General features: G+C 62.0%; 52 protein-coding genes and 1 other annotated feature (1 of these 53 cut by a window edge). Of the genes, 20 read left to right on the top strand and 32 right to left on the bottom strand.

All coding sequences use genetic code 11. The features are described from left to right. The 3 genes in view from Q4577_RS12845 to Q4577_RS12835 are tightly spaced (at most 3 nt apart) and all read left to right on the top strand, a layout consistent with a single transcriptional unit that may run on beyond the window. Positions 1-444: the final stretch of an ROK family transcriptional regulator gene (locus Q4577_RS12845; protein ID WP_303469612.1), read on the top strand. 741 nt of this gene lie to the left of the window's left edge; the window shows 444 of its 1185 coding nt (coding positions 742-1185); its start codon lies off the left edge, out of view; it ends in the stop codon at positions 442-444. A gap of 3 nt (positions 445-447) precedes the next feature. Next, positions 448-2763: a PIG-L family deacetylase gene (locus Q4577_RS12840; RefSeq protein WP_303469611.1), complete on the top strand. Its 2316-nt coding sequence runs from the start codon at positions 448-450 to the stop codon at positions 2761-2763. Further along, a complete protein-coding gene (locus Q4577_RS12835; RefSeq protein WP_303469609.1) occupies positions 2747-3676 on the top strand; it encodes a DMT family transporter in 930 nt (309 codons plus the stop codon). Before Q4577_RS12840 ends, Q4577_RS12835 begins: the two co-directional genes overlap by 17 nt. A 64-nt stretch (positions 3677-3740) precedes the next feature. Here Q4577_RS12835 and Q4577_RS12830 read toward each other — a convergent pair whose 3' ends face one another. Both Q4577_RS12830 and Q4577_RS12825 read right to left on the bottom strand, forming a co-directional pair. Beyond that, positions 3741-4592: a universal stress protein gene (locus Q4577_RS12830; protein ID WP_303469607.1), complete on the bottom strand. Its 852-nt coding sequence runs from the start codon at positions 4590-4592 to the stop codon at positions 3741-3743. A gap of 12 nt (positions 4593-4604) precedes the next feature. Beyond that, on the bottom strand, positions 4605-6101 hold the full coding sequence (locus tag Q4577_RS12825) for a SulP family inorganic anion transporter (RefSeq protein ID WP_303469606.1): 1497 nt from the start codon (positions 6099-6101) through the stop codon (positions 4605-4607). Between the two features lie 72 nt (positions 6102-6173). Further along, positions 6174-6229: a sequence feature (sul1 is cis-regulatory element that is thought to sense ions involved in sulfur or methionine metabolism; They are found in Alphaproteobacteria), on the bottom strand. A 274-nt stretch (positions 6230-6503) separates the two neighbouring features. On the opposite strand from Q4577_RS12825, the gene Q4577_RS12820 reads away from it, so the two are divergent. Continuing rightward, the gene (locus Q4577_RS12820; protein WP_244690868.1) at positions 6504-6797 is read left to right on the top strand and encodes a hypothetical protein; all 294 of its coding nucleotides are present in this window, start codon (positions 6504-6506) and stop codon (positions 6795-6797) included. A 31-nt stretch (positions 6798-6828) separates the two neighbouring features. Here the strand turns inward: Q4577_RS12820 and Q4577_RS12815 are convergent, their stop codons facing one another. From Q4577_RS12815 to Q4577_RS12785, 7 genes are all read right to left on the bottom strand, one after another. Continuing rightward, a complete protein-coding gene (locus Q4577_RS12815; RefSeq protein WP_303469605.1) occupies positions 6829-7566 on the bottom strand; it encodes an RES family NAD+ phosphorylase in 738 nt (245 codons plus the stop codon). Next, the gene (locus Q4577_RS12810; RefSeq protein WP_303469603.1) at positions 7563-7952 is read right to left on the bottom strand and encodes an MbcA/ParS/Xre antitoxin family protein; all 390 of its coding nucleotides are present in this window, start codon (positions 7950-7952) and stop codon (positions 7563-7565) included. Before Q4577_RS12810 ends, Q4577_RS12815 begins: the two co-directional genes overlap by 4 nt. A gap of 108 nt (positions 7953-8060) precedes the next feature. Beyond that, positions 8061-9554, bottom strand: a complete 1494-nt coding sequence (locus Q4577_RS12805; RefSeq protein WP_303469601.1) for a UxaA family hydrolase — start codon at positions 9552-9554, stop codon at positions 8061-8063. Beyond that, the gene (locus Q4577_RS12800; RefSeq protein WP_303469600.1) at positions 9551-10663 is read right to left on the bottom strand and encodes a mannitol dehydrogenase family protein; all 1113 of its coding nucleotides are present in this window, start codon (positions 10661-10663) and stop codon (positions 9551-9553) included. The genes Q4577_RS12805 and Q4577_RS12800 overlap by 4 nt, the downstream gene beginning before the upstream one ends. After that, positions 10656-11660 carry a zinc-binding alcohol dehydrogenase family protein gene (locus tag Q4577_RS12795; RefSeq protein WP_303469598.1) on the bottom strand — a complete coding sequence of 335 codons (1005 nt, stop codon included), beginning with the start codon at positions 11658-11660 and terminating at the stop codon, positions 10656-10658. Before Q4577_RS12795 ends, Q4577_RS12800 begins: the two co-directional genes overlap by 8 nt. A gap of 130 nt (positions 11661-11790) precedes the next feature. After that, the gene (locus Q4577_RS12790) at positions 11791-12516 is read right to left on the bottom strand and encodes a FadR/GntR family transcriptional regulator (protein ID WP_303469597.1); all 726 of its coding nucleotides are present in this window, start codon (positions 12514-12516) and stop codon (positions 11791-11793) included. 256 nt (positions 12517-12772) lie between these two features. Then, the gene (locus Q4577_RS12785; protein WP_303469596.1) at positions 12773-13495 is read right to left on the bottom strand and encodes a TetR/AcrR family transcriptional regulator; all 723 of its coding nucleotides are present in this window, start codon (positions 13493-13495) and stop codon (positions 12773-12775) included. A gap of 133 nt (positions 13496-13628) precedes the next feature. Between Q4577_RS12785 and Q4577_RS12780 the strand changes: the two genes are divergently transcribed. The 3 genes from Q4577_RS12780 to Q4577_RS12770 all read left to right on the top strand — a co-directional run bounded on the left by Q4577_RS12780 (position 13629) and on the right by Q4577_RS12770 (position 17803). Beyond that, entirely contained in the window at positions 13629-14537 is a 909-nt protein-coding gene (locus Q4577_RS12780; protein ID WP_303469594.1) for a shikimate dehydrogenase, read from the top strand. Between the two features lie 102 nt (positions 14538-14639). Then, entirely contained in the window at positions 14640-16526 is a 1887-nt protein-coding gene (locus Q4577_RS12775) for a bifunctional sugar phosphate isomerase/epimerase/4-hydroxyphenylpyruvate dioxygenase family protein (RefSeq protein WP_303469592.1), read from the top strand. Positions 16527-16741: 215 nt separating this feature from the next. Then, entirely contained in the window at positions 16742-17803 is a 1062-nt protein-coding gene (locus Q4577_RS12770) for a 3-carboxy-cis,cis-muconate cycloisomerase (protein ID WP_303469590.1), read from the top strand. 8 nt (positions 17804-17811) lie between these two features. On the opposite strand, the gene Q4577_RS12765 is transcribed toward Q4577_RS12770, so the two are convergent. Continuing rightward, positions 17812-18564, bottom strand: a complete 753-nt coding sequence (locus Q4577_RS12765) for a DnaA N-terminal domain-containing protein (protein WP_303469589.1) — start codon at positions 18562-18564, stop codon at positions 17812-17814. Between the two features lie 468 nt (positions 18565-19032). Between Q4577_RS12765 and Q4577_RS12760 the strand changes: the two genes are divergently transcribed. Together Q4577_RS12760 and Q4577_RS12755 are read left to right on the top strand one after the other, a co-directional pair. Then, positions 19033-20340, top strand: coding sequence for an AAA family ATPase (locus Q4577_RS12760; RefSeq protein WP_303469587.1), 1308 nt, complete (start codon positions 19033-19035; stop codon positions 20338-20340). Positions 20341-20354: 14 nt separating this feature from the next. Beyond that, complete coding sequence (locus Q4577_RS12755; RefSeq protein ID WP_303469586.1) at positions 20355-21416, top strand: ParB/RepB/Spo0J family partition protein; 1062 nt, start codon at positions 20355-20357, stop codon at positions 21414-21416. Positions 21417-21851: 435 nt separating this feature from the next. On the opposite strand, the gene Q4577_RS12750 is transcribed toward Q4577_RS12755, so the two are convergent. The 9 genes from Q4577_RS12750 to Q4577_RS12710 all read right to left on the bottom strand — a co-directional run bounded on the left by Q4577_RS12750 (position 21852) and on the right by Q4577_RS12710 (position 32585). Further along, on the bottom strand, positions 21852-23555 hold the full coding sequence (locus tag Q4577_RS12750) for a glycerol-3-phosphate dehydrogenase/oxidase (RefSeq protein ID WP_303469585.1): 1704 nt from the start codon (positions 23553-23555) through the stop codon (positions 21852-21854). Further along, positions 23548-25077 carry an FGGY-family carbohydrate kinase gene (locus Q4577_RS12745; RefSeq protein ID WP_303469584.1) on the bottom strand — a complete coding sequence of 510 codons (1530 nt, stop codon included), beginning with the start codon at positions 25075-25077 and terminating at the stop codon, positions 23548-23550. Before Q4577_RS12745 ends, Q4577_RS12750 begins: the two co-directional genes overlap by 8 nt. Before the next feature lie 213 nt (positions 25078-25290). Next, a complete protein-coding gene (locus Q4577_RS12740; protein WP_303469583.1) occupies positions 25291-25746 on the bottom strand; it encodes an RpiB/LacA/LacB family sugar-phosphate isomerase in 456 nt (151 codons plus the stop codon). A gap of 35 nt (positions 25747-25781) precedes the next feature. Then, positions 25782-26549, bottom strand: a complete 768-nt coding sequence (locus Q4577_RS12735; protein WP_303469582.1) for a triose-phosphate isomerase — start codon at positions 26547-26549, stop codon at positions 25782-25784. Positions 26550-26561: 12 nt separating this feature from the next. Continuing rightward, positions 26562-27326 (bottom strand): DeoR/GlpR family DNA-binding transcription regulator, encoded by a 765-nt coding sequence (locus Q4577_RS12730; RefSeq protein WP_244690851.1) that lies wholly within the window; start codon positions 27324-27326, stop codon positions 26562-26564. A 161-nt stretch (positions 27327-27487) separates the two neighbouring features. After that, on the bottom strand, positions 27488-28453 hold the full coding sequence (locus tag Q4577_RS12725; protein WP_244690850.1) for a sugar-binding transcriptional regulator: 966 nt from the start codon (positions 28451-28453) through the stop codon (positions 27488-27490). A 117-nt stretch (positions 28454-28570) separates the two neighbouring features. Continuing rightward, positions 28571-29503: a TIM barrel protein gene (locus Q4577_RS12720; protein ID WP_303469581.1), complete on the bottom strand. Its 933-nt coding sequence runs from the start codon at positions 29501-29503 to the stop codon at positions 28571-28573. Position 29504: 1 nt separating this feature from the next. Then, positions 29505-31013 (bottom strand): glycerol-3-phosphate dehydrogenase, encoded by a 1509-nt coding sequence (locus Q4577_RS12715; protein ID WP_303469580.1) that lies wholly within the window; start codon positions 31011-31013, stop codon positions 29505-29507. Positions 31014-31016: 3 nt separating this feature from the next. Then, complete coding sequence (locus Q4577_RS12710; RefSeq protein ID WP_303469579.1) at positions 31017-32585, bottom strand: FGGY-family carbohydrate kinase; 1569 nt, start codon at positions 32583-32585, stop codon at positions 31017-31019. 406 nt (positions 32586-32991) lie between these two features. Between Q4577_RS12710 and Q4577_RS12705 the strand changes: the two genes are divergently transcribed. From Q4577_RS12705 to Q4577_RS12690, 4 genes are all read left to right on the top strand, one after another. Next, complete coding sequence (locus Q4577_RS12705) at positions 32992-33645, top strand: DUF2291 family protein (RefSeq protein WP_303469577.1); 654 nt, start codon at positions 32992-32994, stop codon at positions 33643-33645. A 20-nt stretch (positions 33646-33665) separates the two neighbouring features. After that, positions 33666-36044 (top strand): sugar-binding domain-containing protein, encoded by a 2379-nt coding sequence (locus Q4577_RS12700; protein ID WP_303567617.1) that lies wholly within the window; start codon positions 33666-33668, stop codon positions 36042-36044. Then, positions 36041-37105, top strand: coding sequence for an ABC transporter permease (locus Q4577_RS12695; RefSeq protein WP_244690843.1), 1065 nt, complete (start codon positions 36041-36043; stop codon positions 37103-37105). The genes Q4577_RS12700 and Q4577_RS12695 overlap by 4 nt, the downstream gene beginning before the upstream one ends. Positions 37106-37200: 95 nt before the next feature. Beyond that, entirely contained in the window at positions 37201-38148 is a 948-nt protein-coding gene (locus Q4577_RS12690) for a D-ribose ABC transporter substrate-binding protein (RefSeq protein WP_303469575.1), read from the top strand. 98 nt (positions 38149-38246) lie between these two features. Here Q4577_RS12690 and Q4577_RS12685 read toward each other — a convergent pair whose 3' ends face one another. Beyond that, the gene (locus tag Q4577_RS12685; RefSeq protein ID WP_303469574.1) at positions 38247-38843 is read right to left on the bottom strand and encodes a MarR family winged helix-turn-helix transcriptional regulator; all 597 of its coding nucleotides are present in this window, start codon (positions 38841-38843) and stop codon (positions 38247-38249) included. Positions 38844-38958: 115 nt separating this feature from the next. Between Q4577_RS12685 and Q4577_RS12680 the strand changes: the two genes are divergently transcribed. Further along, positions 38959-40485 carry an MDR family MFS transporter gene (locus Q4577_RS12680; RefSeq protein WP_303469573.1) on the top strand — a complete coding sequence of 509 codons (1527 nt, stop codon included), beginning with the start codon at positions 38959-38961 and terminating at the stop codon, positions 40483-40485. Positions 40486-40497: 12 nt separating this feature from the next. On the opposite strand, the gene Q4577_RS12675 is transcribed toward Q4577_RS12680, so the two are convergent. Together Q4577_RS12675 and Q4577_RS12670 are read right to left on the bottom strand one after the other, a co-directional pair. Further along, positions 40498-41169, bottom strand: a complete 672-nt coding sequence (locus tag Q4577_RS12675) for a GntR family transcriptional regulator (RefSeq protein WP_244690839.1) — start codon at positions 41167-41169, stop codon at positions 40498-40500. Continuing rightward, a complete protein-coding gene (locus Q4577_RS12670; RefSeq protein WP_303469571.1) occupies positions 41166-42194 on the bottom strand; it encodes a Gfo/Idh/MocA family protein in 1029 nt (342 codons plus the stop codon). Before Q4577_RS12670 ends, Q4577_RS12675 begins: the two co-directional genes overlap by 4 nt. A gap of 312 nt (positions 42195-42506) precedes the next feature. Here Q4577_RS12670 and Q4577_RS12665 point away from each other — a divergent pair, with 312 nt between their 5' ends. The 5 genes from Q4577_RS12665 to Q4577_RS12645 all read left to right on the top strand — a co-directional run bounded on the left by Q4577_RS12665 (position 42507) and on the right by Q4577_RS12645 (position 46493). Beyond that, the gene (locus tag Q4577_RS12665; RefSeq protein WP_303469569.1) at positions 42507-43526 is read left to right on the top strand and encodes a TRAP transporter substrate-binding protein; all 1020 of its coding nucleotides are present in this window, start codon (positions 42507-42509) and stop codon (positions 43524-43526) included. 70 nt (positions 43527-43596) lie between these two features. Beyond that, a complete protein-coding gene (locus Q4577_RS12660) occupies positions 43597-44106 on the top strand; it encodes a TRAP transporter small permease (RefSeq protein ID WP_244690836.1) in 510 nt (169 codons plus the stop codon). Next, positions 44103-45383 carry a TRAP transporter large permease gene (locus Q4577_RS12655; protein ID WP_303469563.1) on the top strand — a complete coding sequence of 427 codons (1281 nt, stop codon included), beginning with the start codon at positions 44103-44105 and terminating at the stop codon, positions 45381-45383. The genes Q4577_RS12660 and Q4577_RS12655 overlap by 4 nt, the downstream gene beginning before the upstream one ends. Positions 45384-45393: 10 nt before the next feature. Further along, positions 45394-45684: a putative quinol monooxygenase gene (locus Q4577_RS12650; protein ID WP_303469562.1), complete on the top strand. Its 291-nt coding sequence runs from the start codon at positions 45394-45396 to the stop codon at positions 45682-45684. Then, on the top strand, positions 45681-46493 hold the full coding sequence (locus Q4577_RS12645) for an N-acyl homoserine lactonase family protein (protein ID WP_303469561.1): 813 nt from the start codon (positions 45681-45683) through the stop codon (positions 46491-46493). Before Q4577_RS12650 ends, Q4577_RS12645 begins: the two co-directional genes overlap by 4 nt. A gap of 155 nt (positions 46494-46648) precedes the next feature. Here Q4577_RS12645 and Q4577_RS12640 read toward each other — a convergent pair whose 3' ends face one another. The 9 genes from Q4577_RS12640 to Q4577_RS12600 form a co-directional block, all read right to left on the bottom strand. Further along, on the bottom strand, positions 46649-47761 hold the full coding sequence (locus Q4577_RS12640; RefSeq protein ID WP_303469560.1) for an isocitrate/isopropylmalate dehydrogenase family protein: 1113 nt from the start codon (positions 47759-47761) through the stop codon (positions 46649-46651). Between the two features lie 26 nt (positions 47762-47787). Further along, a complete protein-coding gene (locus tag Q4577_RS12635; protein WP_303469559.1) occupies positions 47788-48456 on the bottom strand; it encodes a GntR family transcriptional regulator in 669 nt (222 codons plus the stop codon). Between the two features lie 154 nt (positions 48457-48610). Continuing rightward, positions 48611-49231: a glutathione S-transferase family protein gene (locus tag Q4577_RS12630; RefSeq protein ID WP_303469558.1), complete on the bottom strand. Its 621-nt coding sequence runs from the start codon at positions 49229-49231 to the stop codon at positions 48611-48613. Then, a complete protein-coding gene (locus Q4577_RS12625) occupies positions 49228-50220 on the bottom strand; it encodes an ABC transporter substrate-binding protein (protein WP_303469557.1) in 993 nt (330 codons plus the stop codon). The genes Q4577_RS12630 and Q4577_RS12625 overlap by 4 nt, the downstream gene beginning before the upstream one ends. Before the next feature lie 52 nt (positions 50221-50272). Then, a complete protein-coding gene (locus Q4577_RS12620; protein ID WP_244690830.1) occupies positions 50273-50791 on the bottom strand; it encodes a peroxiredoxin-like family protein in 519 nt (172 codons plus the stop codon). 35 nt (positions 50792-50826) lie between these two features. Then, complete coding sequence (locus tag Q4577_RS12615) at positions 50827-51453, bottom strand: isochorismatase family protein (RefSeq protein WP_244690829.1); 627 nt, start codon at positions 51451-51453, stop codon at positions 50827-50829. A gap of 5 nt (positions 51454-51458) precedes the next feature. Further along, complete coding sequence (locus Q4577_RS12610) at positions 51459-52757, bottom strand: TRAP transporter large permease (RefSeq protein ID WP_303469555.1); 1299 nt, start codon at positions 52755-52757, stop codon at positions 51459-51461. 3 nt (positions 52758-52760) lie between these two features. Further along, the gene (locus Q4577_RS12605; RefSeq protein ID WP_303469554.1) at positions 52761-53249 is read right to left on the bottom strand and encodes a TRAP transporter small permease subunit; all 489 of its coding nucleotides are present in this window, start codon (positions 53247-53249) and stop codon (positions 52761-52763) included. A 61-nt stretch (positions 53250-53310) separates the two neighbouring features. Continuing rightward, a complete protein-coding gene (locus Q4577_RS12600; protein WP_303469553.1) occupies positions 53311-54306 on the bottom strand; it encodes a TRAP transporter substrate-binding protein in 996 nt (331 codons plus the stop codon). Positions 54307-54536: 230 nt separating this feature from the next. Here Q4577_RS12600 and Q4577_RS12595 point away from each other — a divergent pair, with 230 nt between their 5' ends. Further along, positions 54537-55403, top strand: a complete 867-nt coding sequence (locus tag Q4577_RS12595; protein ID WP_303469552.1) for a LysR substrate-binding domain-containing protein — start codon at positions 54537-54539, stop codon at positions 55401-55403. A 133-nt stretch (positions 55404-55536) separates the two neighbouring features. Here the strand turns inward: Q4577_RS12595 and Q4577_RS12590 are convergent, their stop codons facing one another. Next, positions 55537-56775 carry an MFS transporter gene (locus Q4577_RS12590; RefSeq protein WP_303469551.1) on the bottom strand — a complete coding sequence of 413 codons (1239 nt, stop codon included), beginning with the start codon at positions 56773-56775 and terminating at the stop codon, positions 55537-55539. Positions 56776-56989: the final 214 nt, after the last annotated feature.

The following is a 56989-nucleotide window of genomic DNA, read 5'->3' as shown; positions in this document are numbered from 1 at the left end:
TTTGGCAATGCGGGCGAAATCGGCCAGCTGCCGATCCACGGCCCGGATGGCACCGCCCCGCTTGAATCCCGGCTCAGCCGCCTGTCGGTCAATCAATCGCTGGGTCGCCGTCTGGATATTGCCGACCTTGACCGGCTGTTTCAACAGGGCGACCCCGACCTTTCCCGCTGGCTGGATCAGGCGCGCAGCGCCCTGTCCCAAGCGGCCGGCATTGTTGAAAACCTGTTTGACCCGGCGACAATTGTGCTTGGCGGCGCCATGCCCGACGCGCTTCTGGATGCGCTGATTTCTGGCGCGGTGCTGCCGGATCGCTCTGTGGCCAACCGCCCCGAACACCCCCTGCCCCGCATGATGCGCGGCCAGTCGGGACGCATGACCGCCACGCTTGGCGCGGCGGCGCTTGTTCTCGACCGTCTTTTCACCCCCAATCAATATGCGATCTGACACATGCCCCTGACCGACCAAACCCGCATCGCGCGCCAGGCCGCGCAACCCCGAATCCTGCGTCTGTGGCGGGCGCTTGTGCCGCTGACCTCGACCGTCAGCTTCATGAACACCGGCGCACATCCCGATGACGAAACCTCGGCCATGCTGGCGGCGATGGGATTTCGCGATGGCGTGGATCTGTCTTATGCCTGTTCCACCCGGGGCGAAGGCGGCCAGAACGACATCGGCACCGAAGCGACCGAGGCGCTTGGCGTCTTGCGCACCGCCGAAATGGAACGCGCCTCAGATGCGCTGAACCTGCGGATGTACTGGCTGTCGCAATCGCCCGATGACACGATCTTTGATTTCGGCTTTTCCAAATCCGGCAAGGAAACTCTGGCAAAATGGGACGAGTCCCGAACGCTGGCGCGCTTTGTCGACATCCTGCGGCTGGAACGCCCCGACATCATCTGCCCGACCTTTCTGGATATTCCCGGTCAACACGGCCACCACCGCGCCATGACCGAGGCCGCGCATCGCGTCTTTGATCTGGCGGCGGACCCCACCTATGGCGGCAGCACCCTGCCGGTCTGGCAGGTCAAGAAACTCTATCTTCCGGCGTGGTCCGGCGCGGGTCAGGCCTATGACGACGATCTGCCCCCGCCCCCGGCGACGCTGACCGTGTCCGCCGACGGGATCGAGGAAATCACCGGCACCAGCTATGCCATGCTGGGCCAGCACAGCCGCGCCTTTCACAAGACCCAGGCCATGGGAAATTGGGTCGCCCCGGGCGCGGAACGCAACTGGCCGCTGCATCTGGCCAACCGCCGCACGACCGGCCCCGACACCACAATTGCCGACGGTTTGCCACAAACGCTCGCGGATCTGGGCAATGCCGCCGCCCAGGCCCATATCGACGCCGCTTTGGCCGCTTTCCCCGATCGCCGCGCCGTGGTGGCGGAATTGTCCGCCGCCCATGGCGCGCTGGATCTCGCAGCCTGCCCGCCCGATCTGCACCACAAGCAGAGGCGCAAACAACAGCAACTGGCCACCGCCCTGCGCATCGCCGCCGGGGTCGAGCTGCGCGCCACGCTGGATCGCGACACCCTGCGCCCCGGCGACAGCACCGGGTTTCAGGTGGAACAGCGTGCGGGCGTTGCCGATCAATTGCGCCATGCGCCCGCCTTGCCCGACGGCTGGCTCCAAGCCGACGATACACTGAGTGTGACCCCCGACGCCCCGCTGGCCGATCCCTATCCCGACAGCTATCTGCCCGACGCCCCGCGCGCGCCCTGTGTCGAGGTTGCGATCACCACCGCCGGCGTCACCAGCACAACCTATGTGCCGTTTGAAACCCCGCCACTGGTTCTGCCCGCCACATCGGCACGGCTGACGCCGATGCTGGATGTGGTCAACCGCCGCGCGCCCGCACGGGACATAGATCTGCACCTGCGCGACATTCACCCCACCGGCGCAACACCCACGCTGGATCTGCCCGCCGGGTGGAGCGCCAAGGAAAACGACACCGGCCTGTCCGTGACCCTGCCCGCCGATGTCGCAACGGGGCGCCATGATCTGCCTCTGCGGCTGAACGGTGATCTGGCCCAGACCCAGCGCCAAATCGCCCACGACCATATCGACCCGCGTGCATTGATCACCCCGGCACAGATGCAGCTGTCCGTGATTGACGCCGCCCTGCCCGAGGCCCGCATCGGCTATATCGGTGGCGGCAACGACCGGGTCGATCATTGGCTGGATCGGATGGGCGCGGATGTCACCGCCCTCAGCGACGATCAGATTGCCAGCGACAGCGCATTAGCCGGGTTTGACACCCTTGTCATCGGCATCTTTGCCATGCGGTTCCGCCCGGCGCTGGCCCCGGCCATGCCACGGCTGCACGATTGGGTCAAAAACGGCGGCACGCTGGTCACGCTCTACCATCGTCCCTGGGACAATTGGCACCCCGACACCACGCCCCCCGCACCGCTGGAAATCGGCCAACCGTCGCTGCGCTGGCGGGTTACCGATGAAAACGCCAAGGTCACGCCGCTGGCCGATCACCCGCTGTTGTCCCATCCCAACCAAATCACCGAGGCGGACTGGGCCGGCTGGCACAAGGAACGCGGGCTGTATTTCGCCAAGCGCTGGGACACAGCCTATACCCCACTTCTGGAAATGGCCGACCCCGACGAAGACCCGCATCACGGCGCGCTGTTGGTGGCCGACATCGGCAAGGGGCGGCACGTGCATTGCGCCCTGATCCTGCATCACCAGATGGAAAAAGGTGTGCCGGGCGCATTCCGGCTTATGGCCAACCTCTGTGCCCCGCGCGGTTGATCCGCCCCGCCCGGCGCTGCAACCCGACCCCGACAATCGCTTGGGCGGCATGTGGCTTCTGGCGGATATGGCGCTGAACATCTGGTCGCTGTCGATCGTCAAGGCGCTGGGGCTGGGCTATGCCTCTAGCCAGATCGTGTTTCTGCGCGCGCTGGTCGGCATGGTGCTGATGGCGCCCTGGGTCTGGCGGCGGCGGGCGGATTTCCTCGCCATTGCCGATCCCGGCCTGCATCTGCTGCGGGTGGTGTTTGCCACCGGCGCCCTGACGCTGAATTTCTATGCCATGCCGCGCCTGCAATTTGCACTGGTCTCGGCCATCGGCTTTACCCGCCCGGCCCTGATGATGATCCTTGCTGCGCTGGTCCTGGGCGAACGCATCAGCCTGACCCGGTGGCTGGCGGCGGCGGTGGCCTTTGTCGGGGTGTTGATCGCGTTGAACCCTGGCCAGATCGACCTGAACTGGGCGGTGCCGGCCATGTTTGGCGGGGTGCTCTGTGGGGTGGCCGCGGTGACCACAACCCGCCGATTGCGCGCCGCGCCGGTGGTGGTCCTGATGGGGTTTTACACGCTGGGCCTGACCGCATTCAGCGCGCCGATGGCCTGGCTCCACTGGACGCCAATTGCATCGCAGCATCTGCTTGCCCTGCTAAGCATCGGGGTCTTTGCGCAATGTGCACAGTTCTGTTTCCTGAACGCGCACCGTCTGGCCGAGGCCAGCTTTCTCGGGATTTTGGGCTATCTCAGCCTGATCCTGTCAACCAGCGTCGGCTATCTGGTATTTGACGAGGTGCCATCGCCGGGCTTCTGGATTGGCGCGGCGCTGATCCTTGGGGCCGCTTCGGTCCTGCGAACCGGAAGACCGCTGCGCAGCGGTGATACATCCGGGGCTGGTAAATTCGGGGCGGGCAAATAGATCACCGCACCCGAAAACCCGCCCTAAATCCCCGCAAGCCGCCGCAAGCAGACAATCCGCCAATTCACCGATAAAGCAACACCGGGATCTTGACCGATTGGATCATGGCCGTGGTGGTCGACCCGATGATCAGACGTCTGATCCGGCTGTGCCCATAGGCCCCCATGACCAAAAGGTCGAAACCTTCTTTGCGAACCAACTCGCCCAGAACCTCCTCCGGGTCGCCGGTGGCGGTGCGCGCCGATGCCGTGATATCGACCGAGCGAAGCTTTGCCACCGCCTCGCCTGCGGTTTGGCGGGCGCGGGCATCATCCTGCGCCACACAAAGCACACAGACGTCAAGATCGCTGAAAACCGGGCTGATCGACATACGTTCGATGGCGACCTTGGCGCTGGCGCTACCGTCATAGGCCACCAGAACCCTGGAAATTGGCCGAAACTCGCGCGAGGCAACAAAAACCGGCACCTTTGAGACCCGCACAACCCGTTCCAGGTTCGACCCCAGATGGCCCGAGGCGAAATCCGCCCCTTCGCCGCGTTTGCCGATGGTGATGGCGCGAATGTCGCCCTCAAGCGCGCGCACCGCATCCAGAAGATCGCCCCGGCGCAGCCGCAGATCGACCGATGGAACCCCGTCCTGTTCCAGGATCGCTTTTGCGTCCTCCAGGATGGCATGGCCTTTGGCCTGCGCCAGTTTCGCGCGCTTTGCGTCCAGCCCGGCAAGCTCCTCCAGCAGGGCCGATCGCGCCCCAAGACTGAGCGCGCCGGAAAGATTGGTCGAGGCCGCGCCCTCGCGGCGGCCCAGCACATGCATCGCCACAACCCCGGCATTCAACTTCTGCGCAATCCAGGCCGTGTGATGACAGACGCTTTCGGAATAGGCCGACCCGTCCAGCAATGTCAGTATCTTGTCCATGGTTTTCCCCCCTCAGTGTCCCATCAACCTGTCCATCGCGCCCGGCTTGTCATGAATGGCAAGCTTGTCGACGAGCGTTTCTGTGGCCGAATTCATACCGACCACCTCGACCTCGGCGCCGTCGCGGCGGAATTTCAGGATCGCCATGTCCAGCGCCTGAACCGAACTGATATCCCAGATATGCGCGCGACTCACGTCGATGATGACACGATCCAGCGCCTCGCGGAAATCGAAAGCATCTGCGAAATCTTCGACCGACCCATAGAACAGCTGCCCCTCAAGCAGATAGGTGCGTTCGCGCCCATCCGCAGACAGGCTGGAAGAGATGCGGAAAAGCTGGGCAATCTTGCCCGCAAAGAAGATCCCCGACAGCAGCACCCCGACCAGCACCCCAATGGCAAGATTGTGGGTATAAACCACGGTCACCACGGTTGCGATCATCACGATCGAGGACGAGCGCGGATGCACCCGCAGCGCCTTGATCGACGACCAGGAAAAGGTGCCAATCGACACCATGATCATGATCGCCACCAGCGCCGGCATCGGAATGCGCGCCACATGATCGCCCAGCCCCACAACCAGCACCAACAGGACCGCCCCGGCGGTAAAGGCCGAAAGCCGCCCGCGCCCCCCGGATTTCACATTGATGATGGATTGGCCAATCATCGCACAGCCCGCCATGCCGCCGATAAACCCGGTTGCGGTATTGGCAATGCCCTGACCGATACATTCCTGATTGCGGTTGGATCTGGTGTCGGTCAAATCATCGACGATGTTCTGGGTCATCAGGCTTTCCAACAGACCCACCACCGCAACCGCGGCGGAATAGGGAAAGATGATCACAAGCGTCTCGAATGTCAGCGGAATATCCGGGATCAGAAACACCGGCAGCGTATCCGGCAATGCGCCCATGTCGCCCACCGTGCGGACATCCCAGCCCATGACCAGAACGACCAGCGTCAACAAAACGATGGTCACCAAAGGCGAGGGCACCGCCGTCGTGATCCGGGGAAAGAGATAGATGATCGCCAGCCCGACAGCGACAAGCGCATAGGTCAGCCATGTCACCCCGGCGTTGGCCGGGTTCAGCTCCGGCAATTGCGCCATAAAGATCAGGATCGCCAGCGCGTTCACAAAACCGGTCATCACCGATTTCGACACATAGCGCATGAAACGCCCAAGTTTCAGCAGCCCGGCGCCGATCTGCAACAACCCGGCCAGAACGGTTGCGGCCAACAGATATTCAAGACCGTATTCCTTGACCAGCGTCACCATAAGCACCGCGGTCGCGGCGGTGGCGGCCGAAATCATGCCGGGCCGCCCGCCGGTAAAGGCGATGATCACCGCAATCGAGAAAGAGGCATAAAGACCCACCTTGGGGTCCACGCCCGCAATGATGGAAAATGCGATCGCCTCGGGGATGAGGGCCAGCGCAACAACAATCCCCGCCAGCACATCGCCGCGTATATTGCCGAACCATTGCTGTCGGTAGTCAGAAAGTGAAATCATAAGAGCAATCCAAGACCCTGTGCCAGAGCGTCTGTGACAAGACGGACGGCGGCGTTTTTCGGGAATTTTCAGGGTTGTCCGGCGGATCAGCGGCCGGAAGAGCCACCCGGGATTTCACCGGGTCCTAACGTTCATGTGGCTGGATAGACCCGATTTCGCCGCAGATTTCAAGCTTTACCACAGTTGCGCCCCAGCTGGCCGATGTCGGCCCTGTGCTGACGTGGTGCTGGCATGGTGCCAAATGCGGCGTGATCCCCGGTGCCGCCCGCCAGATCGCCAAGGGGCAAACGCCCGCCGCCAAAACACCGATTTCGCCAGCTGAATGCCCCGATTTTCGCCGGGGCCTTGATTTTGTTCTTGTTCTGTTCTATGTTCATTTCAAGCCGAAAGGAGAACGTTTCAATGGAAAATTCCAGTTACACCCTGCCCGCGACGCCCCGACAGATTGCCTATGCCCGGTCACTAGCACAGCGGAACCGGATCTCGTTGCCTTGGGAGGTTCAGCAGGATCGCCGCGCGCTCAGCGCTTGGATTGATGCCCAGACCAAGGTCAAGCCTGCCCCGCAGGACGGTCGCCCGACATCGAAACAGGTCGCTTTTGCGGAACGTCTGGCCCGGATCAAGCAACGTGCCGTGCCGGACGAATGTTTTCGCGACAAAGGGCTGATGTCGAAATGGATCGACGGCAACCGCTAAGGTCGGGGTTTATGGGTCTGGACCCCGACGATCAGGCCACCGCATTGATCGCGTAATCCGGCGTGCCGTCCCACACCAGATCCCAGGATGCGCCGGGGCGCACATTCTGGATCGCACGGGGATCAAAACACACAAGACAGTTTTTACCGCCCCCCAGATCACCCCCGAGATCGCCCGCCAGATCGCTGCCCGGTGCGCGCACAGATGGGTAAATCAACCCGCGCGACCCCCGACGGCGAAGATGCTGCGCAAGGCTCTGACCTTCGGGATAACCAACCTCCGGGTCGGCATGAAGCGCCGGGTGATCCGGTTCATCGGTCATATCGTCAAAGACCCCGATGAAATCCGCCAGCAGCTCGACATAGCGGGCGCTGTCGTCATAACAGCCAGTAAACCCCAGCTCCCTTGTCCGGTGCCAGGCCACTTCGCTGACCGACACCATCACATTCCAGGCGCAATACCACGCGCCGCGCGCTTCGGTGTTGAAACGATTGCCCCCCGCGCGGGTATAGGTGAAGGCCGCATTGATATGGCTGTCACCATACAGCCGCAAATCGTGGCTTCGGCGCTGCCAGGCCAATTCACGCGGGTCCAGATGCGGGTTGCGGCCCCGTTCCGCCAAAAGCCGCCCGCTGGTCAAACCTTCGATCTCGGCAAGAATATCAAGCTCATCATCACTATCGACAAGCCCGCGCAGCGCCGGCGGTTTGTGATAGGTCGCAGGCAAAAGGCGCACCAGACCGCGATCGGAAATTTCTGCCTGTTTCATGCCCCACCGCGCAGCGCGTCAAGATAGGTACGAATGGCAATAATCTGCGGCAGCCCACCCTCTATCGCCACATCAACTGGCCGCTGACCACCAAACAACGGCCCGGTGTTTGGCCGCGTGAACCAGCTTTTGGCCAATGGATCGGAAAAATACAGCTCCAGCGATTTATAGATGCCAATCACCGCGCTGAGCCGCAGCAGCTGATCCTTGGTCAGCTCACCCGCAAACCCCGGCTTTCTGGCGCGTTTCCATGTGCTTTCGGACATATCCGCAAGCCGCGCGGCATCCTTCACACCAAAGGCCCAGGCGTCGACAATGCGCGCATAGGCTTTGAGCGCAATTGCGTTCACCTGCACCGGTTCGCGGGTCTTGTCGGCCACATGCATCGCGGATCTCCTTCGCCTACAAAATAGGTTCATATGATCGGAAAGTAAAGACCATATGAACCCACCGTCAGGCAAAGCCACCTCAAAGAGACCGCCGCAAAAACCGCGCTACAGCACCGCGCCGATCTTCCACGGCACAAACTCATTGTCGCCATAGCCCAATTCCTCGGACGCGGTTGTGTCGCCCGACGCCATATCAAGGATACGGTGATAGATTTGCAGACCCATCTCGGAAATCGCCACGCCCTCGCCGATGATCACACCGCAATCAAGATCAATGTCTTCGGGCATGGATTTGGCAAGCTCGGTGTTGGACGCAAGTTTCAGCGACGGCGTCGGTTTATACCCGGCACAAGACCCGCGCCCGGTGGTGAAACACAGCGCATTGGCCCCCGCCGCGACCTGCCCGGTGGCCACCACCGGATCATAGCCGGGGGAATCCATATAGACAAAACCCGGTCCCTCGATACGCGCGCCATAGGCAAACGCCCCCGACACCGGCGACAGCCCACCCTTGGCCACCGCGCCAAGCGATTTTTCCAGAATGGTGGTCAGCCCGCCGCGTTTGTTGCCGGGCGAGGGGTTGTTGTCCAGCGTGGTGCCATTGCGTTCGGCATAGTCGCGCCACCACGAAATCATATCGCGGATTTTCTGGCCCGCCCCCGCATCCGCACGCGCGATCAACAGATGTTCCGCGCCATAGATTTCCGGCGTCTCAGACAGGATCGACGTCCCCCCCGCCGCAACCAACAGATCCGAGGCATGGCCAAGCGCCGGGTTGCAGGTGATGCCGGAAAACCCGTCGGACCCGCCACATTGCATGCCAAGCACCAGTTTTGACACCGGCTGGCTGGACCGGCGGTCCTCATTGGCGGCCGCCGCAATCGGTTCCAAAAGCTCAAGCGCGCGGCGCACACCGGACCGCGACCCGCCGACCTCCTGGATATTGAAGGTCTGAAAACGTTCCTGTGCCCATTCGGTCGGCTTGTAGAGGGTCAGCTGGTTGACCTCACAGCCCAGCCCGACAATCAGAACACCACCAAAATTCGGATGATCGCGATAGCCCTTCAACACCCGGACCAGCGCGTCAAACCCCACGCCCTTATGCGCCATGCCACAGCCCTGATCATGGATGATCGGCGCAAACCCGTCGATGCCGGGAATCTTCGGCAGCAATGTGCGGTTGGCCTCGGCGGCGATGGCGTTGCACACGGTCGTAGAGCAATTGACCGAGGCGATGATGCCGATAAAATTGCGGGTGCCGACGCGGCCATCGGGGCGCAAATACCCGTCAAAGGTGTTGCGCGTCGGCGCATCCGGCAACGCCCCGGACGACACCGCCATTTCCGCATGATCTTGCGGCATGGTGCAATTGTAGCTGTGCACCAGCGCGCCGGCCGCGATGTCCTGCGACGCGATGCCCATCATCTGGCCGTATTTGACGATGGGATCGCCTTTGGCCATGGCGCGCCGGGCGATCTTGTGCCCGCGCCCGACCGCTTCGCGCGCCACAAGGCCGTCGCGCGCCTCGCCTTCGGGCCAATCCACAAGGGCAACCGCCACGCTGTCTTCGGGCGACAGAATGATCAGGCCCGCACTCATTTGGCACCGCCTGCTGCGATGATGGCATCCAGCCTCGGCGCCGCGAAATCCGGCGCTTCGGCGCGCACCCAATCCACAAACGGCGCAATGCGGCGTGCGATTTTCTGTTCGTGGTTCTGGGCGATGTCGGACAGCCGGTGATGCAGAAACGGATTGCGGAACCGCTCGAACGTGGCGGCGGCATAATCGCGGGCCTCGGCCTCCATGCCGCGCAGGGCAAAACCGGGCAGGACTTCGTCCTGCAAGATCGCCTCGACCGCGCGGCCAATGTCCCCCGCCAGCGCCGCATCAACGGTCAGCTCCGTATCCCCGCCAGCGTCACGCCAGATCTGAACCATCGCCGTATGACCCAGGTTGAGGATGTGCAATTTCAACCGCTCGATCCGCTCCAGATCATCCACCACCTGAATCGAGGCATGCTTTGTTGGCGCCTCCAGCCCCGGCTGGGCCTCAATCGCCCAAAGCGCATAGGGTTCGGCCACCGCGCCAGCCGGTTCAATCGGCTCTGACACAATGCGATCGACCAGCGAATTGACCCAGCGACAATCGCCCAACCAGGTCACAAGCGAACCAGAGGCATTCTGCGCCGCCGCAATCTCAAGCACCCGCGCCCGAAGCACCGCACCGTTTTCCGGCACCAGTTCCATCGGAAAGATATCAAGCGGCGCGCCCCCCGCGCCATGACGCGCGGCCAGAAGATGGAAAAGCTTGGCAGGATAGCTCATGTCCTGATCCGGGCTGGCCCCGGCATCGGCGGGGCGCGGTTCATACCCACGGTCGCCGGTGTTGGACAGGATGATTTTCGCCTCTTCGGTGATCACGCGGCTGATTTCATCCCAATCGGTGGCGGTGGCCAGCGTGCGCTTGACCGAGGTCACACGCCGCTCTTCGTCCAGCGTTTCACCGCCCTGAACCCCGCGAATGCGCACCGGATACCCCTCTGCCGCAGCCAGATGCGCCAGACGCCGGGCACGGTCGGGATCGCCGGAAGATTGCACCACGGTAATGGCGCGCGGCGGTGTGCCTTCGTGAAAGAAAAGATCGGCATGCGCCTGCAGGAACCGCGAGGTGCCGAATTGAACGACGGGGGTTTTGAAAGTCTCAGACATGGATCAGCGCCTTTACCACAGTGCCCCGGTCCTCTGACCATTTGGGCAAATCCGTTACAGCATCGTCGAACGTCGTGCTGTGCGATGCAAAGGCGTCAATCGGCACAAGACCGCGCGCCATGCAGGACATGACATGTTCGAAATCCGCTTTCAGCGCGTTGCGGCTGGCAATCAGCGTGGTTTCGCGCTTGTGAAAGTCCGGGTCGGCAAAGCACAGATCGCCCTTGACCACCGACAGCAACACATATGACCCGCCATGGGCCACGAATTTCAACCCGGCATTCATCGCACCGATATTGCCGGTGGCGTCGAACACGGTTTCAAACATGTCTTCGCCCGCCGCATCCACGCTCTGACAGATCGCATCCGGCAGGATCGCACGCGCCAGCGCCAGCCGCTCGGCCGAGGTGTCGCGCACCGTCACCGTTGCGCCCGCGACCTGCGCAAAAAGCGCCGCGCCCAACCCGATCGGCCCCGCGCCAACCACCAGCGCGGTTGAACCCTCGGCCACCTGCCCCCGGCGCACACCATGCGCGCCAATCGCCAGAAATTCGACCATTGCAGCGGCCTTTGGCTCCACTCCTTCGGCGGGATAGGCATTGGCCTCCGGGATCACGATTTCCTCACACATGCCGCCATCGCGGTGCACCCCAAGAACGCCGATGTTTTCACAACAGTTCGGCTTGCCGATGGTGCAGGCATGACAGGTGCCGCAGGTGACATAGGGGTTGACCACCACCAGATCGCCGCGCCTGATACGACCATCGCTGCTGTCTTCCATCGCCCGCGCCGCAAGCTCATGGCCCATGGTGCGCGGATAGGACAGGAACGGCTGCTGGCCCTTGTAGATATGGTAATCGGTGCCGCAGATGCCGATCACCTCGACCTTCAGACGGATATGGCCGGGCTGGTCCGCGGGACGGGGCTGCGTCACCAGGTCAAGCTTGCCCGGCTCGGCACAGACAAGCGCGCGCATTGGGGTGTCTAAATCTTTCATGGGGTATCCTTTGCGGTCAAATCAGTGCCAGCGACAATCCCGGGATCCCGCTTGCCAACCAGACCGGCCGCCCCGGTAAGGTGGTTCAGAAATCGCATGTCAGTCTCCGGTGTTTGCGTTCTTTTCGGGGTCATGTCGCCTTTTCAGACGGCCATATTTCGGACGGCGCATCGGCACCGCCGCTTTCGGCCAGCCACACCGCAAGCGTGTCTGCGGAATGCTGGAAATGTGCGCCCAGCACGTCGGCCATGTCTTCTGGATCGCGCCGCCCCAGCGCCGCAATGATGGCTTCGTGGTGATCGCTGGCGGCATTGGTTGCGGGCGTTTGTGATTTGCCAACCTCAAGGTAAAACCGCAGCGGTTCCGACATCACACGATACATCCGGCTCAGCACGTCATTGCGGGCCGCGTCGATCAACGCCAGGTGAAACCGGTAATCCTGTTCTGCGGACTCAGAGGTCGTCAGCGCCTTGCGCATCGCGCGATTGGCCACATCCAGCGCGGCAATATCACCGTCGGTCGCATTGTGCACGATCAGCGGCACCGCGCCGGTTTCAATGATCCGGCGAAAGTTCAGCACATCAACAAAGGTCCGCGACGACGCGGCAAAGAACTGGCTGAAACCACGAAACATGGTTTCGAAATCGGGCTTTGTCACCTGTGGCCCGCGTTTGGTTTTGCGCACCAGTTGAAAGGCTTCGAGATGGATGATGGTTTCGCGGATCGTGTTGCGCGACACGCCGAACCGCTCGGCCAAATCGCGTTCGGTCGGCAGGAAATCCCCTGTCTCATACTCATTCACGATCTCGCGTCTGAGCACCTCTCTAATTTCATCAACTGCGGACTGGCCGGCCATCGAGTCACCCTTACTTTGGTTGGACCATAGGACCAAGGATGCAGAGACGCAACCCCGGCCCCGCCAAACGACAGCGCCTTGACGGCAATACTCACAGCGCGATCACAGGATTGCGGAGGGGCACGCAGAAGCCGGAAAATGGGCGGTCAACGCGACAGGCAAAAGCAAAAGGCCCCGCAAATCGAACTTTGCGAGACCTTGATTATACACAAGCAATTGACCCAACCGGCGCGGCGAAGCCGCTATGCGCCCGTGGTCATTTGCCGCCTGTCCGGTCTGTACCCGCCGGCCTGCGGGCGGCCTCAACCAGCATCCGCACCAGATCATCCCGCAGCGCCACCTGAGTGTCCGGGGTGAACAGCGCCGCCCCAAACAGCGCCGAAAAGGTCGGCCGGTTCGACACATTGAAAAAGCTGAAGGCCGAAATCTGCCAATGCAGCTGCATCGGGTCCAGATCCGCCCGCAGGCTGCCGTCCTGCGCCCCGCGCCGACAGATCTCTGTCAGCTGGTCAATTGCCGCGCCGTTCAACGCACGGATCATATCCGACGCACCGACAAATTCCGCATTATGGATGTTTTCGATCATCACCATGCGAATGAAATCCGGGTTGGCCCGGTGGTGGTCAAAGGTGAATTCCGCAAGCTTCGCCAGCGCCTCTGCGGCGGGCAGATGGTCGAGGTTCAGCCCCTCCTCGCCCTTGCGCACCTCGGCATAGGCGGCCTCCAGCGCGCGGGCATAGAGCCCGTTCTTGTCGCCGAAATAATAGTAAATCATCCGCTTTGACGTCTGTGTGCGCGCCGCAATGGCATCCACCCGGGCGCCCGACAATCCACGGTCGGCAAATTCCGAAATCGCATTGATCACGATATCGCGCTGCACCGCGTCCGGGTTCTGTTTCCAGCGGGGCCGCCGGGGTGCGCGCTTTTTCTTGTCCGGCTTGCCCGTATCGGGCGCGGGGTGTTTGGCGGGCTCTGGCATCCTGTCCTCCGTCTGCCTGTGCTAACATCGGTCAATTTAACCGTCTAGTACAAAATGATTGACCAAATTAACCAAATGGTACAAAAAGACCCTCACCCACGGGAATCATCACACGACAGTTCAGGGGCGCGACATGCAGGAACCATCACCGGCGCAGGCCGACACCAGGACGCCGCAACACCTCCGGGTTGGACTGGTGGGCAAGGGGATTCAGGGCTCTCGCACCCCCCGCATGCACATAGCCGAGGGCGCGGCCCAGGGCCTGAACCTGCACTATGATCTGTTCGACACCGACCAGATGCCGCCCGACACCCCGCTGACCCGGATCGTCGATCAGGCGGAAACAGACGGCTATGCCGGGCTGAACATCACCTTCCCCTACAAGCAAGAGGTGCTGGCCCTCACCGATCGGCTGTCCGATGCCGCACGGCGGGTGGGCGCGGTGAACACGCTGGTGTTTCGCGATGGCAAACGTCTGGGGCACAACACCGACTTTTCCGGCTTTGCCGAAGGTCTGCGCCGGGGCCTGCCCGATGTCACGCCGCGCCGGGTGTTGCTGGTTGGGGCCGGCGGTGCGGGCGGGGCATTGGCCCATGCGCTTCACGACATGGGCGCCACCGATCTGATGATCACCGACCGCCGGATCGAGGCCGCCGTCGCCCTGGCCGAGGCGGTGAATGCCGCCGCCAACACCCCCGTGGCCCATACTGTGGCCCGCGCCGTGCCCCATACCAAAAATCACATTGCCCCCGCCATCGAACAGGCCGAGGGCATCGTCAACGCCACCCCGATGGGCATGGCAAAACTGCCCGGCACCCCCATCGACACCACCCTGCTGACAGACCGCCATTGGGTTGGCGACATCGTCTATTTCCCGCGTGAAACCGAATTTCTGCGCGCCGCCCGCGCCCGGGGCTGTCGCACGGTGGATGGCTCCGGCATGGCGGTGTTTCAGGCCGTGCGCGCCTTTCACCTCTTTACCGGCTTGACCGCCGATGACCGCCGCATGCGGGCCACTTTCGAAAGCTTTGAAACCGCATGACGGCGCGGCCGACCATATTCCACCCGGCCATATCCCGTCCCCGCCCTGCCCCGTCTAGCCAAACCCGTCTTGCCAAACCCGCCGGCCCCCGAGGATTGCAAAATGAAAACATCAATTGCCACCGTCTCGATCTCCGGCAACCTCCCAGAGAAGCTCGAGGCCATCGCCGCCGCCGGTTTTGATGGCATCGAGATCTTCGAACAGGATTTCATCGCCCATGACGGCAATCCGCGCGATGTCGGCAACCTGATCCGGGACATGGGGCTGACGATCACCCTGTTTCAACCGTTCCGCGATTTCGAAGGTCTGCCAGACCCTTACCGGGCCAAGGCCTTTGACCGTGCCGAACGCAAATTCGACCTGATGCAGGAGTTGGGCACCGATCTTGTGCTGGTCTGTTCCTCCTGTCACCCAAAGGCGCTTGGCGGTATCGACCGGGCAGCGGCGGATTTCCACGAGCTGGGCGAACGTGCCGCCGCCCGTGATCTGCGCATCGGATACGAGGCCCTGGCCTGGGGCACCCATGTCAATGATCACCGCGATGCCTGGGAAATCGTGCGCCGCGCCGATCATGCCAATGTCGGCCTGATCCTCGACAGTTTTCACACCCTCGCGCGTAAAATCGACCCCGACACGATCCGCCGCATTCCCGGTGACAAGATCTTCTTTGTCCAGCTCGCCGATGCGCCCCTGATCGACATGGATCTGCTCTATTGGTCGCGCCATTTCCGCAATATGCCGGGCGAAGGCGACCTGCCGGTGACCGATTTCATGCGCGCGGTGATGGCGACGGGCTATGCCGGGCCGGTGTCACTGGAAATCTTCAACGACCAGTTTCGCGGCGGCAGCCCGCATTCCATCGCCCGCGATGGTCATCGCGCGCTGGTGGCGTTGATGGATGATGTCCGCCGCCAGGAACCGACCAACGCCGTCGACCTGCCACAGATGCCGCCGCGCATTGCCGTCGACGGGGTGGCCTTTGTCGAATTCACCAGTCGCGGCGCCGAGGCCGAGGCGCTGGAAACCATCCTGCAAACCCTCGGCTTTGCCCGCTCCGGCAGCCATATCGCCAAGAAACTGACGCTCTGGACCCAGGGCGACATCCGCATTGTCGTCAACCGGGAAACCACCGGTTTTGCCAGCAGCGCCTATAACGTGCATGGCACAACGGTGTGTGACATCGGCCTTGGCGTGGAAAACGCCCATGCCACGGTGGCCCGCGCCATCCGGCTTGGCGCCAACCCCTTTCACCAACCGCTTGGCCCCGGCGAACTCGACATTCCGGCGATCCGCGGGCGCAGCGGCAGCCTGTTGCATTTCATCGACGCCACCAGCGGCCTTGACCGGGTCTGGTCGCTGGAATTCACCCGCGCCGACACCGCCGCATCTGATGTCGGGCTGAAACGCATCGACCATCTGGCGCAAACCATGAGCTATGATGAAATGCTCAGCTGGTCGCTGTTCTATTCCTCGCTGTTCGACATGGGAAAATCCGCCATCGTCGATGTGGTCGACCCGGACGGGCTGGTGCGCAGTCAGGCGCTGGAAACCGCAACCGGCACCTTTCGCATCACACTGAATGGCGCGGAAACCCACCGCACCATGGCGGGCAATTTCCTCGCCGACAGCTTTGGTGCCTCGGTCCAGCATATCGCATTGGCCAGCGACGACATCTTTGCCACCTCTGATGCCTTGGCCGCCAAGGGGTTCACACCGCTGGCCATATCGGACAATTACTATGCTGATCTGGCCGCGCGCTTTGACCTCTCCCCCAGCATGTTACAAAAGCTGCAAGCCGGTAATATCCTCTATGACGAAGACGCCAATGGCGCGTTTTTTCAGATCTATGCGCGCCCCTTTGCCGGCGGCATGTTTTTCGAAATCGTCGAGCGGCGCGGCGGATATGCCGGATATGGCGCGCCAAACGCCCCCTTTCGGATTGCCGCACAAAAACGTCTGATGCGGACCAAGGGCATGCCCCGCACGTGATCTAGCGGTTCCATGTTGTCGCAATCAGTCTGGCGCGCCGGCCGCAAACCATGCGATCTATCGTGTCAGACAGACCTTTGCTGACAGAGAGGGGGACCAGACATGCCCACCACGGACCTTTTGCAACACCGGCGGACATGGCACCCCCCTGCCCCGATCCTGACTCTGAATCTGGCCCCGGATCGCAAATCCCCCCGGACGCAAAGGCCGCAGCCATGAGCACAAGTGTCTTTGACCATCCCTGGCTTGGCGGGCTGTTTGGCGACCCGGAAATCGCGGCGCTTTGGTCCCCGGACCAAGAGCTGCGGCGCATGCTCGCGATCGAGGCCGCGTTTTCCCGCGCGCTTGGCGCGGCGGGCAAGGTGCCGATGGACATGGCCGACCGGGCCGCACAGGCGATTGAAACCTGTCAGCCCGACATCAATTCCCTGCGCAACGCCACCCTGCGGGACGGGCTGCCGGTCCCGGATCTGGTGCGCCAGCTCAAATCGCGGGTGGATGCGGACACCCAGGCCGCCGTGCACAAGGGTCTGACATCGCAGGATGTGATCGACACCGCAGTGGTGATGGCGCTGCGCGACACCAACACTCTCTTGGTGCAGCGTTTGCAGGATGTGGTGCAGGCCCTTGATCAGCTGGTGGCACACCACGGCACCGCCCCGATCATGGGACGCACCCGGATGCAGGCCGCCCTGCCCCTGACCTTGGCCGACCGCGCGCGCAGCTGGGCTGACCCGCTGCGCCAGCATGGCAGTCGGCTCGCGGCGCTGCGCCCCATGGTCGAACGTCTGCAACTGGGCGGGGCCGTCGGCGATCGCGCCGCGCTTGGCGCGCAGGGCGCAACGATTTCCGCCTTCATGGCCGACGCCCTCGGCCTGGAAGATGCCGCCGCAGGCTGGCACAGTCAGCGCGACACCATCGTCGATCACGCCGGGCTTTTGTCCCTGATCACCGGCACCCTGGGCAAGATGGGTCAGGACATCTGCCTGATGGCGCAACAGGGTATTCAGGAACTGGCATTGTCCGGTGGCGGCGGGTCTTCGGCCATGCCGCACAAACAGAACCCGGTTCTGGCCGAACTGCTGGTCACTTTGGCGCGGTTCAATGCCACCCAGATTGGCGGCATGCATCAGGCGATGATCCATGAACAGGAACGGTCTGGCGCGGCCTGGGGGCTGGAATGGATGATCCTGCCCCAGATGGCCGCCGCGACCGCACGGGCGCTGGCGGTGGGCCAACAGATCTGCGAAGCGATTGTCATCCCCCCTGCCCGCTGATCAGGACATCACTCAGAAACCGCAACAACCTCGACCCGGCGCACAGCCGGGTCCAGCGCGGCATAGCTGCCCAGCAGCCGGTTCAGAAAATGCGTGCGGACATAATCGGCAATGAACCGTGATGGCGCGACCAATGTGACCCGGTCGCCGTCACGCGCCATTTCCGACAATTGCCCGAACCACGTGGCGGCCTGCGCCGGGCTTTCGGCGCGCAGCTGCACCAGCACCTGACCCCATGTGCCTTCGGTCTCTGCGGTCTGCATCCGGCGTTGAAACGGGATGACATTCGGATCTGTTTCCGCGGCCCCGCTCGGGTCTTGCCCGGCGTTTTCCCCGTCGGTTGGCCCCGCCATATCCGTTCCCGCCCCGACATGGCGTTCCTGCATCCGGGCCACAAAATCCGTGCCGATGGTGGTCCAGCTCTGTGTCGTTTCGCCCAACACCCCGCTAAGGTTCAGCGCATAGACCGTCACCCGGCCTTTCACCCCTGCCCGCTTGACCTCGATCCAGCCGGCGGCGCGCATCTTGGCGATTTCGCGTTTGACGGTGCGTTCCTCGACCGACCAAAGCCGCGCCATTTCCGCCCGGCCAATGGACAACTCGTTGTTCTGCCAATTATACCTTGTGGTGATCAGCACCATCAGTCGCAGCATAAGCCGCTGACGATGTTTATCCGCCGCAAGCGCCGTCACGCCAAGAGCGGACAGAATATCGTATTTCAGGGCCGAGGCATGACGCCCGACCGGTTTTGCCGCCTGCATGGATTGCTCCGCTTCAATGCCGGATTATCCGGCTGTCATGCCCGATTTTTCCACGCCTGCCAACGCTTTTCCGAGCTTGCCGTCAATTTGCGTCCAATCCGTCGATTCTGTCAAGTCATCGCTTGGATTGAATGTTCTGCTGACCTGAATTCAAAATGAATCTGGTGAAGATATAGGTGATGGGGGACACCCAGTATGACCCCCTATTGGGCCTTTATGTCCCCCTATTGATGGTTTCACCCCACAAGGTGTCCCCCAATATATAGCGGCCAGATCAATCATTTGCCCGCCCTGCCCGGTTCTGGCGCTGCGGGCGTATCCGAATCGCTTCTGCTGTTTGGCTCCTTGTTTTCTTACCCATGGGTAAGATCGCGGTGACCTGTGACTTCATGATAATAGGTTTTGCACCAAAGGCAAAAAAGGCGTAAATGAAGTGAAGAGATCAAAATGCGTCCTAAGAGGCAGAGCATGTACACACACCAAGACCTGGCCACCCTTCAAAACCGTTCCCTGAAACTACAGGGCTGGATCCGGCAACAGACATTTTCACCGGGGATGGAAAAGAAACTGCGGCGGTTTTCCTCCTGGGAGGTGGCCGAGCTGATTTTCCGCATGAACCAATCGACCTTTCGCGGCAAGCTGGCCGCTGACCCCTCTTTGCCCACGGGTGAGGTGGAACAGGAAGGCCGGCAGCGCTGGTTCTCGCTCGAAGAGATCAACGAATTGCGCCGCCGGTTGAAGGTCAGCAAGCGCAGCCTGATGCCGCATCGCCCGGCGGGCAAACGCGCGGTGCGCGCCGCGGTCGCCAACTTCAAAGGTGGTGCTGGCAAATCGACGGTTGCCTTGCATTTCGCCCATGCGGCCGCGCTGGACGGCTATCGCGTGTTGGTGGTGGATTTCGACCCCCAGGCGACGCTGTCGCATTCCATGGGCCTGACCGACGTCGCCGAGGAGCACACGGTCTGGGGCATCATGGCGCGCGATTTGATTCACGAAACAGAGCGGATGAACCAGGGCCCGGTCGGTGCGGAATCCGGCGCCGGTCTGCCGCAGCGGCATTTGCCAACCGCGATTACCGAACTGGGTCTTGGGGATTTGCGGATCGGCGATTTCATCAAGCCGACCTCCTGGCCGACAATTGATTGCATCCCCTCTTGTGCCAATGCCGCCTTTGTTGAATTCGCGTCGGCGCAGTATCGTCACCTCAATCCGGACTGGTCGTTCTTTGCGGTGGTGTCGCGCTATCTCGATCAGATCCCGGATGACAGTTACGATCTTATCCTGTTCGATTGCCCGCCTGCGATTGGTTATCAGTCGATGAATGCGGTGTTCGCGGCGGATGTGCTTTATGTGCCGTCGGGGCCCGGATATTGGGAATATGATTCCACCACATCCTTTATCGGTCAGCTGTCCGAGGCGCTGGAAGACCTCTCTGCCGGATTTGATGGCAGCTTACCCACGGGTAAGATCGAACTGCCGAAAGCATTCTGTGACATCCGGTTCCTGTTGACGCGGTACGAGCCGGGCAATGAATTGCACCGCGCGATGCAGGATGCCTTTCGCAAGGTTTGGGGCGATCACGTCACCCAGCATCCGGTCGAAATGACGCGCGCGGTTGAACAATCGGGGCGGTTCCTGAACTCGGTCTATGAAATGGATTACCGCGAAATGACCAGAGAGACCTGGCGACGCGCAAGATCTACATTCGATAGCGCGTATGAAGAATTCCGCCAAACCCTGCATGATGCATGGGACACGCTGGAGGTGGATCAATGAGCAAGAAGCGCAGAATGTTTGACATCGACCTGCCCGAAATGGGGGATATGGAGGTCGGGAAAACCCCGGATCGTGGGTTGCGCCGGGGGCCTATGGCCTCGGCTATCAATGAGAATGCGAATTCGCTGCGCGACCGCAAGGCGGTGGAAAACAGCATTCGGGAAGAAAACGACAAGCTCGCCGCCGAGTTCGTGCGCATGAAACGCGAGGGGCTGATCACCGACCGGATCGCGCTGGCGGATGTGGTGACCGAGCGGTTGCTGCGGGATCGCAAGCCGGGTGCGGATGATGAGCTGGACGAGCTGGTGCTGTCGATCCGCGAGATCGGTTTGTCGAACCCGATCCGGGTCGAGGCCCGCGCCGATGGCAAATTCGAATTGATCCAGGGGATGCGGCGGTTGTTGGCGTTTCGCGCCTTGTTCGATGAAACCGGCGACGCGACATTTGCCACCATTCCCGCCGGGATCATCCCGACCGAGGCCGAGACAGAAACCAGCTATCGCCGGATGGTGGATGAGAACCTTGTGCGCAAGGATATCTCTTTTGCGGAAATGGCGACGCTGGCGCGACGCTATGCGGATGACCCGGCGCATAAATGCGCGGATGTGGCCGAGGCAGTGACGGCGCTGTTCAAATCGGCGTCTTACACCAAGCGCAGCTATATTCGCGCCTTTGCCGATCTGTTGACAAAGCTGGAAAAGGTGCTGGAACATCCGCAGGACATTCCGCGCAATGTCGGGGTCGAGCTGAAGCGTTTGATGGAACGGGACGAGGCATTGGTCGGGCGGGTGTCGCTGGCGCTGCGGGCGGAACCGGATCGTGATGCCGCGCGCGAGGTCGAGATCCTGCGCAGCTTTCTGACCAGCGCACCCTTACCCACGGGTAAGACCGCCGCGAAATCCGCGCGCCCGCGTCAGGCCAAAACCACGTTTCAGGTGCCGCTTGGCCATGGCGTGGCCAAGTGCAGCGCGTCGGACGGGCGGTTGGAATTGCGGGACAGCCGGGATTTTTCGGCCATCGAACGCCATCGTCTGGAACAGGCGGTTGCCGCGTTTTATGCCGCGTTAGAGGACTAAGTGCGGCGGGCAGGGTGGGTCATTCTTACCCGTGGGTAAGAATGTTCGACCTTGCCCCCGGCCGGCCGGTTTGATCCCATCCACGGATAAGGCCGGATGATCTTACCCACGGGTAAGATGGCGACGGGCCGATGTTATGGCCCGCCACAGTCCACATTATCGGACGTACCTGACCGCCCGGGTTTAGGGCGGTAAACAGCCAGAATTTTCAGGGAAAGCGCCGCGCCGGGGCAGAGGCCGGGCAGGGGGGACCATCAAGGCCCGCCATATCCTGTCCTGCGACATTGGCACCATATTGCGCAAATCGCCGGGGGTCACCCGCCGTTTGCGGATTGGGTGCGAAATGTGGCGAATATGCCAAATGTGGTGCAAATATACCTGTATCTTGCGGTCGAAAATCCCCCGCCTACCATGACTTGTGGTTTTGCGGCGATGTCAGGCCGTTGCGGACCCGGTTTGCAGCGCCGGGCCAAGGTCAAGCTGAACGCCGTGACGCCGGGCCAGCAGGGTGGCCAGATCTTCCAGTTCGGCGGCCTCGCGCGCTGCGCTCCAATCCAGCGCGGCGGCGGCGATGGCGGCGACCCGGCGGCACAGGTCTGGCGTCAGCTGTCCGCTGATCGCAAGCGGTGTGCGGCGCAACAGGATGTCGGCCAGATGCTGGACATGTTCGTGCCGCACGATCCAGTCGATCTCGGCCTCGGTATAGTCGGGGGCATCGGCAAGCGGGGTCGGGGACTTGCCTTCGTGGCGGGCGATATGCCGGGCCGTGGTGCCGTAGCGATCCAGCAATATGGCAACACGGGGCGCGGTGGCGGCGGTGGCGCTGGCGGTCGTCGCCGCCCAGTTGGCCCGGCCGTCGCCTGTGCGTGGCATGTCACGCCCGCCGCCAATTGCCATGTCGTCGGTCAGCTGGTGCCGGGTCTGGCCCAGCTCGGCCAGCACCATATCGCTGACCTCGGCTGCGAAGGCGCGAAAGGTGGTCCATTTGCCGCCGACCAGCGACAGGATCGGGAAGGGCCGGTCGGGCGTGGCGGGCGCGCGCGGCACCGAATGATCGCGGCTGATGAGGCCCGGTGCCACACCCGCCGAATTCGGCAAGGGCCGGATGCCGGCATAGGCATAGACAATCTGGTCGCGGTCAAAGGCCAACCCCGGCAGGAGGTCGCGCAGGCTGTGCAGGAAATAATCGGTTTCGGCCTCGGTACAGAACGCGGCATCGGGGTTGTTGTCGGGAATGTCGGTCGAACCGACCAGCGCCCGCCCCTGAAAGGGCACCACCAGAAGAATGCGCCCGTCGTCGGCCTCGAAGTACAGCATTCTGCCGTTCAGCTGGTGCAGCAATTCGGGGTGATCCAGCAGGATATGCGCGCCCTTGGTGCCGCCGATCAGCTGGGTGTCGAGGCCAAGACAGGCGTTGACCCGGTCGATCCACGGACCGGCGGCGTTGACCACAAGTTTGGCGCGGACCTTGCGCGTGGTGTTCGGGGCGGGGCAGAGGGTGATCGCGCCATCGTCGCACAGGCCAGTGACCGCGCACCAATTCAGCGCCTCGGCCCCCGGCGACAGCGCCAGCCCGTCCTGCACCAGTTCCAGCACCAAACGCTCCGGCGCGGTGACGGTGGCGTCGTAATAGGTGCCAAGCGCCTTGATCCGGGGCGTCAATGCCGGGGTTTCGGCCAGCGCGCGGCGGCGTCCGACCATGCGGTGTTTCGGCATTTGACGTGCGCGGGCACCATAGAAATCATAAAGCGCCAAACCGGCCTTCACCAACAGCGCGCCGCGACTGCGCGGGGCGGTTGTCGATCCCAGAAGGGTGCGCAGCGCGGCGGTCACGCCCTTGGTCCAGGACAGGATCGGGATCGCGGTCGGCAGCGGGCGCACCAGATGCGCGGCGTTTTTCAGCAAGAGGTTGCGTTCATAGGTCGACTCGGCCACCAGCCGCAATTCGCCGGTTTCAAGGTATTTCAACCCGCCATGGATCAGCCGCGATGGCGCGGCGCTGGTGCCGGAGCCGAAATCGCCCTTGTCGATGATCAGACATTTCAGCCCCTGGGCACAGAGGTCGCGGAACAGGCCCGCGCCGTTGATCCCGGCGCCGATGATGACGACATCAAAGCTCTCTTCTGAGGTGTCAGACATTTGGTCCCTTTCGGCCCATCTGTTCCAGGGTGTTCAGGCGATCCCAGGTTTGGGTCAATGTATCCGCGACCTCGCGGTAGATTGCGAAGCGATGCGCGTAGTGGTCGGCGCGGTCACGATCGGCAAGATAGGTGGTGGCACTGCCGTTGATGTCGCGCGGATCGGCATCGAAGCGGGCAAAGGCCCCGACGGCGGCCCCGGCACATAGCGCAGCCCCCCAGGCGGCGGCCTCGTCCGTGTCGGTCACGGTGACCGGCATATCCAGAATGTCGGCAAAGAGCTGGGCCACGGTGGGATTGCGCGAGGCACCGCCGGTCAACCGCGCCTCGGACGGGCAAAAGCCGGCCCGCAATACATCCACATGTTGGCGGTGATTAAAGGCAATGCCCTCAAGCAGGGCGGCAAGCATATCGCCGCGCTCATGCCAGCCGCGCAGCCCGAGGAACGCGGCGCTTGGCGCGGCACCCATCGGCGATCCGAACAGATAGGGGTGATACAGCACCGAGGACGGGCGGGACAGGGCGGCGTCGATTTCCGGGCCAAGGCGGGCGTGGATCGGGGTGGCGCTGTCATTGCGTTCGGCGGCGCAGAGCGTGTCGAGAAACCAGTCGTAATTCGTCGCCGAGGCGGGGGAGATCGCCATGTTGTTCCATTGCCCCGGTGTCACCGCATTGCGACAGAACCAATTGGCGTCGATCCGGGGGGCGGTGGCGACGCATTCATTGATTGAATAGGTGCCCGCGACAATGCCGACGACGCCGGGGCGATGCGCGCCAATCCCAAGCGCCGAGGCGGTGACGTCATGCAGACCGGCGGCGACCGGCGTGCCGGGGACAAGGCCGGTCGCCCTGGCCGCCGCTGCGGTGAGGGTGCCGACGATGTCGGCGGAATGCGCGACTTCGGCCAGGGCGGGTCTGAGGGCAGAGAGGCCAAACAGGGTCAGCGCCTCGGGCGAGTAATCCTGGGTGCGGGCATCGGTGAAAGAGGTGCTGGCCTCGGTCCGGTCGGTGCCGATCCGCCCGCTGAGGCAGTAGCAGAGCCAATCCTTGCAGGACAGGACATAGCCGATCCGGGCAAAGCGGTCGGGTTCGTGCCGCTGTATCCAACCAAGTAACGCGGCGGGGGCCGAGACATGTGGCATCTGGCCGGTCAGGTCGAGCGCCGCCTGGGCGGTGCCGTCTTGTTGCCATTCGGTGACAAGATCCATTGCCCGGCTGTCGAGCGACAGAATGCCCGGACCCAGCGGCGCGCCGTCACGGTCCAGCAGATAGAGACCGTCGCCATGGGCGGTCGCGGCTACGGCGATGACCCGCGCGGGATCTGTTGCGCTGGTTTCCAGCACATCGCGGATCGCTGCGGCGGTCTGGTCCCAGAGGGCCGTCATGTCGCGTTCCACCCGGCGCGGCGCGGGTTTCAGCTGGGCCACATTGCGGCGGCTGACCGCGATCTGGGCCCCGTTGAGATCAAAGAGCACCGCCTTGGTGACGGTCAACCCGTTGTCGATTGCGAGGATCCTGTCCATGCGGCACCTTTGGTTGCAGAGCTGGTTAAAGAGCGTTTTTTGCCGGAGCCCCGGGGGAGGCGGCGGGGCTCCGGCTGCGGACCGGGCCGCGCGCGATGGGTGCGGCGGCGTTTGGGTCCGGTTGTGGTTCAGGTCCGGTGGGTATTCGGGCCCGGTGGATATTTGTGACCCGTGGCTATTTGTGACCGGTGGTCAATCGGGCCGAATTACGCCTCAGGCCCGGTTGTATTTGGCGTCAACCGCATCAATGGCACCGACATTGTCCGCCGATCTGCCCTCTGGGTCGAAAGCCGCAGCAAGAAAGGCATCGGCGATGTCCTTGGCCAGTTCGGCCCCGATCACCCGCGCGCCCATGGTGATGATCTGGGCGTTGTTCGAGGTTGCGGCCTTGCCCGCGGAATAGGTGTCGTGACATTGCGCGGCCCGGATGCCCGGCACCTTGTTTGCGGCCAGACAGACCCCGATGCCGGTGCCACAGCACAGGATCGCCCGGTCATAATCGCCGGCCAATACGGCACTGGCGACACGGTCCGACAGATTGGCATAAAAGGCGTCGGGGCCCGCATCGGTGCGCGAGATTTCGGCCACCTCATGGTTGGCTTTCAGGTGGTCGGCCAGGATCTTGGCCAATCCTTCGCCTGCGCTGTCGCCTGCAACGGCAATTTTCATGGAACTCTCTCCTCTACGTCAAATGGCGGTTGGTGTCAGATCGCGGCGGCGCAACGGTCCAGAATGTCGAGATAGCCTTCGACGTTCCAGGCAGAGCGCCCGATGAAAAGCCCATCAATATGCGGGCAGGTGATCAAGTCCTGGCAATTGTCGGGGTTGACCGAACCGCCATACAGACAGGGCAGGGGGCGGCCCAGCATATCGTTGGCCACGGCAATGATTTCCGCCTGACGGGCATCGGCATAGTCCGATGTGGCGGGAATGCCGTTTTCCCCGATCGCCCAGACCGGCTCATATGCAAGCAGGATTTCGGCGGTCTTCTGATCGGCGCTCAGCCGGCCCAGCGCGCCGCGCACCTGTGCGGCCAGCACCTCCTGGGCGCGGCCGCTTTCGCGGTCGTCCAGCGTTTCGCCGATGCAGATCAACGGGATCAGCCCATGGCGCACGGCGGCCTCTGTTTTCAGGCCGACGGTGTCGTCGGTTTCGCCAAAATGGGCGCGGCGTTCGGAATGGCCCAGTTCAACAATGTCCAACCCGCAATCGGTCAGCATCGGGGCCGAAACCTCGCCTGTCCAGGCGCCCTGATCGGCCCAATGCATGTTTTGGGCGCCGACCTTGACCGAGGTTTCCGCCAGGATTTGTTTGACCTCGCGCACGGCGGTGAACGGCGGGATCACAAACCGTTGCAGGCGCGGATCGCGCGCCGCATCCGCCGCCGCGAGGGTTTCGGCAAATTGCCGGGCCTCGGCCAGGGCCTTGTTCATTTTCCAACTGGTTCCGATCCAGTAATCTGTCTGGGTCATTTTGGTGCCTCTTTATGTGTCGGCCAGGGTCAGGGTCAGCCCCGCACGATCAAGTGCTGCGCGGCTTTCGGGGGCAGGGGCGGTGTCGGTGATGATGTGGTCAAAATCGGACAAACCCGCGAGCCGATGCAGGGCGACCTGATCAAAGCGGCTGTGATTGACCAACAGCACGCGCTGTGCCGCCTGGTCCATCATGGCCAGTTTGGCGCGCACAACGGTGTCGTCCATATGAAACACCTCCAGCCCGGCCACGGCGGGAGCCGAGATGAAGCAGATGTCGGCGCGCAACCCGGCGAGGCTGTCCTCTGTCACCTTGCCAAGATAGGCGTTGAATTTGGCGGAATAGACCCCGCCAAGCGCAATCAGGGTGATGCCGGGTTCGGCGCGCAGCGTGTCGATCACGGCGGCATTGTTGGAAATCACCGTCAGCGGCCGTTTGGACACCAGCAATTGCCCCAGGATGGCGGCCATCGAGCCGTCGTTGATCATCACCGTCATGCCCGGTTCGACCAAATGCTGGGCGGCCTCGGCCATGGCGGTTTTTGCGGCGCGGTCCTGGCGTTCGCGAAAGCGGAAATCGCTTTCGAACTGGGTGCCGGACCGGATGGTTGCGCCGCCCCGGATCTTGCGCAGGAGGCCCGCAGTTTCGAGGTCGTCAAGATCGCGGTGAATGGTCATGCGCGAGACCTGAAAATGGTCAGAAAGCGCATCGAGGTCGACCTCGCCCCGGGTCACCAGCAGATCCATGATCGCCTGTTGTCTGTCGTCACGTTTCACGGGGAATCCTCCTGTGCGTAACATCCCATGTCACAAATCGAACGTCAATAATGTTATTTTGTTACTTATGATGTGATATTTGCCGCGCAAGCCATCTGCGCGGCAAAGACATGCGCGCCCTGCCGGTTTTTTGCGTTACAACCTGTTGGCGATCATCCCGGTCAGCCGGGATCGTCCCGCAGAAGGCCGCGCGCGGTGCGTTCATCGGTGATCAACCCCGAGAGCCGGCCGCTGTTCAACACGGCGCGCAGCGGCGCGACTTTCTCCGGGCCGCCCGCCAGCGCGATGATCCGGTCTTCGCGGGTGTCATCCAGCGACACCGCCAGCGTGCGCGCGGTCAGCGCGGTTTCCAGGGAATTGCCGTCAGGATCAAAGAAATGGCCCAGCATCTCGCCCGCGCCGCCGGCTCGCGAAATTGCCTCGATTTCGGCGGGTTCGATCATGCCGGAGGTGACAAGCGTGGTTTCGGTCTTGGCGGTGCCGATGCCGACAATCTTCAACGGGGCGGTTTCGGCCAGTTGAAACACCTCGGCCACGCCATGTTGCGCCAACAGAACCTCGCGGTCCTCGGCAGTATTGGCGAAAAACGGCACCGGCATCACATAGGCCCGCGCGCCGGTCTTTTCCGCCAGAAGATGCATCACATCATGCGGGTTGGCGGCAAAGTTCCGGGTCAGCCCGCCGAGAAGCGACACAAAGCTGAGCCCGGTGGTGCTGAAACGGGGCATGGTGCGGACCGCCTCGGCCAGGGTACGGCCATGTCCGATGCCGATGGTCTGCATTTCGCCGCTTTCCATCCAGCGCCGCAAGCGTGAGGCCCCGGCCAGACCAAGCGTGCGAAAGGGAATGCCGTCTTCGTCCAGATCGGGCGCAACTTCGCAGGTTTGCAGGCCGTATTGCGCGCAGAGCGCCTGTTCCAGCTCGATGCATTCAATGATGTCGCCCTCGATCGAGACCTTGACCGCGCCTTCGGCCACGGCGCGGGCAATCAGGCGGTGGGCCTTGACCGAAGGCACGCCGATACGCTTGGCGACCTCGGCCTGACGTAACCCGCCAACAAAATGCAACCAGGCGGCGCGGATCGCCAGGGAATGCTCTGCATTTGTTGCACCGCGGTCTTTTGCCATGTTCCATCCTTTGTTCTGCGGCGTCTGTCGCGCGCCGTTTGAATTGCGCCTGTCTATAATGCGTGTCGGCACCGTTTGGTCCAGAAATATCGGATGACTGCGCCTTTCGGGCCGGTTTCAGATGTTCAGATCACGTTCCCCGCTGTCGATATGTGGGGCCCAGAACGCGACGCTTTCGGCGATCTGGGATATCACCTGGCGGTCGTTCGGGTCGCGTTCCTTGAACGACAGCTCAAGGCAGATTTCATTGTCGATGGCACCGCCGGCGGCAAATGCATCCAGCAGCGGCGCCGGCTGGATCGCGCCCTTGGCGTTGAAGTCGGCGGTAAACGGGCGGTGGCCGGATTTGTCCATCATGGATTGTTTGATGTGAATGATCGGCGACACCCGCGGCACCGCGCGCGCCCAGGCGTAGGGGTCGGTGTCGTCGGGATCGGGGCTGGTGACATCGCCATGGTCAATGTCGGCCATCATCCACATCGGCACCGCCATATTTGCCGCGCTCAGCCGGTCTTGCAGGTCAAGGCTTGCGGCGATGGTTTCGCCAAATTCGCGCCCGACGCTCATCGGTTCCCAAAAGACATAGGCAAGACCGGCGGTCTTGGCGTGATCGGCCACCTCGGCCCAGCAGTCGATGGCGATCTGCATCAGTTCGGCGCGCCGCGCGGCATCGTCGTAATCGCGATAGGTGAAAATCGCGAATTGTGTGCCGACCGAAGTGCCACCGAGATCGGCAATGATATCGGCAAAGGTTTTGAACCAATCGACATAATAGCGGCGCACATCGCGGTCCGGGTGGCCAAAATGGTTGAGCCGCCCATAAGGCCCGGTCATGCCGCTGGTGACGCGGGCGCCGGTGCGGTGCAGCGCCGCCTGCATGTCGCGGGTCAGACGGCGGATCACCGGCGCGGGCCAGGAGGGGTTGATGAATTCATGCGTCAGCTGGATGTCGCGGATGCGGATGTCACGGGCAATGGTGGTGATCAGGTCATCGGGTTCGGCAAACCGGTTGACCAGCGGATTGGTGTTCAGCGAAAGCGTCAGCGCCATCTTAGGCGGCCTCCCTCTGGTCTTCGAACCATTTGGTGAACCGGGCCTGTTCCTCGGCGCTCAGATGCAGGCGGTGTTTGGTGCGCCGCCACAGAATGTCCTCGGCGGTTTGTGCCCATTCATGCGCCAGAAGATAGGTGACCTCGGCCTCGTAGAGCGTGCCGCCGAAATGCCGGCCCAACCCGTCAAGCGTGGTTGCCGTGCCAACGATCCGGTCGACCCGTGTGCCATAAAGCCGGCCGTAATGCTGGCGCAGGGCGCGCGGCATCCAAGGGTAATCCCGTTTCAGATCGTTGCGGAAGGTTTCGTAATCTGCATTTGCGATGTCGCCGCCGGGCAGGGGGGCGTTTTCGGTCCAATCCTCGCCCATCCGGGGGAAATAGGCGGCAATCTTGTGCAGCCCGCGTTCGGCCAATTCGCGAAAGGTGGTGATCTTGCCGCCAAAGATGTTCAACAGCGGCGCGCCGCCGGTGTCGTCAATATCAAAGACATAATCGCGGGTCACCGCCGAGGGGTTGCCCTTGCCATCATCAAACAGCGGGCGCACGCCGGAAAAGGTGGTCAGCACATCGTCGCGGGTCAGCTGTTCCTTGAAGTATTTGTTCACCGCGTCGATCAGATATTGCACCTCTGACTCGTCAGCCTGGACATCTTCGGCCCGGCCCTCATAGGCGATGTCGGTGGTGCCGATCAGCGCCTTGTCGCGTTCATAGGGGTTGATGAAAATCACCCGTTTGTCATGGTTCTGGACCAGATAGGCGTTTTCGCCCTTCCAGAATTTCGGCACGATGATGTGGCTGCCCTTGACCAGCCGCACGTTGCGGGGGGAATTCGATCCGGCTACGCGATTGACCACATCCGTAACCCAGGGACCGGCGGCATTGACCAGAAGTTTGGCGCGGAAATCCCGGGTTTCGCCGGTGACGGAATGCCGGGTTGTCACCCGCCAATGCCCGTCTTCGCGCCGGGCCGAGGTGCAGGGCGACCGGGTCAGAATGGTGGCCCCGCGTTCCGCCGCATCCAGCGCGTTCAGCACCACAAGCCGCGCATCATCGACCCAGCAATCGGAATATTCGAAGCCGCGTTTGTAGTTGTCTTTGATCGCCGCGCCCTCTGGATCGCGGTGCAGGTTCAGCGTGCGGGTGCCGGGCAGTTTCTTGCGCCCGCCCAGATGGTCATAGAGAAACAGGCCCAGCCGCACCAACCAGGCCGGGCGATCCTGTGGCGAATGCGGCAGCACAAAGCGCATTGGCCAGATCAGATGCGGGGCGTTTTTCATCAGCACCTCGCGTTCGATCAGCGCCTCGCGCACCAGACGGAATTCGTAATATTCCAGATAGCGCAGCCCGCCATGCACCAGCTTGCCCGAGCGCGAAGAGGTGCCTTCGGCGAGGTCATCCTTTTCACACAGAACAACGCTCAGGCCGCGGCCGGCGGCGTCGCGGGCAATGCCGGCCCCATTGATGCCGCCGCCAATCACAAACAGGTCGACCTCTTGAATATCGCTCATGTCTCAGGCTCCTTGCGCATGGCGCGCCGCCGCCAGCCCGTCCCAGACGGGGGCAAGACCACTGCGCGCGTGTCGGTAATTGGTAAAAAGACGGTCATAGATTGGCACCAGATCCGGGTCGGGGGGTTCCGGGCTGTTCAGAAGCGGGGTGGTCCAATCGGCGATGCAGGCATCCATCGTGTCATAGGCGCCGATCGCCACCGCCGCCATCATGGCACAGCCTGCGGCGCCGGCCTCTTCGCGCGCCGAAACCCGCACCGGGGTGTTGAGTGCGGCGGCCAGAACGCGGCGCAGCGCCGCCGACCGTGCCGCCCCGCCGGTCAGGCGCAATTCGCGCGGCATGTCGCCCATGGCGGCGTAACAATCGCGCGCGGCCATGCCCAAACCTTCGATTACGGCGCGGATCACATCCGGGAAGCGGTGGCCGGCGTTCAGCCCGACAAGGCTGGCGCGGGCATCGGCATTGACAAAGGGGCCGCGTTCGCCAGCCTCGGATATATAGGGGTGATAGACCAGCGCGCCGGGGTGGGACCGTGCCATCCAGCCGTCGATCCGGGCCACCATATCCGCGTGCGAGGGGGCCTTGCCGACCTCGGACATCAGATCCTCGGCCAGGGACAGCGCCCAGTCGATGTTGAGGGTGGCGGCCATGTTGGTCTGGACCTGTGTCACCAGATTCGGGACCGGCAGGCAGATCACATATCCCGTGCCTTCGGCATTCAGATGCACCGCGTCAGAGGTCACGGCCCGCATATGCACCCCGGTGGAGCCGACTGTGGAACAGGCCGCGCCGGCATCGCCGGTATGGACCCCCGCGCCAAGCGCGGTCATCACCATATCGACATAGCCAAGCGACACCGGCGTGCCTGCGCGCAGTCCGGTTTGTGCGGCGGCGGCGGCGGTCAGGGGGCGGGTGTCCTGGGCGCCGTCGATGATGTCGGGCATCAGATGGCGGCGGTGCGTCAATCCCAGCGCGGCAATCACCCGGTCGCTGTAGGCCCTCGTGCGGAAATCGCCAAAGGTAAAACTGGCCTCCGAGGGGTCGGTGGCGCGCGTGCCGGTCAGGTTGAGAAACAGCCAGTCCTTGCAATGCAGGGCCACTTCGGCGCGGTCCAGAATTTCGGGGCAGGTGGCATCCATATGGGCCATCTGGCTGCCCTGTTGGCAGGTGTTGAGCCCGGTTCCGGTGGCTTCGAACCTTGCGCGTGCGTCGGGCCCGGCGGCCAGTCGCCGCACGGTTGGCGCGGCGCGGGCATCAAGCCAGAGCCAGGCATCGGTCACCGCCGCATTGTCCGCGCCGGCCAGCCAGGTGCCATCGCCCTGACCGGTCAGGGCCACGGCGGCTGTGCGGCGCGCCAATCCGGTGATCTTGTCGCCAAGACCGCGCAGGGCGGCGGCGCAATCGGACCAGGTTTGCGGCAGGGATTGCGTGGCGGACCCATCCGCGCCCATCACATAGGAATTGCGTACCGAAGCGGCGGCAATCTGGCGTCCCGCCAGATCAAAGGCCACGGCCTTTATCACCGATGTGCCGGCATCCACGCCGATGATCAGATCGGACGAATCGGCCATGTGCTGCCTCCCTTTGGCTTGTGCTTCACGCCGGCCCCTCTCCTGTGACCCCGCATATTATCCTGCGATTTTGCCGGATTTTTTGCGGATGACGCTGTGCCGGGACGGTGGATTGCTCCGCGTCCGGTTGAGTCAGCTCTAGCATAAAAAATTTCGGCTGTCTGAAATTTTTTGCAGACAACGAAATTTTTTTCGAATAGGGTTTGTTCAATCCGTTACATCCACTGGGTGGGACGAGTCGCCGGTCCCGATGGAAATTGAGGAGTTTCCGGAGCAGCGACAGAGGGAGGAAAAGTTCAATATCAGTTGGTTGGACAATTTCCTGACATGACGGCGCTGGGGGTTTCCGGCGCAGAATCACCACCGCCCGGTCACCCGGGTCGGACAGAAAAGAGGCACGTCTGTAATGGCCACAACCGGCACCCTATCTGCCAGCACGTCCAAAGCGACGCGACGCAAGACACTCTTTGCTATCGCTGGGGTTGTATTGTTTGGCGCAATGGCCCTCGACACCAAGGTGGTGACAATCGGCGGAGACGAAGACCTGCGCCAGCAGGCGTTCAACCCGGATCGGTTTGGCGCAGAGGAATTTCCGTCTGTGCGCGATCATGTGATTGAGAAGGCGCCCGAGGCGGCGCAACTGGCCGCGGAGCTGGCCAGCGACAAGGCCGCAGCGATCGCGGCCTATGGCAGGATGTCCGGGGCATTTCCGGTGATGACAGTCCGTTTGACCGGCACGGCGGGCGAGGGCAAATCGGGGATTTTCACCGTCGCGGTTGAGGGTCTGCCCGAGGGCACCGGCGTGCGGGTCCAGACCGGCCCGGCGATCAATGGCACCGAGCTGCGCGACATCACCGGCGACATCGAATTCGGCGCATTCAAGAACCAGATCGAATATCAGGACGCCGGCGCCGGTTTGAACCGCGCCATGGCGGCCGAAGTTCTGGCCGGGCTGGACCGCGATACGCTGACGGGCAAGACCGTCAGCGTGACCGGCGTGTTCACCATGATCAATCCGAAAAATTGGCTGGTCACCCCGGTGGCCTTTGAGGTGCAGTGATGCAAACCGAAGCCCGGCAGATGCCAGCAAGCGCAACCCGCGACAGGGCCGCGCCCGACAAGACCGAGGTTGTATTGGCAGCCCGCGATGTCACCAAGAGTTTCGGTGCGGTCCATGCGTTGAAAGGTGTGAATTTTGACGTGCATCGCGGTCAGGTCACAACGCTGTTTGGCGAAAATGGCGCGGGCAAATCGACGCTGATGAAGATCCTGTCGGGGGTGCATTTGCCGACTTCTGGCGAATTGATCCTTGATGGCAAGCCGCTGGCGATCAAATCCACCGTCGAGGCCCGCGAACAGGGGATTTCGATCATCCACCAGGAACTGTCGCTGGCGCCGAATATGAATGTGCGCGACAATATCTTTATGGGCCGCGAGATCATGGGTCCGCGCGGGGTGAATTTCGCCGAAGAGGAACGCCAGTGCCGCGCGCTTATGGCGGAGCTGGAAGAAGACATTGATCCGCTGACCCCGGTCGAGGATCTGCGTCTGGGCCAGCAGCAGATTGTTGAAATCGCCCGCGCGCTTTCGGTGAATTCCCGCATTCTGATCATGGACGAGCCGACATCGGCGTTGTCGGCATCCGAGGTCGAGGTGCTGTTCAAGGTGATCCATGACCTGAAGGCGCGGGGGGTGTCGATTGTCTATATCTCTCATCATCTGGAAGAGGCGTTGGAAATCACCGATCACGCGGTGGTGCTGCGGGATGGGGTGATGACCGCCTATGCGCCGCGCGCCGAGATTGATCTGGAATGGATCGTGCGCAACATGGTGGGCGAGAATTTCGATCTGGGATCGCCGCCAGAGGTGGAATTTGGCGATGTCGCGCTGTCGATCAGAAACCTGAGCGTGCCGGCCCCCGGCGGGTCGGGGTTTTCGGTGGTGGATCGGCTGTCGCTGGATCTGCGTCAGGGCGAGATCGTTTGCATCTATGGTCTGATGGGCGCAGGGCGGACCGAGATGATGGAATGTATCGCCGGGCGTTTGCCCGCCTCGGGCGGGTCGGTGGCGCTGCACGGTCGGGATCTGGCGGGCATGTCCATCGCCCAGCGGATCGAGGCCGGTCTGGTGCTGACGCCGGAGGATCGCCAGCGCGACGGGTTGGTGCAGACCATGTCGGTCGGGCAGAACCTGTCGCTGGCCTCTATCGGGGCGTTTACCAAGCGGTTGTTTACCTCTCGCCCGGACGAACAGGCGATCATTGACCGGTCGATCCGCGAGGTCACGATCAAGACCGATGGCGGCGGGGCGGCGATCGGGTCGCTGTCGGGTGGCAATCAACAGAAGGTGGTGATCGGCAAGATGCTGGCGACCAAACCGTCCGTGGTATTGCTGGACGAACCTTCGCGCGGCATCGACATCGGGGCCAAGGCCGAGGTGTTCCGCCTGTTGGCGGAAGGCGCGCAGCAGGGGCTGGCGGTGGTTTATTCCACCTCTGAGGTCAGTGAATGCCTGTCCATTGCCCATCGCATTGTCGTCATGCACAAGGGCAAGATTTCCGCCAGCTTCGGCCCCGACGCCACCAAGGAACAAATCATGGCGGCCTCGGGTGAGGTTGATCTGGAACAGAGCCTGATCGCGGCCTTTGGGCTGGACCATTGTCAGGTGGTTGCCGATGCGGGGCAGGATGATCAGGGGCGCGATGGTGACGCACTGGCGCTTGGGCCGTTGGGGCGCGCGGGTGGTGCGTTTTTGTCCGCCGAAATCTCTGCTGGAAATTCTGCCGCAAACTCTGGCGGGGGCAACCGGGTGATCGGGGTCGGCCATGGCCGGACGCTTCTGGCCTGTGCGGATACGCCCGATCTGCCGCAGGCGCAGGATCTGAAAATCGTGTCGCTGATGGGGGCGCTGACCGGTGGCGCGGATGAAAATCCACATACCATCGTGTCACATCTGGCGGCGCGGACCGGGGCAGAGCCGGTGGTGATGCCGGCGCCCTTTATCGCCAATTCCGCGGCGGATCGCGCGGTGCTTTTGAACCAGGGCGCGGTTCAGAAGGCGGCGGCATTGGCCGCGCAGGCGGATCTTTTGATTGTTGGCATCGGCACCACCACGCCAGAGGCCGAATTGGTCAGCGCAGGCATGGTTGCACCGGCGGACATGGCCGGGATTGCGCAGGCCGGCGGGGTTGGCGAAATGCTGGGCCACTTCTTTGACCGGCGCGGGAAACCCGTGGGTCAGGAGGTCAGCGACCGTATTCTGACCCTGCCGCGCGACCAGCTGAAAGGCCGCCGCATTGTCGCCGTGGCCGGCGGCGCCCTGAAACCCCAAGCCATCAAAGCCGTTCTGGAGAGCGGATTGTTGCGCGGGTTGATCATCGACGAACACGCAGCACGGGCCATTGTCGAAATGGACAGCCCCAACGCCGCGCAGCACGGAAACGGAGACCTGAAGTCATGACCGACGTCACCACCCACAAGAAACATGGCTCGGGCGGGCTGATCGCCCAGATGTTCGGGGAGAAAGCCAGTCTCGTGCAGATATTGCTGGAGGGGCGGGCGTTTTTTGCGCTGATCGCCATTATCGCGATCTTTTCCTTTCTGTCGCCGAACTATGCGACGGTGTCGAACTTTCTTATCATGGCCAATCACGTTGCGATTTTCGGCCTGTTGTCCATTGGCATGATGCTGGTGATCCTGAATGGCGGCATCGACCTTTCGGTTGGGTCGGTGTTGGGGCTGACCGGGGTTTTTGCCGGCTATCTGATGCAGGGGATCGAGCTGGAGGCGGCGGGGGTGATCCTTTATCCGCCGGTCTGGGCGGTGGTGTTGCTGACGCTGGCGCTTGGGGCATTTGTCGGCGCGGTCAACGGTATCCTGGTGGCGTTTTTCCGGGTGCCGGCCTTTGTCGCCACTTTGGGTTCGCTTTATGTGGCGCGCGGCGTGGCGCTTTTGATGACCAATGGTCTGACGTTCAACAACCTGTCGGGGCGGCCGGAATTCGGCAACACCGGGTTCAACTGGCTGGGATTCAACCGTATCGGCGGCGTGCCGATCGGGGTGATTGTGCTGGCGGTGGTGGCGATTTTGGCGGGGCTTTTGCTGGCGCGGACCGCATTTGGTCGCTGGCTTTATTCGTCGGGCGGCAATGAACGCGCGGCGGAATTGTCCGGCGTGCCGGTCAAGAAGGTTCAGATCACGGTTTATGTTCTGTCGGGGGTCTGTGCCGCGATTGCGGGGCTGGTGCTGTCGTCCCAGCTGACGTCGGCGGGGCCGACGGCGGGCACCACCTATGAATTGACGGCGATTGCCGCGGTTGTGGTCGGCGGCGCGAGCCTGATGGGCGGGCGCGGCACGGTGCGCGGCACGTTGCTGGGGGCCTTTGTCATCGGCTTTCTGTCAGATGGTCTCGTGATTATCGGCGTCAGTTCCTATTGGCAGACGGTGTTTACCGGTGCGGTGATCGTGCTCGCCGTGATGCTGAATTCGATCCAATACGGGGGCAAAGGCCGCAAGGGCTGATCCCCATCCAGTTTCGCGGATATTCGGGCGAGGAGACCCGACGCGAAGATCGCCGGTCCGCCGGCACCCAACCAACCCCAAGGGAGAGACTTCCAATGATCTCATTTACCAAACGCGCGCTTTTGGCCGCTGCGGCCTCGTTGCCACTGATGGCCGGGTCGGCCTGGGCCGAAGGCCTGATCTCGATCATCGTTACCGATCCGGCAAATCCGTATTGGTTTACCGAAGGCGAAGTTGCCAAGGCCACCGCCGAGGAACTGGGGTATGAGGCCACCGTGGCCGCCCACAAAGGTGACACCAACACCGAATCCAACCTGATTGACGCCGCGATCACCAATGGCGCCAAGGCGATCATCCTTGACCCGGCCAATGCCGATGGGTCGGTGGGTGTGGTGCGCAAGGCCACCGAAGCCGGCATTCCGGTGTTCCTGGTCAATGCGGAAATCAACGAGGCCGGCATCGCGATTGCCCAGCTTGTGTCGAACAACGCCCAAGGCGCGGCGATTGGGGCTGTGGCCTGGCAGAGCATGGTTGGCGACGAAGCGAAATATGTCGAATTCTTCGGCAACCCCGCTGACAACAACGCCGCCACCCGGTCGAACGGTTACAACACCGTGCTGAGCCAATATCCCGGTCTGGAAAAAGTGGCCGAGGAAGTCGCCAATTGGGACCGGACCCAAGGTTACAACAAGATGCAGTCGATCATTCAGGCCAACCCGGAAATCGACGCTGTGATTTCGGGCAATGACGAAATGGCGCTGGGGGCGATTGCCGCGCTGAAGGAAGCGGGCAAGCTGGACGGTGTGTTTGTGGGCGGATTTGACGGATCGCCCGATGCGGTCGAAGCGGTCAAGGCCGGCGAAATGGCCTATACCGTGCTGCAACCGGTCGCTGTGTTTTCGCGCGAAGCGGTGGTGCAGGCCGATTACTATATCAAGAACGGCACACCGATGGTCGACGCGGAAAAGCAGCTGTTTGACTGCCTGCTGATCACGCCGGACAATGTGGCCAATTACACCGGCCCCTTCACTCTGACGCAATAAGATCCATCACAAAAGTCTATTGGGCGCGCGGCGGTTGTCGCGCGCTTTCGTGTCGGTTGGGCGTGCCGGACCCTTTGGTTGTACTGATGTCGGGGGGGCTAGGGCGCGGTGTCTGTCAGGCTGCTGCGCAGGCGGTCGATTTCGGCGGCGATCTTGCCGGTGGGATCTTCGGAGGTTTCCGACCAGGCGGAAAACCGTTCCAAGAGCGGGATAAAGGTCGCCAGCTCCTCTGGGCTCCAGCCTTTGAGGAAATTGCCAAGGATCAGAAATTTGTACCGGCGCACGGCCTGAACGATTTGTGCGCCCTCCGGGGTCAGTTCCAGCACGGCGCGGCGGGCGTCTTCCTGGCTGACGGCGCGGCGGATCAGGCCAAGACGGATCAATTCCGATGTCAGGCGGCTGGCGCGTGACGGATCAATCCCAAGCCGGGTGGCCACGGTCGAGACCATGACATCGCCCTCGGGGCTGTCGGCAAATTCATTCGACGGTGCCCAGACCACCATCAACACGTCCAGCAACGCCAGATCAAGATCAAGCCCAAGATCGGCCAGGGCCCGTTGCCCCAATTCGCGTTTGACCACCCGTCGGCGCCAATGCTGCATGATGGCATCCAGTTCAAAGGCCGATTGGCTCAGGTCTTCGCCGATGTCGGCCTGCGCAAGCAGGCGTTTCAGATCTGTGTCACGGTCGGGCAAGGCCTCGCTCTCCAAATAGATGCTGTTGACATTTACATGCTGCCAGCACATAAATGCAAGCAACATTGATTTTAAGGCTGGGGCAGCATCGCCCACAGCCCCCGGAGAATGTATTATGAGCACCGCAACAACGCAAAACCCGACTGACGTCGGGGCCAACCGCTATCAAACCCGAATTGCGCTTGCCGCTGTGGCGGTGACGCTGCTTTTTGCGTCACTGGGACAAACCATTGTGACCACGGCGATTCCGGTCATGGTGGCGGATCTTGGCGGCATGGAAAATATGACCTGGGTCATCACCGCCTATTTGCTGGCCTCGACAATCGGTGCGCCGGTGGCGGGCAAGCTGGGGGATCTTTATGGCCGCAAGATGGTGGTGCAGTTGGGGATCTTTGTCTTTCTGGCGGGTGCGACGCTGGCGGGATTGGCGTATTCGATGGAGGTGTTGATCGCCGGGCGGGTGATCCAGGGGCTGGGCGGCGGCGGTTTGATCGTGGTGTCGATGGCCATTGTCGCCGATGTTCTGCCGGCCCGGCAACGCGGTCAGGCGCAGGGCATGATGGGGGCGGTGTTCGGGATTTCCACCGTCATTGGCCCCTTGTTCGGTGGCTTTCTGGTCGAGGCGCTGAGTTGGCATTGGATCTTCTTTGCCAATTTCCCGATTGGTCTGTTGGCGCTGGTGGTGTTGCATGCGGCGCTGCCGGATCTGAAACGCAACCGGGCGGTCAAGCTGGACATTGCCGGGGCGATCTTGCTGGCGGTGCTGTTGTCGGTTGCGGTTCTGGTGTCGAACCTTGGCGGGTCGGTGCTGGCCTGGGGCAGTGCGGAAATGCTTGGGATGATTGGTCTGGGTCTTGCGGCGTTGGCCGGGTTCATCGTGGTGGAAAGCCGCGCGGCGGAACCGGTTTTGCCGCTCAGCCTGTTTCGCAACAACACATTTCTGGTGGTCAACACCGTGGGGTTCATGGTGGGCGTTGCGATGTTCAGCACGATCACCTTTATGCCGTTGTATTTGCAGGTGGTGCAGGGCGTGACGCCGGCGGTGTCCGGTTTGTTCCTGACGCCGATGATGGTCGGGTTGATTGCGTCGTCTGCCGGGGCGGGCCGGGTGATGAGCCGCACCGGGCGCTACAAGTGGATGCCGGTGTTGTCGACCGCGTTGCTGGCGCTTGCGATGCTGGCCCTGTCGACGCTGTCGGTCGGGTCGTCGCTTTGGGTGGTGGCGCTGTCGATGGTGCTGGTCGGATTGGGGCTGGGGCCGGTGTTTTCCATTGGCATTGCCGCGATTCAGAACGATGTGCCACGGCACATGCTGGGCGTTGGCACGGCAAGCGCCAATATGTTCCGTCTGATTGGCGGGTCGGTGGGGACGGCGGCCTTTGGGGCGTTGTTCAGTGCCAATCTGACGCAGAATCTGGCCGGGCATCTGCCGGACACAGCCGGTCAGGGCATCGGGTCGATCAGTGCCGAATTGGTGTCGCATCTGCCGGTACAGGCACAGCACGCGGTCTTTGCCGGGTTTTCCAACGCGCTGCATCCGGTGTTCTGGATCGCGGCGGGTCTTGCGGCGGTGGCCTGTCTTGTGTCGCTGCGGTTGCGGGAAATTCCCATGGCGGATACCGCGGTCCAGGGGCCGGCTTAACAGGGTCTGACCCTAAAGCAGGCTGAGCCGGTGCTTTTTCAACAGGCCAAGCAACATGGCCTTGGCATATTGGCGATGGTCGCGGTGGCGGGCGGCGGCCCGTTCGGCGTCGCCATCGCGGATCGCCTCTAGCACCGCATGGTGATCGGCGTTTGACCGATCCGGGGCCGGGCGCATGTAAAGCGTGGTCAGACGGGCGCGGGCGACCTGATCGCTCATCATTTCAAAGATGTCCATCGCCCGCCGATTTGCCCCCAGCCGCATCAATTCACGATGAAACCGGTGATCGGCGCGGGCCCATGTATCGCGGTCCTCGGCCAGCAGGGCGCGGTCCATATCCTTGATCGCCTGGCTCAGGTTTTCCAGCGCGGATTCGGGTGGGCGATCCTCGGCCGCCTTGCGCGCGGCGAGGGTCTCGAGCTCTGTCAGGATGTCATAGATTTCTTCCATGTCGGCGGGGGACACCGGCAGAATGCGCACGCCTTTGCGCGGGCGGACCGACAACAGCCCACGGGATTCCAGCATGACACAGGCCTCGCGCACCGGGGTGCGTGACATGCTGAGCTTTTCCGCCAGCTCGCTTTCCAGATGGTCGGTGCCGGCGGCAAGTTCGCCCGACAGGATCATGTCCCGCAATCGGGTTTGGGCCCGCTGGGCGTTGGAAGGGGTGTGCAGTGTCGTCACGTTTGGGGCAGCCTGACTTTTTGGCCAGAATTGGCAGATTGGTATATTGCCTGTTCGATCCCTATGACCGCAAGGTAGTCAGAGGCGGTATTTTCCGGCGTATGGCCATTGCGCACCGCTGCCACCACATGGGATTGCAGATGGTGCACGCAATCGCCGCCAAATCCGGGAAAGTCCGGCGCCGGCATCCATGTGTCGATGTCGCGGCTGCCAAAGGCGCGGAACGACACCGCGCCGTCACCACCCAACGATAACGTGCCTTTGGTGCCTTCGATTTCGGCCTCGCCCATGGTTTTGCGGTGGTTTTCGGCGGCGTGATCCAACAGCCGGTTGCCATCAAACAGGCTGCGCACACCGTTGGGGTGATCAAACAGGATATAGCCAGCATCCTCGCCGGCAATGACCGGATTGACCCGGCGCAGATCGGCATAGACCGCCGTTGGTTCGCCCAGCAGATAGCGAAAGGTGTCAACCCAATGCACTGCGGTTTCATGCACCAGAAAACGCTCCATCTTCTGGAAATAGGGTTGGCGTTCGAGATAGGCGTCAGGCCCCTGACCATCCCCGGGGCGCAGGCGGAAGGTCATTTGCAACACGGTGCCGACCTTGCCACTGTCGAGCGCATCGCGCATCGCCCGATACCAGGGCTGAAAGCGGAAATTTTCATGCACCACCAGGGTGGCGCCCTGTGCTGCGGCCTCGGCTGTGATGGCGCGGGCCTCGTCCAGATCGCGGCAAAAGGGTTTCTGGCAGATGATGGTCTTGATGCCATGGGCCAGCGCGGTGCGGATGGTGGCGGCGTGGCCGGGCGGCGGCACGACGATGTCGAGAATGTCGGGGCTGGTCTCGGTCAGCATCCGGTCCAGATCATCAAAGGGCGGCGCGCCATGCACACCCGCCCGCGCCATATCCAGATCACATTGACCCACCAATGACACGCCGGGCATTCGGGTCCAGCTGTCGACATGAAACTGGCTGAAATAGCCGGCCCCGACACAGGCGACGCGCAGTGCAGTGTTGGTCATGATGCACATCCGACGGTGGTGGTCATTCTGTCTGTCTGGCTGCGAAGGGCGGTTCGGTGTGGCATGTCCTGTCCTTGGTTCATGTGTCTTCGGGCCTGTTTCGGTCTCGGCCAGTTTCAAGTGCGATCGGGTGTCATGGCCCGGCGGAAATGGCCAGCCCCCGCACCTGATGTCCAACCCATGTCAGCGCCCGGTTCAGACCCGGTGATTTGCATTTCAGCGCGAGTATACCGATTGCGGCAGTTGACAGCGCATTCATTAACGCATACGCAAATTAATGCAATAACCAAGATCGCTCAGGGAGGAGCTGATATGAAATTTGCCACCACGCCCATTTTTGGGGCCCCCATTTTGAAGGCCATTGCGACCAGCGCAATTTTGGCCTTGGCCGCCGGGGCTGCGGATGCGCAGTCCATTTTGAAATTCAGCCACACCGACAATCCCGGCGGGTCGCGCGACCAGGCCGCGAAGGTTTTTGCTGAAAAAGTCGAAGAATATACCGAAGGCCGCTACAAGGTGCGGATCTTTCCGGCCGGCCAATTGGGCAATGACCCCAAGGCGATCGAGCAGCTGCAACTGGGCGGCGTCGATTTCACCGTATCGGCCACCGGATCTTATGCGACACATATGCCGTCGCTGAACCTGACGGCGATGCCGTTTCTGGTGGACAGCTATGAGCAGGGCTGGGCGTTTTACGACAGTTCCGAATGGCTTCAGGGTGAATTCGCCAAGATGCCGGAAAAAGGCATTCGCGTCCTGTCGACATGGGAGGCCGGTTTCCGCAGCTTTACCACCACGTTCCCGCTGAACAGCCCCGCCGATGCCGAAGGCAAGAAGATGCGGGTTTTTCCCAACGACATGATCCGCTGGACGATGGAGGCCATCGGGTTCCAGACCGTGGTGATGCCGGTGACAGACGTCTATCTGGCGATCCAGCAGGGCACTGTGCATGGTCAGGAAAACCCGGTTGATACCATCGTGTCGCTGAAATTTGCCGAAGTTGCGCCGAACCTGACGCTGACGCGCCATGTCTATTCGCCGCTGCCGTTGACCGTGGCGGAAAGCACATGGGGCAAATTGTCGGATGCGGACAAGGCGGCCATCCAAAAGGCGGCTGCTGAATCTTCGGCGTTCAGCCGCAAATTGGTGGCGGATTCGGTGTCTGCGCAGATTGAACAGCTGGAGGCCGACGGCACCACGATCATCACGCCGGACATCGCGCCGTTCCGCGATGCCGTGGCCACCGTTTATGACAAGGCCCGCGAAGTGTATGGCGCCGAGGTCGTTGACCGGGTGCTGGCCGATGCTGCCGCAATTCGCGCCGCGCATTGATCTGAGCTGAAACGACCTATGACCGGGCGTCGCCATGCGCCCGGTCTTCCCGAATTCCAGGATGTGACCAATGGATTTCCGACCATTTTATCCGGCGGGGCTGCGGGCCCTGTCATCGGCAATTGACGGGCTGCTTGCCTTGGGTGGGTTTTCCATCCTGATCCTTGCCTTTTCGAATGCCACGTTGCGGGGGTTGGCCGGGTTTGACCTGGCCTGGTCGCTGGAGGTCACGGCCTTCTTGCTGCTGTGGACCACGTTCCTGGGCTGTGCGGCGGCGATTGCCCGTGGCGCGCATATGCGCGTGACCGAGATCAGCGCAACCCTGTTGAACGCGGGCGCCCGCAATATCCTGGAACATGTCATCAATCTGGTGATTGCGCTCTTGATCCTGTCGTTGATCTGGCATGGATGGTCGATTGCCGCCCACCAATGGGCGCAGAAGACCACGGTGCTCTATTGGCCGGTGGGGCTGCTTTATGCCGCGATGCCGGTTGGCATGGCGCTGTCGCTGATCTTTCATCTTTTCAATATGTGGCTGCATTTCCGCGGCACCGATATCGCCGGGGATACCCAAGCATGATCCTGTTGTTTGTTGTCGCGGTGTTTCTGTTCACCGTTTTCATTGGCGTTCCGCTGGTCTGGGCGATCCTGATCACCGCCGTTTTGCCGATCATGGTTTTTGACCTCGGCTATCCGCTGCAGGCGCTGTATCTGAATTTCATTGGCGGGGTAGAGCCGAACCATTTCATCGCCATTCCGCTGTTCATTGTCGCCGGTGAATTGATGAGCCGGGGCGGCGTCGGCGAGCGGATCATCACCTTTTCGCGGGCACTGCTGAGCTTTCTGCCCGGTGGCCTGGGCATGGTTGTGGTCGGCGCGTCGATGTTGTTTGGCGGCATTTCCGGCTCGGCCATTGCCGACAGCGCCGCCATTGGTTCGGTGATGATCAAGAACATGACGAAACAGGGGTATAAACCCGCCTTTGCCGCCGGTCTTGTCGCGGCGGCGGGCACCATCGGCATTATCATTCCGCCGTCGATCCCGATGTTGATTTACGGCTTTGTCGGCGGTGTGTCGGTGGCCGATCTGTTCCTGGCGGGCACCTTGCCCGGGCTTTTGTTCGGGTTGCTGTTCATGGGGGTGTGTTACCGGGTTGGCAAGGCGTCGGGCTGTGATGCGGGCGGGGTGATGACCCCGGCGCCGGATCTGTGGCGCGCCTTTGTCGGGACAATCCCGGCGCTGATGATGCCGGTTTTGATCATTGGCGGCATCTTTTCCGGCTTTGTCACCCCGACCGAGGCGGCGGCGGTTGCGGTGATCTATGGTCTGTTGGTGACGATGCTGATCTATCGTGATTTTCACCTGCGCGATCTGCCACGGTTGATGATCGACGCTTTTGTCACCTCGGCCATTGTGATGGTGGTGATTGGTGCGACGTCGGTTTTGGGGTGGCTGATCACGCTGGAGCAGATGCCATATGTGCTGGTCGATGCGGTGCAAAGCCTGTCAAGCTCGCCCTGGGTGTTCCTGTTGCTGGTCAATATCGTCATGCTGGTTCTGGGGCTTGTGCTTGACCCTGTGCCTGCGATCCTGTTGACGGCGCCGCTGTTCCTGCCGATGGCCCAGACATTTGGTGTTGATCCGGTGCATCTGGGGGTCATCATGACCTGTAACGTGGCGATTGGTCTGTTCACCCCGCCGGTTGGGGCGACGCTTTATGTGGCGTCGCGGATTTCGGGGGTTGGTGTTCTGGGCATCGCCCGTCACATGGGGCTGTTGTATCTGGCGGCGATATTCGCTTTGATCCTGGTGACCTATGTGCCCGCGTTGTCGATGACATTGCCGCGCCTGTTCTGAGGAGATCACGATGTACGCCGTCACCGTCACATTCACCCTGAAACCGGGGCAGGGGGAACAATTCCTGCCCTTGATGTCGGACAATGCCGCCACCAGCCTGCGGGTCGAGGAGGGCTGCCATCAGTTTGATGTCTGTACCGATCCCGACCGCCCGGACGAGGTATTTCTGTACGAGCTTTACACAGATGCGGCGGCCTTTCAGGCGCATCTTGCGGCGGATCATTTCAAAGCCTTTGATGCCGCCACCGCCGATATGGTCGCGGACAAGCGCGTGGCGCTTTATGCCGAGGTCCGGTCATGAGCGATTGGGAGGTTCTGGCCGTGCGGTATGCCGAGCGCAATGCCCGGACGCGGCGGGACAGTTTCATCTTTGATGACAATCACGACGCGCCCCATGCGATGGATTACTTTATCTGGGTGTTGCGGCGCGGTGATCAGGTGATCCTGGTGGATACCGGCTATGACGAGGTTGAGGCCAGCCGGCGCGACCGGCCGATCCTGACCGATCCGCGCGCGGCGCTGGCACCGCTGGGGATTGCGGCGGAAGATGTGGATCAGGTGATTGTCACCCATCTGCATTATGATCACGCCGGGGGATTGCATCTGTTTCCCAATGCCAAATTGCATTTGCAGGCGACGGAAATGGCCTATGCCACCGGACCTTGCATGTGTCACGGCACGTTGCAGATGCCGTTTACCGCCGATCATATCTGCGAGGCGATCCAGCGGCTTTATTCCGGGCGGGTCATGTTCCACGACGGCGATGGCGAGATCACCGATGGTGTGACGGTGCATTGCATTGGCGGCCATTCCCGGGGTCTGCAATGTGTGCGGGTGCGCACGGCGGCGGGGTGGCTGGTGCTGGCGTCGGATGCGGCGCATTATTATGAGAATTTCATCGCGCGCAAACCCTTTCCGATCGTGGTGGATCTGCAAAACATGCTGGACGGATTTGACCGGCTGGAGGCGCTGGCCAGTGATCGGCGGCTGATTGTGCCCGGCCATGATCCGCTGGTGCGGGCGTTGTTCCCGGTCGATGTAGCGCCGCATATCTTTCGGCTCGACGCGGGGCCGACGGGGGATTTGCCCAGCGGGGGCCTGTCGGCCTAGCCAGAGTTTGGCGCAAGTTATACGACCCCGGCATTGCCGGGGTCGTTGTCGTTTCCGGGCAGGCTTTTTAAGACCGACGTTTGGACAAGATCGGGTGCACCGGCGCCCGGCAGGATGGGCCAATCTGGCGCGCCTGCCGGGTTGGCCGGGCCGGATCAGGCGGGTTTTGGCGTTCCGGCAATCTGCGACAGCAGGGCGTCGGTGACGGCCCGTGTGCCCATGTCGCCGCCGAATTCCATCGGGCGCAATTCGTTTGCCGCAAAACCGGCATCGACCGCGCCGTCAATCAGCTGCGCTGCCTGTGCATAGACCGGCGTGGCGGATTTCTCGGCCAGATAATCCAGCATCAATGCCCCCGACAGGACCGCCGCAAGCGGATTGGCCTTGTCCTGGCCCATGATGTCCGGGGCAGAGCCATGGGCGGGTTGGAACAGGCCGGTTTCATCGCCGATCTCGGCGCAGGCCGCCATGCCCATGCCCCCGACAAGCCCGCCAGCAAGATCCGACAGAATGTCGCCAAACATGTTTTCCATCACAAGGACATCCGCATCCCACGGCGCGCGGATCAGGTTCAGCGCCTGCGCATCCACATAGGCATAGCCGGTGTCGATATCCGGGAATTCCGGGGCGATTTCGTCATAGATCTTGCGGAAAAACGCCATCGAGGCAAAGACATTGGCCTTGTCGACACAGGTGACCAGACCGGGGCGGCCGCGGGTTTTGCGTTTCTGCGCCAGACGAAAGGCGAAACGGTGCAGTTTTTCCGTGGTCGCGCGGGTGATGCGCAGGGTATCGCGCACCTCTTCGTCGCCGCGAATGTCGCTGCGGCCATGGGCGGCGGCGGAATAGAACAGACCTTCGGTGGATTCCCGCAGGATCACCATGTCGATGCCGGCCGCGCGCGGATCAGCCAGCCGTTGCGGCGCGTTTGGATAGGCTTTGACCGGGCGCACCCCGGCATAAAGACCAAATCGGTCGCGCAGACGCAAATGCGGGCTGATTTCGGTGCCATCGGGGTGGCGGATCGACGGCAGGCCCATGGCGCCAAGAAAGATCGCATCCGCCGCCCCGGCGCGGTCTTCGCCATCGGTTTCGATGTCGCGGCCGGTTTCGACGAAATAGCCGGCACCTGCGCGGATCTCGTCATAGATCAGTTCCGGGGCATCAACCTTGGCCAATGCGGCGGCCATGACCTCGATCGTGGCGTCGGCAACATCCACACCAATGCCATCTCCCTTGATCAGGGCGATTTTCAAATTCTTCGTCATCGGGGTCTCCAGTATCGTCGGTTGGGTCACAATTGCGACAGCCGGTAAGTGTCAAGAATGGCCAACAATTCCTCGGCGGCGTGTTGGCGGTGATTGCGAAAGGATCGGCGCGCGGCTTCGGCGTCGCCGGCGCGGATGTGTTCCAGAATGTCGCGGTGGTCCGCCGTGGATTGATGCGGCACCGACCGCATCCGCAGGGTGACCATCCGGGCGCGGTGGGCCTGATCGTTCAAGGTGCCGATATAGTCGATCAGCCGTTGATTGCCGTGCAGTTCCAGCAGCAATTGGTGGAACAGATCATCCGCAGCGGCCCATGCATCGAGATCCTGATCCGCCAGCGCCAGTTCCATGGCGGTTGTGGCATCGTCCAGCGGCGCCAGTTCCCGGTCCGATGGGCGTCGCGCGGCCAATGCGGCGGCGGCTTCGGGTTCCATCGCGGTCAGGATTTCATAGATTTCGCGCATGTCAGAGCTGTGCAGCGGCAAGACCCGCGCGCCGCGACGCGGCACCAATTCCACCAGGCCCTCGGCCTCAAGCCGGATCAGGGCCTCGCGCACGGGGGTTCGGCTCATCCCCAGGCGCAGGGCGATTTCGGGTTCCGGCGCCTGAAATCCCGGCGGCATACGGTTTGTGCGGATCTCCTCCTTAATTTGGCGATACGCGTCGTTTACCCGTGTATGTCGTGGCGCCTGCACGGTGCGAAACCTCCTTGGTTGGGGGTCTTTACACCGGCGTTAAATGCGTTGTCAAATACATTAATGCATTCATTAAATAATGCAATGTTCGGGCCCGATTCTGGCCCGGTTTTTGCCCGGCTTTGGCCCGCAGGACCGCCAAAGCCGGATACAGTTACGTCAAAGGTCGCATGACATTCTGTCGAAAGGCGGGCCGGGCCGTCAAACTCTGATACCAGCGGTCAAGCGCGGGCAGGGGCGGGCGATCAAACCGCATCGCGTGCCAGCGATAGGCCAACCCGCCGAGGGCAATGTCGGGCAGGCCGGGATGCGCGCCAAGGACATAGTCCCGGTCCGACAGATGCCTGTCCAGCAGGGTCCAGTATCTGGCCGCCTGGTCCCGCGCGTCTGTGATGCTCGCGCTGTTTCTGGCGTCCGGCGCGGTGCGGACCAGTTGCCGGAACAGCGTGATCATCGGCGGGGTGAGGCAGGACAGGCCCCAATCCATCCATTGCCCGGCCCGGCCCCAGTCGGCAGCAGTTTGGGGGCGCCAATGCCCGTCGCCATAGCTGTCGCAGAGATACCGCAGGATCGCATTGGATTCCCACAGAACGACATCGCCGTCGACAAGGGTCGGCACCGTGCCATTGGGATTCAGCGCAAGATAGTCAGGCTGATCCGTGGCGCCAAACGGGCCGCCGTAATCCTCTCTGGTGACGGGCAGGTCGAATTCCCGGACCAGCCACATCACCTTTTGCACATTCACCGAATTGTCGCGCCCCAGAATCCGCATCATTGCACAAAGGGCATGAGGGTCGAGGGGTGAAACAGATCGTCGACCTGAACCTCGTAGGGGGACAGCCCCTGTTGATGGTGGTTGCGCAAAAAGGTCGAGAGCGCGTCGCGGTTGCCATCAAGCCCATAAGACCAGAAGTCGCGCCCCATCAGCCGCTGTGCCGATCCCAATTGTTCGTCGACAAAGGGCAGCGATACCTTGGGTGTCGAGGTTTCGCACAGAGCCTCCATCGCGATGCGGTGCGATCTGGCAAAGGCCTTGTACAAAGCGGCGGGCAGCCAGGGATGCTGTTCGGCCAATGTGGTGCGCAGGCCCAGGATATGCATGACCGGAAAGATGCCGGTGCTCTGGTAATATTCGCGGGCAATCTGGTCGGAATTCGGGAACAATCGCCGCACATCGGGGTGGCCCTGCTGAAAGCAATCCGGCGGGCGCGGGCCGACAAAACCGTCGATCTCACCGGCGGCCAGAAGGTCGCTGAGGGATCGGTCATCGGGGGCCGGTTCGGCGGTCAGCCCGTCGGGGACCGGCACGGCCAATTCCGGGGTCCGCCCGGGTGCATTCAACTGGCCGCGCACCCAATGGATGTCCGAGGGCCGCACCCCGAATTCATCCAACAGGATCGCCCGCGCCCAGACATTTGCCGTCGATTGGAATTCTGAAATCCCGATGCGCCGCCCGATCAGATCCTTTGGTTCCTGAATGTCCCGGTCGTTGCGCACATAAAAAGACGCATGTCGAAAGGCGCGCGACAGATAGACCGGCACGCCGATATAGGGCGGGTTGTCGCGGGTCAGGCTGCCGACATAGCCGGACAGGGAAAGCTCTGTGATGTCGAATTCATGGTGCCGGAAGGCCCGGAACATTATTTCTTCGGGGGGCAGCAACATGAACACCGGATTGACGCCGTCAATCGCCACGTTGCGGTTCAAAAGGGGCTGTACCCGGTCGTAATTGCCCATCGCAATTGACAGGTTGAGATCGCTCATGGTGTCCTCTCGTGCCGGTCTGGGTCCGGCTTGGAAAATTTCGGGGATCCGATCAGCTGCGCACGCCGCGCGCGGGATAGTTTCGTTCCAGCGCAAACGGGATCTTTTCCAGCAGCTCGTCCAGCACCGGGCGACCCCAGGGCATGTTGGTGACGTTCAGCAGGAAAATGCGGTTGTCCGGGCGGATCAGGAACAGGCCCGGTTCGCAAAAGACATCGGCCTCGCCTTCGCGGATGGCAGAGGAGATATAGAGCCCCCAGGCCTCTGCCGCGGCTTCGCTGAGGCCATAGCCGATCGCCAGCTTGTCCAATTCCCAGTCTGCTTTTGTCTGGGTTGCGGTGGCGATGTCATTCATCGACACGGCCAAAAGGTCAACGCCCGTCGCGGCAAAGTCATCTGCCAGTTTGTTCATGTTGGTCAGATACTTGCGGCACATGGGGCAATGCAGGCCACGGTAAAAGACGACGAGGGTGAAATTTTCCGGTGTGGCCTCGGACAGGGTGAATTTGCCACCGCCCAGCAGATCAATGGTCAGCTCCGGGGCCTGGGTATCGGGGATAAGGCGGGTCATTTCGTATTCTCCTTGTGAAACGACAATTTCGGGGGTCAACCGCGCAGGTCGGTTGTGATCGACAGGGCATCATCCAATGTGATGACTTCGCCGTATTTGCTGTGGATATCGATCAGGTTGCTTTCATGCTGGGCGGCGGTGCGGTCGGCCACGCAGTCGCGCACCACAAAGGGGGGATAGCCGTGGGCCATGGCGTCATTGGCGCTGGCGCGGACGCAGCCGCTTGTGGTGCAGCCCGCGATCATCAACATGTCACAGCCCGCAGCCGCCAGCATGCCGGACAGATGGGTGCCAAAGAATGCCGAGGCTTGGGTCTTTTGCACGATGGTGTCGTGTTCGGCGGAATAGCCAAGGCGGGGGTCAAGCTCGCACGGGGGGGTGCCGCGCACCAGCTGTGCCAGAGAGCTGCATTTTTCACCCCAACGGCCCATATCACTAAGGTTTTCGGCATAGCCGTTGATGGTAAAGATCAACGGCCCCAACCCGCGAAAGTCCTTGATCAATTGCGCGGTGGCATCGACGGCGGCGGAACAATCCGACGCCAGCGGGCAAAGATCGGGTTCGGTAAATCCGCGTTGGAAATCAATCACCAACAGGGCGGGGCGCCGCCCCACGGGAACCGACCGGTCAAAGCCGCATTTTACGTTTTGTGCATCTTTCATGGGGGTCACCGAAGGCTGGGAAGGTAAAGGGCGATTTGGGGAAAGGCGATCAGGATCAGGATGGCCAGCAGCTCGATCCCGACAAAGGGCAGTGCACCACGAATGATTTGCCCAATGGACAGATCCGGCGCGATCCCCTTGATCACATAGAGGTTCAATCCGACCGGCGGGGTGATCACCGCCATTTCACAGGTCAGGATCAACACCACGCCGAACCAGATCGGATCAATGCCAAGCGCGGTGATGACCGGCAACAGAACCGGGGTGGTGATCACGATGATCGACACGATATCCAGCACCATCCCGATCAGCACCAGAAACACCAGAACCATGGCCAGGATGACCCATTTCGGCTGGTCGATGCCGACAACCATCATCACGATTTTCTGTGGCACCATCAGGCGGGTCATCACATAGCCGAACATCAGCGCCGCCGCCAAAATCAACAGGATCATGACGCTGGTCACAGCGGTCGAACGCAACACGTCGCGGAGCAGGGTGAAGGTCATTTCACGGTAGAGCGCAGCAACCCCAAAGGCGCCAAGCGCACCGATGCCTGCGGCCTCGGTCGGGGTGGCGATGCCGAAATAGATCGTGCCAAGCACCAACAGGACGATGGTCACCGCCGCCCAGATATCGAGCAGCGACCGCCAGCGATCCCGCCAATTGCAGCGGGTGGCGTGGCGCGGGGCCATGTCGGGGTAAATGGCGGAAAGCACCACAACATAGGTCATCATCAGCGCGGTGAGCAGAACCGCCGGAAGAACAGCCGCCAGAAACAGCTTGCCGACGGATTGGCCGGCAACTTCGCCGTAGAGGACAAAACCGATGCTGGGCGGGATCAACAAGGCCAGCGCCCCGGCGGCGGCCACGGTGCCGCCCGCCAATGACGGGCGATAGCCCCGCGCCAGCATTTCAGGGATGGCAAAGCGGCCGATGGTGGCCGCGCCCGCGACGCTGACGCCACTCATCGCGCCAAACACCGCAGAGCTGGCCACACTGGCCACGCCCAGCCCGCCGGGCAACCGGTCGGTCCACAGGGCGAACATGTTGAACAGCCGCGAACCGATGCTGGTGCGGGCCATGACCTCGCCCATCAGGATGAACAGCGGCACGGCAAGAAGCGAATAGCTGCTGAGCCCGCGATGAAGAATGTCGGGGATCGTTTCAAGCGAGGCAAAGCCGCCATGCAGGATGAACCCCAGAATGCTGGCAACGCCAAGGGCGGCAAATATTGGCACGCAGAGAAAGATCAGCCCGAAAAACACCGCGACGATCAGAATGAAGATTGAAACCGGATCCATCGACTATCCCTCGTGTTTATAGGTTGTGCCGACCCAAAGCCGGCCGATGGATGTCAGGCATAACAGCGTGGCCCCCAGCGGAATGAGAAGCAGCAGCGGCCATTGCGGAAATTCCAGCAAAGAGGCCGAGCGATAGTCCTTGTCGATGGCATTCAGGGTGGATTTCACCCCGGCAAAGGCCAGCGTCACACAGACAATCATGATCGAGATTTCGGTGGCCCAGACCGACAGAACCTTCATCACCCCGTCGCGGCGTTTGGTGAAATGTTCCAGGCTGACATGGCCGCCTTCGACATGGGTCCAACCGACCGCCGACCAGATCAACAGGGCCAACAGGTAGGATGAAATTTCAACCGCATGTACGCTTGGCGATTGCAGGACATACCGGGCGAAAACGGCATAGCTGATGATCAACATGAGCATCAAAAGCGTGGCTTGGGCCAGGTACAGACCGGCGCAGTTGATGATGCGTATCCAACGGGGTAAGGGCATCGAATTCTTTCATTCTGGGGTGGCGTCGACCCGAATGCACCGGGCCGACGTGGTGTCGTGGTTATTTCCGGGCGGCTTCGACCATGTCGATATAGGCCTGGCCCTCGGGCACCTTTTCCAACCATTCGGCGACGGCGGGGCTTGTGGCCGCTTTCATCTTTTCGATTTCCGCATCCGCGACCTGATGGATGGCCATGCCTTTTTCTTCGAAGGTGACCAGCGCATCTTTCATGAACTCTTCGACCATGGCGAATTGCTGTTTGTCGCGGGCTTCGGCGGCGCGGCTGACAATGGCCTGCAAATCCTCTGGCAGGGCATTCCAGGTGTCGCCGTTGATCGCCAGAATGGATGTGTCGACGCCAAAGGTGACAAGCGACAGATGGCCGACCACCTCGTCCAGGCTGCGCCCGACCCCGGTCAGCAGCGGGCGGGGGGTGCCGTCGATCACGCCGCGATCGAACGAGAGGTAAAGCTCGGATGAGGACATGCCGGTGGGCGAGCCGCCCATAAGCTGGATCGCACGCGCATCAATCGCGCCGGTGGTGGCCCAGACCTTGTTCTTGATGTCGTCCATCGTTTCGATGGGGTCCGATTTGGAATAGAATTGATAGGGATCGAACGGGCCAACCCCCAGAACGACGGTGTTATGCGTGGTTTCCAATTCCTCTGCGACGCCAAGATCCATCAGGCCGGCGTCAAGTGCGCGTTCCAGATGCTGGATGTCGTTGAACATGAACGGCAGGGTAAAGATGCTGAGCGCCGGAACCGTGCCGCTGGGGTAGGTGCCTGTCATGTTGACGATGTCGACGTCACCGCGCGACACGGCGCTGAGTTCCTGATAGCCATCGAAAAGCTGGGCAGAGTGGAAGACATTGACCTTGATGCGGCCTTCGCTTTCTTCTTCGATGGTCTGGACGAAGGTTTCCAGCGGTTCCCACGAATAGGCATAGGCCGGCGGCAGATAGGTCGAGAGGGTCAGTTCGAATTCCTGGGCCGTGGCCGCCCCGGCAAACAACGTGGTCGCGGCGACCGTGGCCATAATTTTGGTGTTGAGCATTTCATTTCCTTACCTGTTGGTTGCGCTTCATATGGTCACAACCGCGATTTTCACTGCGGCTTAACCTGAAACGGTTTGGCGGGTTTTTGGACCCATTACGTTGCTTCACCCGTGGCGGGTTGCAGCGGTGGAGATCATGGGGCCATGGGCCATTAGGTAAAACAAGTTGATTATATTCTGGGTAAAGGTTAAATTTACTTATCTAATGGCCGTGATCAGGGAATTTGAAAATGAACGTGAACCTTAGCATGGACTGTCTCAGATCCTTTGTGTCGATCGTCGAGCAGGGCAGCTTTGCCCGCGCCGCAGGAGAGGTCGGGCGCACCGCCCCGGCGATCAGTTTGCAGATGGAAAGATTGCAAAGTCAGGTCGGCGTGCAGCTGTTCCGCAAGGATGGCCGCAACCGGGTTGTGACCGCGGCGGGCATTGATTTTTTCGAACATGCCCGCGCGATCCTGGCCCAGAATGATGCCGCGCTTCGCCTGGCCAATGCGGATCAATTGTCCGGCAAAATACGGCTGGGCATCGTGCAGGATTTTGCCGAGGATTTCTTTCCCCGTGCGCTGTCATCCTTTGCCGAAAAATTCGCGAATATCCGCATTGATGTGGTGGTCGAACGCAGTCAGTTCCTGCTTGAAATGTTGGAAAAAGGTGATTTGGATCAAGTGATTGCCTTTAACAACGACCATTCCGGCCCCGGCACGTTGTTGCGGCGATCAGAGATGGTGTGGATCGGCAAGGCCGGCACCGCGCTGTCGCCCAATGACCCGATCCCGATGGTGGTTGTTGATGGCCCCTGCCAGTTCCGCAAAACCGCCTTTCAGGCGCTGTCGGATATGGGGCGATCCTGGGATATCCGGCTGTCCAGCCCCAGCATGGCATGTGTGACCGCCGCGGCCGAGGCCGGGCTGGGGATTGCGGTGCGCACGCCGGATGTCTTGTATAACAAAGGTCGCGATCTGGCGCAGATTTCCGGCCTGCCGGAGCTGCCGCCAATTGATCTTCAGCTGTATCGAAATGCGGCGATGAGAACCCCCGCCAACGACAAGCTGTATGACTATTGGATCAGCCAGTTTCGCATGCCACTGGCGGCATAAGTCCGTGGTGTGTCAGGCCGCCGGTTTTGGCGGGTCTGCGCTGCGCAAAAATGTGATGCACGGGGGTGTGGGTTAATTATTGTGCAGATGCCCATGATCTGGGCGTTGTGTGTATCGCAAAACCCGTCGTGGGTCACTTTGGGGCGCGTCCCTCGGCCGCCCGACGGAACGAAAGCACCGCCCCGATCAGCCCGACTGGCGAAAACAGCAGGAAGCATTGTTCGTATGTGCCCACCAGATTGTAGACCAGGGCAAAGACCGAGGGGCCGATGATCACCCCGATGAAGGTATAGACCAGCAGCGCCCCGGTATTGGCGCCGACCTTGCCGGCCGGTGCGGTTCGCGCCGCCGCCGCGAGGAAAACGCCATTCCACCCGGTGGCCACGGTGCCAAGCGCCACCAGCAACACAACCTGAAGCCAGCCGGGCATCACCGCGATCCAGCCGAGGGCGCACATGATCATGCCCGCCAAAAGCCCGATCACGCCGAGGGTGCGAAATCCGCCCAACCGGTCGGCGGCCAGACCCCAGCTGATGCGGCCCACCGCGCCGGCCATTTGCAGGCCCGCCGCCACGGCCCCGGCGGCCACCAGCGACCAGCCATGTTCCACCAGCATCACCACGGTAAAGGCTGTCGCCACCAGTTGCAGGGCGGAATACAACCCGCCAAGCACCGCCAGGGTGCGCAACCGGCCGTTTTGATAAAGCGCGACCTGATCGTGCAATGCGCGCCGAAACGGGTTGCCCCGCCCGGTCAGGGGCTGGACAGGCGCAAAGTGGAACCGCCGCCAGGACCAGAGCATAAGGCCGAATGGCAGTGCCGCCGCAGCCACCAGGGCCCATTGCCAGCCAGAACCCTGACCATGAAAGACAAGGGCCAATGCGGGCAATGAGACCGAGGCCAGCACCGCCCCCAGCGGCACCCCGGTCTGTTTGATCGAAAAGATAAGCGAATGCCGCCCGCCGCGCGCCGTGCGGTTCAGGATCTCGGACGAGGCGGGGTTGTTCAGCCCGTAACAGATGCCGAACATCACCGATCCGACCACCATCAGCGCGGGATTGGCGCTGGCGACAAGCAACAGCCCCGCCGCAAAGGCGCCCATTTCGAACACCACCACGCGCTCTGCCTGAAAGGTTTCGACCACGGTCCCCGCCACCGCCGAGGCAAAGACGCCGGCAAAATAGATCAGGCTGATCTGATAGCCGATCCAATGCGCGCCGATGCCCAATGACGCTGCAACCTCGGGGGCGAGCGCCGTCAATGCCAGGATGCTTAACGTTGCCGCAACCTGAACCAGGGTCATCAGGACAAGCGCGTTGACCCATTCCGGACGGCCAGAGGCCTTGGGTTGGCCCGACAGTGTTTCGCTCATGTGATGTTTGCCCGTGCTAGATCGGCGCATGGCCCGGACCGATCCCGGCGCGCCCCTGTGTCGGGCTTACAAAAGTACGTGGTGACTTACAAACAGCAACCGGCTGGCGGTGCGGTGTTTGGATCTACCTGTCTTTATTTCCGCGTTGTTTGATGCTGAGTCTGTCGACGAGGTGTTGTCCTGCGTCTGAGACGTGTTTGTAGAGGGTTTTTGC

The organism is Marinovum sp. 2_MG-2023 (assembly GCF_030548265.1).
Lineage (GTDB): Bacteria > Pseudomonadota > Alphaproteobacteria > Rhodobacterales > Rhodobacteraceae > Marinovum.
The sequence above is the reverse complement of the archived record's forward strand: the minus strand, read 5'-3'. Positions and strand labels throughout refer to the sequence as shown.

Excerpts from the sequence above, each read along its gene's own strand:
- Q4577_RS12840 (WP_303469611.1), top strand. The coding sequence starts at position 448 with ATGCCCCTGACCGACCAAACCCGCATCGCGCGCCAGGCCGCGCAACCC.
- Q4577_RS12790 (WP_303469597.1), bottom strand. The coding sequence starts at position 12,516 with ATGGCCGGCCAGTCCGCAGTTGATGAAATTAGAGAGGTGCTCAGACGC.
- Q4577_RS12800 (WP_303469600.1), bottom strand. The coding sequence starts at position 10,663 with ATGTCTGAGACTTTCAAAACCCCCGTCGTTCAATTCGGCACCTCGCGG.
- Q4577_RS12780 (WP_303469594.1), top strand. The coding sequence starts at position 13,629 with ATGCAGGAACCATCACCGGCGCAGGCCGACACCAGGACGCCGCAACAC.
- Q4577_RS12815 (WP_303469605.1), bottom strand. The coding sequence starts at position 7,566 with ATGAAACAGGCAGAAATTTCCGATCGCGGTCTGGTGCGCCTTTTGCCT.
- Q4577_RS12725 (WP_244690850.1), bottom strand. The coding sequence starts at position 28,453 with ATGGCAAAAGACCGCGGTGCAACAAATGCAGAGCATTCCCTGGCGATC.
- Q4577_RS12750 (WP_303469585.1), bottom strand. The coding sequence starts at position 23,555 with ATGTCTGACACCTCAGAAGAGAGCTTTGATGTCGTCATCATCGGCGCC.
- Q4577_RS12765 (WP_303469589.1), bottom strand. The coding sequence starts at position 18,564 with ATGCAGGCGGCAAAACCGGTCGGGCGTCATGCCTCGGCCCTGAAATAC.
- Q4577_RS12595 (WP_303469552.1), top strand. The coding sequence starts at position 54,537 with ATGAACGTGAACCTTAGCATGGACTGTCTCAGATCCTTTGTGTCGATC.
- Q4577_RS12605 (WP_303469554.1), bottom strand. The coding sequence starts at position 53,249 with ATGCCCTTACCCCGTTGGATACGCATCATCAACTGCGCCGGTCTGTAC.
- Q4577_RS12625 (WP_303469557.1), bottom strand. The coding sequence starts at position 50,220 with ATGAGCGATCTCAACCTGTCAATTGCGATGGGCAATTACGACCGGGTA.
- Q4577_RS12655 (WP_303469563.1), top strand. The coding sequence starts at position 44,103 with ATGATCCTGTTGTTTGTTGTCGCGGTGTTTCTGTTCACCGTTTTCATT.
- Q4577_RS12720 (WP_303469581.1), bottom strand. The coding sequence starts at position 29,503 with ATGGCGCTGACGCTTTCGCTGAACACCAATCCGCTGGTCAACCGGTTT.
- Q4577_RS12715 (WP_303469580.1), bottom strand. The coding sequence starts at position 31,013 with ATGAGCGATATTCAAGAGGTCGACCTGTTTGTGATTGGCGGCGGCATC.
- Q4577_RS12740 (WP_303469583.1), bottom strand. The coding sequence starts at position 25,746 with ATGAAAATTGCCGTTGCAGGCGACAGCGCAGGCGAAGGATTGGCCAAG.
- Q4577_RS12700 (WP_303567617.1), top strand. The coding sequence starts at position 33,666 with ATGCCAGCAAGCGCAACCCGCGACAGGGCCGCGCCCGACAAGACCGAG.
- Q4577_RS12615 (WP_244690829.1), bottom strand. The coding sequence starts at position 51,453 with ATGAAAGATGCACAAAACGTAAAATGCGGCTTTGACCGGTCGGTTCCC.
- Q4577_RS12820 (WP_244690868.1), top strand. The coding sequence starts at position 6,504 with ATGGAAAATTCCAGTTACACCCTGCCCGCGACGCCCCGACAGATTGCC.
- Q4577_RS12650 (WP_303469562.1), top strand. The coding sequence starts at position 45,394 with ATGTACGCCGTCACCGTCACATTCACCCTGAAACCGGGGCAGGGGGAA.
- Q4577_RS12695 (WP_244690843.1), top strand. The coding sequence starts at position 36,041 with ATGACCGACGTCACCACCCACAAGAAACATGGCTCGGGCGGGCTGATC.
- Q4577_RS12690 (WP_303469575.1), top strand. The coding sequence starts at position 37,201 with ATGATCTCATTTACCAAACGCGCGCTTTTGGCCGCTGCGGCCTCGTTG.
- Q4577_RS12805 (WP_303469601.1), bottom strand. The coding sequence starts at position 9,554 with ATGAGTGCGGGCCTGATCATTCTGTCGCCCGAAGACAGCGTGGCGGTT.
- Q4577_RS12630 (WP_303469558.1), bottom strand. The coding sequence starts at position 49,231 with ATGATGCGGATTCTGGGGCGCGACAATTCGGTGAATGTGCAAAAGGTG.
- Q4577_RS12620 (WP_244690830.1), bottom strand. The coding sequence starts at position 50,791 with ATGACCCGCCTTATCCCCGATACCCAGGCCCCGGAGCTGACCATTGAT.
- Q4577_RS12710 (WP_303469579.1), bottom strand. The coding sequence starts at position 32,585 with ATGGCCGATTCGTCCGATCTGATCATCGGCGTGGATGCCGGCACATCG.
- Q4577_RS12610 (WP_303469555.1), bottom strand. The coding sequence starts at position 52,757 with ATGGATCCGGTTTCAATCTTCATTCTGATCGTCGCGGTGTTTTTCGGG.
- Q4577_RS12755 (WP_303469586.1), top strand. The coding sequence starts at position 20,355 with ATGTTTGACATCGACCTGCCCGAAATGGGGGATATGGAGGTCGGGAAA.
- Q4577_RS12760 (WP_303469587.1), top strand. The coding sequence starts at position 19,033 with ATGTACACACACCAAGACCTGGCCACCCTTCAAAACCGTTCCCTGAAA.
- Q4577_RS12830 (WP_303469607.1), bottom strand. The coding sequence starts at position 4,592 with ATGGACAAGATACTGACATTGCTGGACGGGTCGGCCTATTCCGAAAGC.
- Q4577_RS12640 (WP_303469560.1), bottom strand. The coding sequence starts at position 47,761 with ATGACGAAGAATTTGAAAATCGCCCTGATCAAGGGAGATGGCATTGGT.
- Q4577_RS12680 (WP_303469573.1), top strand. The coding sequence starts at position 38,959 with ATGAGCACCGCAACAACGCAAAACCCGACTGACGTCGGGGCCAACCGC.
- Q4577_RS12670 (WP_303469571.1), bottom strand. The coding sequence starts at position 42,194 with ATGACCAACACTGCACTGCGCGTCGCCTGTGTCGGGGCCGGCTATTTC.
- Q4577_RS12770 (WP_303469590.1), top strand. The coding sequence starts at position 16,742 with ATGAGCACAAGTGTCTTTGACCATCCCTGGCTTGGCGGGCTGTTTGGC.
- Q4577_RS12745 (WP_303469584.1), bottom strand. The coding sequence starts at position 25,077 with ATGGACAGGATCCTCGCAATCGACAACGGGTTGACCGTCACCAAGGCG.
- Q4577_RS12665 (WP_303469569.1), top strand. The coding sequence starts at position 42,507 with ATGAAATTTGCCACCACGCCCATTTTTGGGGCCCCCATTTTGAAGGCC.
- Q4577_RS12775 (WP_303469592.1), top strand. The coding sequence starts at position 14,640 with ATGAAAACATCAATTGCCACCGTCTCGATCTCCGGCAACCTCCCAGAG.
- Q4577_RS12810 (WP_303469603.1), bottom strand. The coding sequence starts at position 7,952 with ATGCATGTGGCCGACAAGACCCGCGAACCGGTGCAGGTGAACGCAATT.
- Q4577_RS12795 (WP_303469598.1), bottom strand. The coding sequence starts at position 11,660 with ATGAAAGATTTAGACACCCCAATGCGCGCGCTTGTCTGTGCCGAGCCG.
- Q4577_RS12645 (WP_303469561.1), top strand. The coding sequence starts at position 45,681 with ATGAGCGATTGGGAGGTTCTGGCCGTGCGGTATGCCGAGCGCAATGCC.
- Q4577_RS12735 (WP_303469582.1), bottom strand. The coding sequence starts at position 26,549 with ATGACCCAGACAGATTACTGGATCGGAACCAGTTGGAAAATGAACAAG.
- Q4577_RS12825 (WP_303469606.1), bottom strand. The coding sequence starts at position 6,101 with ATGATTTCACTTTCTGACTACCGACAGCAATGGTTCGGCAATATACGC.
- Q4577_RS12590 (WP_303469551.1), bottom strand. The coding sequence starts at position 56,775 with ATGAGCGAAACACTGTCGGGCCAACCCAAGGCCTCTGGCCGTCCGGAA.
- Q4577_RS12785 (WP_303469596.1), bottom strand. The coding sequence starts at position 13,495 with ATGCCAGAGCCCGCCAAACACCCCGCGCCCGATACGGGCAAGCCGGAC.
- Q4577_RS12705 (WP_303469577.1), top strand. The coding sequence starts at position 32,992 with ATGGCCACAACCGGCACCCTATCTGCCAGCACGTCCAAAGCGACGCGA.
- Q4577_RS12600 (WP_303469553.1), bottom strand. The coding sequence starts at position 54,306 with ATGCTCAACACCAAAATTATGGCCACGGTCGCCGCGACCACGTTGTTT.
- Q4577_RS12660 (WP_244690836.1), top strand. The coding sequence starts at position 43,597 with ATGGATTTCCGACCATTTTATCCGGCGGGGCTGCGGGCCCTGTCATCG.